Origin of the sequence: Leifsonia sp. NPDC058292 (assembly GCF_042880955.1) — a bacterium.
In the GTDB taxonomy this organism is placed as follows: Bacteria; Actinomycetota; Actinomycetes; order Actinomycetales; family Microbacteriaceae; genus Leifsonia.
The window spans coordinates 1-57,671 of the sequence record NZ_JBHVYL010000023.1 but is presented as its reverse complement, the minus strand read 5'-3'; the positions used below and the strand labels follow the sequence as shown (position 1 = coordinate 57,671).

General features: G+C 68.8%; 41 protein-coding genes and 1 tRNA gene (1 of these 42 running past the window's edge). 26 read left to right on the top strand and 16 right to left on the bottom strand.

All coding sequences use genetic code 11. From position 1 onward, the window contains the following. The 3 genes from ACFVWR_RS13170 to ACFVWR_RS13160 form a co-directional block, all read left to right on the top strand. Positions 1-474, top strand: partial view of a TatD family hydrolase gene (locus ACFVWR_RS13170; protein WP_387212594.1) — the 3' portion only. Its footprint begins 456 nt before the window's first position; 474 of the gene's 930 nt are visible here — the last part of the coding sequence; its start codon lies off the left edge, out of view; its stop codon occupies positions 472-474. Then, on the top strand, positions 471-1,331 hold the full coding sequence (gene rsmA / locus ACFVWR_RS13165) for a 16S rRNA (adenine(1518)-N(6)/adenine(1519)-N(6))-dimethyltransferase RsmA (RefSeq protein WP_387212591.1): 861 nt from the start codon (positions 471-473) through the stop codon (positions 1,329-1,331). Before ACFVWR_RS13170 ends, rsmA begins: the two co-directional genes overlap by 4 nt. Positions 1,332-1,408: 77 nt before the next feature. Beyond that, positions 1,409-2,341: a 4-(cytidine 5'-diphospho)-2-C-methyl-D-erythritol kinase gene (locus ACFVWR_RS13160; RefSeq protein ID WP_387212588.1), complete on the top strand. Its 933-nt coding sequence runs from the start codon at positions 1,409-1,411 to the stop codon at positions 2,339-2,341. Between the two features lie 243 nt (positions 2,342-2,584). Here the strand turns inward: ACFVWR_RS13160 and ACFVWR_RS13155 are convergent, their stop codons facing one another. After that, positions 2,585-5,479 carry a LuxR C-terminal-related transcriptional regulator gene (locus tag ACFVWR_RS13155; RefSeq protein ID WP_387212585.1) on the bottom strand — a complete coding sequence of 965 codons (2,895 nt, stop codon included), beginning with the start codon at positions 5,477-5,479 and terminating at the stop codon, positions 2,585-2,587. A gap of 178 nt (positions 5,480-5,657) precedes the next feature. On the opposite strand from ACFVWR_RS13155, the gene ACFVWR_RS13150 reads away from it, so the two are divergent. Beyond that, the gene (locus tag ACFVWR_RS13150; RefSeq protein ID WP_387212582.1) at positions 5,658-7,517 is read left to right on the top strand and encodes an ABC-F family ATP-binding cassette domain-containing protein; all 1,860 of its coding nucleotides are present in this window, start codon (positions 5,658-5,660) and stop codon (positions 7,515-7,517) included. 20 nt (positions 7,518-7,537) lie between these two features. Here the strand turns inward: ACFVWR_RS13150 and ACFVWR_RS13145 are convergent, their stop codons facing one another. Further along, complete coding sequence (locus ACFVWR_RS13145) at positions 7,538-10,051, bottom strand: CDP-glycerol glycerophosphotransferase family protein (protein WP_387212579.1); 2,514 nt, start codon at positions 10,049-10,051, stop codon at positions 7,538-7,540. Between the two features lie 93 nt (positions 10,052-10,144). Further along, complete coding sequence (locus ACFVWR_RS13140) at positions 10,145-10,684, bottom strand: MarR family winged helix-turn-helix transcriptional regulator (RefSeq protein ID WP_387212576.1); 540 nt, start codon at positions 10,682-10,684, stop codon at positions 10,145-10,147. 80 nt (positions 10,685-10,764) lie between these two features. Here ACFVWR_RS13140 and ACFVWR_RS13135 point away from each other — a divergent pair. The 3 genes from ACFVWR_RS13135 (at position 10,765) to ACFVWR_RS13125 (ending at position 13,270) form a co-directional block, all read left to right on the top strand. Further along, positions 10,765-10,836, top strand: a tRNA-Gln gene (locus ACFVWR_RS13135). Between the two features lie 31 nt (positions 10,837-10,867). Continuing rightward, entirely contained in the window at positions 10,868-12,292 is a 1,425-nt protein-coding gene (glmU, locus tag ACFVWR_RS13130; RefSeq protein WP_387212573.1) for a bifunctional UDP-N-acetylglucosamine diphosphorylase/glucosamine-1-phosphate N-acetyltransferase GlmU, read from the top strand. Continuing rightward, the gene (locus ACFVWR_RS13125; RefSeq protein ID WP_387212570.1) at positions 12,293-13,270 is read left to right on the top strand and encodes a ribose-phosphate diphosphokinase; all 978 of its coding nucleotides are present in this window, start codon (positions 12,293-12,295) and stop codon (positions 13,268-13,270) included. A 27-nt stretch (positions 13,271-13,297) separates the two neighbouring features. Here the strand turns inward: ACFVWR_RS13125 and ACFVWR_RS13120 are convergent, their stop codons facing one another. The 6 genes from ACFVWR_RS13120 to ACFVWR_RS13095 form a co-directional block, all read right to left on the bottom strand. Next, entirely contained in the window at positions 13,298-13,666 is a 369-nt protein-coding gene (locus ACFVWR_RS13120; RefSeq protein WP_387212568.1) for a hypothetical protein, read from the bottom strand. A 116-nt stretch (positions 13,667-13,782) separates the two neighbouring features. Continuing rightward, positions 13,783-14,118, bottom strand: a complete 336-nt coding sequence (locus ACFVWR_RS13115) for a DUF202 domain-containing protein (protein WP_387212565.1) — start codon at positions 14,116-14,118, stop codon at positions 13,783-13,785. Positions 14,119-14,131: 13 nt separating this feature from the next. Beyond that, positions 14,132-14,485: a YidH family protein gene (locus tag ACFVWR_RS13110; protein ID WP_387212562.1), complete on the bottom strand. Its 354-nt coding sequence runs from the start codon at positions 14,483-14,485 to the stop codon at positions 14,132-14,134. Beyond that, positions 14,486-15,943 carry an NADP-dependent phosphogluconate dehydrogenase gene (gene gndA / locus ACFVWR_RS13105; RefSeq protein WP_387212559.1) on the bottom strand — a complete coding sequence of 486 codons (1,458 nt, stop codon included), beginning with the start codon at positions 15,941-15,943 and terminating at the stop codon, positions 14,486-14,488. It lies immediately after the preceding gene. 102 nt (positions 15,944-16,045) lie between these two features. Beyond that, on the bottom strand, positions 16,046-17,461 hold the full coding sequence (gene uxaC, locus ACFVWR_RS13100; RefSeq protein WP_387212556.1) for a glucuronate isomerase: 1,416 nt from the start codon (positions 17,459-17,461) through the stop codon (positions 16,046-16,048). Positions 17,462-17,516: 55 nt separating this feature from the next. Further along, complete coding sequence (locus tag ACFVWR_RS13095; RefSeq protein WP_387212553.1) at positions 17,517-18,542, bottom strand: LacI family DNA-binding transcriptional regulator; 1,026 nt, start codon at positions 18,540-18,542, stop codon at positions 17,517-17,519. A gap of 154 nt (positions 18,543-18,696) precedes the next feature. Between ACFVWR_RS13095 and ACFVWR_RS13090 the strand changes: the two genes are divergently transcribed. Genes ACFVWR_RS13090 through ACFVWR_RS13050 form a run of 9 tightly spaced genes read left to right on the top strand, consistent with a single transcriptional unit; the run spans position 18,697 to position 28,140 of the window. Continuing rightward, the gene (locus tag ACFVWR_RS13090; RefSeq protein ID WP_387212550.1) at positions 18,697-20,055 is read left to right on the top strand and encodes an ABC transporter substrate-binding protein; all 1,359 of its coding nucleotides are present in this window, start codon (positions 18,697-18,699) and stop codon (positions 20,053-20,055) included. Between the two features lie 12 nt (positions 20,056-20,067). Beyond that, entirely contained in the window at positions 20,068-21,078 is a 1,011-nt protein-coding gene (locus ACFVWR_RS13085) for a carbohydrate ABC transporter permease (RefSeq protein WP_387212547.1), read from the top strand. After that, positions 21,075-21,998, top strand: coding sequence for a carbohydrate ABC transporter permease (locus ACFVWR_RS13080; protein WP_387212544.1), 924 nt, complete (start codon positions 21,075-21,077; stop codon positions 21,996-21,998). Before ACFVWR_RS13085 ends, ACFVWR_RS13080 begins: the two co-directional genes overlap by 4 nt. Before the next feature lie 5 nt (positions 21,999-22,003). Further along, positions 22,004-22,837, top strand: coding sequence for a sugar phosphate isomerase/epimerase family protein (locus ACFVWR_RS13075; protein WP_387212603.1), 834 nt, complete (start codon positions 22,004-22,006; stop codon positions 22,835-22,837). Next, entirely contained in the window at positions 22,834-24,045 is a 1,212-nt protein-coding gene (locus ACFVWR_RS13070; RefSeq protein WP_387212541.1) for a Gfo/Idh/MocA family protein, read from the top strand. The genes ACFVWR_RS13075 and ACFVWR_RS13070 overlap by 4 nt, the downstream gene beginning before the upstream one ends. Beyond that, positions 24,042-24,914, top strand: a complete 873-nt coding sequence (locus ACFVWR_RS13065) for a sugar phosphate isomerase/epimerase family protein (RefSeq protein WP_387212538.1) — start codon at positions 24,042-24,044, stop codon at positions 24,912-24,914. Before ACFVWR_RS13070 ends, ACFVWR_RS13065 begins: the two co-directional genes overlap by 4 nt. Next, entirely contained in the window at positions 24,911-26,347 is a 1,437-nt protein-coding gene (locus ACFVWR_RS13060; RefSeq protein WP_387212535.1) for a mannitol dehydrogenase family protein, read from the top strand. Before ACFVWR_RS13065 ends, ACFVWR_RS13060 begins: the two co-directional genes overlap by 4 nt. Before the next feature lies 1 nt (position 26,348). Next, positions 26,349-27,596 (top strand): D-mannonate dehydratase ManD, encoded by a 1,248-nt coding sequence (gene manD, locus ACFVWR_RS13055; RefSeq protein ID WP_387212532.1) that lies wholly within the window; start codon positions 26,349-26,351, stop codon positions 27,594-27,596. Between the two features lie 19 nt (positions 27,597-27,615). After that, on the top strand, positions 27,616-28,140 hold the full coding sequence (locus tag ACFVWR_RS13050; protein ID WP_387212529.1) for a gluconokinase: 525 nt from the start codon (positions 27,616-27,618) through the stop codon (positions 28,138-28,140). Between the two features lie 720 nt (positions 28,141-28,860). Here ACFVWR_RS13050 and ACFVWR_RS13045 read toward each other — a convergent pair. The 3 genes from ACFVWR_RS13045 to ACFVWR_RS13035 all read right to left on the bottom strand — a co-directional run bounded on the left by ACFVWR_RS13045 (position 28,861) and on the right by ACFVWR_RS13035 (position 31,387). Further along, a complete protein-coding gene (locus ACFVWR_RS13045; RefSeq protein ID WP_387212526.1) occupies positions 28,861-29,382 on the bottom strand; it encodes a hypothetical protein in 522 nt (173 codons plus the stop codon). Positions 29,383-29,519: 137 nt separating this feature from the next. Continuing rightward, positions 29,520-31,094 (bottom strand): alpha/beta hydrolase, encoded by a 1,575-nt coding sequence (locus ACFVWR_RS13040; RefSeq protein ID WP_387212523.1) that lies wholly within the window; start codon positions 31,092-31,094, stop codon positions 29,520-29,522. After that, the gene (locus ACFVWR_RS13035; protein WP_387212520.1) at positions 31,091-31,387 is read right to left on the bottom strand and encodes a hypothetical protein; all 297 of its coding nucleotides are present in this window, start codon (positions 31,385-31,387) and stop codon (positions 31,091-31,093) included. The genes ACFVWR_RS13040 and ACFVWR_RS13035 overlap by 4 nt, the downstream gene beginning before the upstream one ends. Before the next feature lie 280 nt (positions 31,388-31,667). Here ACFVWR_RS13035 and ACFVWR_RS13030 point away from each other — a divergent pair, with 280 nt between their 5' ends. The 6 genes from ACFVWR_RS13030 (at position 31,668) to mfd (ending at position 50,004) form a co-directional block, all read left to right on the top strand. After that, positions 31,668-32,282, top strand: coding sequence for a 50S ribosomal protein L25/general stress protein Ctc (locus ACFVWR_RS13030; RefSeq protein WP_387212516.1), 615 nt, complete (start codon positions 31,668-31,670; stop codon positions 32,280-32,282). Positions 32,283-32,289: 7 nt separating this feature from the next. After that, a complete protein-coding gene (gene pth / locus ACFVWR_RS13025; protein ID WP_387212513.1) occupies positions 32,290-32,889 on the top strand; it encodes an aminoacyl-tRNA hydrolase in 600 nt (199 codons plus the stop codon). 63 nt (positions 32,890-32,952) lie between these two features. Beyond that, positions 32,953-33,657, top strand: a complete 705-nt coding sequence (locus tag ACFVWR_RS13020) for an alpha/beta fold hydrolase (RefSeq protein ID WP_387212510.1) — start codon at positions 32,953-32,955, stop codon at positions 33,655-33,657. A 245-nt stretch (positions 33,658-33,902) separates the two neighbouring features. Next, positions 33,903-45,902: an invasin domain 3-containing protein gene (locus ACFVWR_RS13015; RefSeq protein WP_387212507.1), complete on the top strand. Its 12,000-nt coding sequence runs from the start codon at positions 33,903-33,905 to the stop codon at positions 45,900-45,902. Positions 45,903-45,947: 45 nt separating this feature from the next. After that, entirely contained in the window at positions 45,948-46,337 is a 390-nt protein-coding gene (locus ACFVWR_RS13010) for a hypothetical protein (RefSeq protein WP_387212504.1), read from the top strand. A 40-nt stretch (positions 46,338-46,377) separates the two neighbouring features. Then, a complete protein-coding gene (gene mfd, locus ACFVWR_RS13005; protein WP_387212501.1) occupies positions 46,378-50,004 on the top strand; it encodes a transcription-repair coupling factor in 3,627 nt (1,208 codons plus the stop codon). Between the two features lie 63 nt (positions 50,005-50,067). Here the strand turns inward: mfd and ACFVWR_RS13000 are convergent, their stop codons facing one another. Both ACFVWR_RS13000 and ACFVWR_RS12995 read right to left on the bottom strand, forming a co-directional pair. Beyond that, the gene (locus ACFVWR_RS13000; protein ID WP_387212498.1) at positions 50,068-51,255 is read right to left on the bottom strand and encodes a Na+/H+ antiporter NhaA; all 1,188 of its coding nucleotides are present in this window, start codon (positions 51,253-51,255) and stop codon (positions 50,068-50,070) included. Positions 51,256-51,359: 104 nt separating this feature from the next. After that, entirely contained in the window at positions 51,360-51,728 is a 369-nt protein-coding gene (locus ACFVWR_RS12995; RefSeq protein WP_387212495.1) for a VOC family protein, read from the bottom strand. Positions 51,729-51,787: 59 nt separating this feature from the next. On the opposite strand from ACFVWR_RS12995, the gene ACFVWR_RS12990 reads away from it, so the two are divergent. Then, positions 51,788-52,519: a MazG family protein gene (locus ACFVWR_RS12990; protein ID WP_387212492.1), complete on the top strand. Its 732-nt coding sequence runs from the start codon at positions 51,788-51,790 to the stop codon at positions 52,517-52,519. 21 nt (positions 52,520-52,540) lie between these two features. Here the strand turns inward: ACFVWR_RS12990 and ACFVWR_RS12985 are convergent, their stop codons facing one another. Continuing rightward, positions 52,541-52,831, bottom strand: coding sequence for an antibiotic biosynthesis monooxygenase family protein (locus ACFVWR_RS12985; RefSeq protein ID WP_387212489.1), 291 nt, complete (start codon positions 52,829-52,831; stop codon positions 52,541-52,543). Positions 52,832-53,138: 307 nt separating this feature from the next. Continuing rightward, the gene (locus ACFVWR_RS12980; protein ID WP_387212486.1) at positions 53,139-54,269 is read right to left on the bottom strand and encodes an epoxide hydrolase family protein; all 1,131 of its coding nucleotides are present in this window, start codon (positions 54,267-54,269) and stop codon (positions 53,139-53,141) included. A 59-nt stretch (positions 54,270-54,328) separates the two neighbouring features. Between ACFVWR_RS12980 and hisS the strand changes: the two genes are divergently transcribed. The 3 genes from hisS (at position 54,329) to eno (ending at position 57,588) form a co-directional block, all read left to right on the top strand. Further along, positions 54,329-55,621 carry a histidine--tRNA ligase gene (gene hisS / locus ACFVWR_RS12975; RefSeq protein WP_387212483.1) on the top strand — a complete coding sequence of 431 codons (1,293 nt, stop codon included), beginning with the start codon at positions 54,329-54,331 and terminating at the stop codon, positions 55,619-55,621. Next, positions 55,618-56,196: a DUF1349 domain-containing protein gene (locus ACFVWR_RS12970; RefSeq protein ID WP_387212480.1), complete on the top strand. Its 579-nt coding sequence runs from the start codon at positions 55,618-55,620 to the stop codon at positions 56,194-56,196. The genes hisS and ACFVWR_RS12970 overlap by 4 nt, the downstream gene beginning before the upstream one ends. A 111-nt stretch (positions 56,197-56,307) precedes the next feature. Then, positions 56,308-57,588 carry a phosphopyruvate hydratase gene (gene eno / locus ACFVWR_RS12965; protein WP_387212477.1) on the top strand — a complete coding sequence of 427 codons (1,281 nt, stop codon included), beginning with the start codon at positions 56,308-56,310 and terminating at the stop codon, positions 57,586-57,588. Positions 57,589-57,671 lie beyond the last annotated feature (83 nt).

The window sequence follows — 57,671 nt, the reverse complement described above, 5'->3', positions numbered from 1 at the left end:
ATCGAGATCGCCAAGCAGAACGATCTGGCCCTGCAGATCCACGACCGAGACGCTCACCGCGATGTCATCGCGACGCTGAAACGGGTGGGGGCGCCGGAGCGCACGGTGTTCCACTGCTTCTCAGGCGACGCTGAACTCGCCGAGATCTGCGCAGACAACGGCTGGTACATGTCGTTCGCGGGCACCGTGACGTTCAAGAACGCCGAGAACCTGCGCCAAGCGCTGGTCGTCGCGCCGCGAGCGCTGCTGCTCGTCGAGACCGACGCACCTTTCCTCACTCCGACTCCGCATCGCGGGCGGCCGAACGCTCCCTATCTCCTCCCGCACACTCTGCGGGCGATGGCGGACACGCTCGGCACGGATGCGTCGACGCTCGCCGCCCAGATCTCCTCGAACACCGAACTCGTCTACGGCCGCTGGGATGCCGAGCCCGTCGCCGCCCCGCCGACCACCCCGATCGGGATCATCGCGTGAGCGAGGTCCGGTTGCTCGGTCCGGCCGAGATCCGAGATCTGGCCGAGCTGCTCGACGTGACGCCGACGAAGAAGCTCGGCCAGAACTTCGTCATCGACGGCAACACGGTGCGGCGCATCGTGAGGGTCGCCGGGGTGAAGCCCGGGGACGCGGTCGTCGAGGTGGGGCCGGGCCTCGGCTCCTTGACGCTGGGTCTGCTGGAGGCCGACGCGACGGTGGTGGCGGTCGAGATCGACAGGCGCCTCGCCGCCCAGCTCGCGACGACGGTGGAACAGTTGGCTCCGGATGCGGCCGAACGGCTCACCGTGATCCGCGAAGACGCGCTGGCCATCACCGAGCTACCGACGGCGCCGACCCGGCTCGTCGCGAACCTGCCGTACAACGTGTCGGTGCCGGTGCTGCTGCACTTCCTGGAGCATTTCGCGAGCATCCGGTCGGGCGTCGTCATGGTGCAGGCCGAGGTCGGTTACCGCGTGGCCGCAGAGCCCGGCTCGAAAGTGTACGGCGGTCCGAGCGTGAAGGCCGCGTGGTACGGCGCCTGGCGCACGGCAGGAACGGTGAGCCGGCAGGTGTTCTGGCCGGTTCCCAACGTCGACTCGGTGCTCGTCGCGTTCGAGCGGCACGAGGTCGAGCCGGGCGATGTGACGCTGCGCCGCCGCACTTTCCGGCTGGTGGATGCGGCCTTTCAGCAACGGCGCAAGATGCTGCGGCAGGCCCTGTCGACCGTCTACGGCGATTCCGCAACGGCGTCGTCGGCGCTCGAGTCGGCCGGGCTCGCCCCGACGCTCCGCGGCGAGCAGCTGGGCATAGCGGAGTTCGTGGCGCTCGCGAAGGCACCGGAGTCAGCCTCGGTGTGACCGGTGCGACGGGGTCGGCGACGCCGAGCCGGGTGTCTGCGGAAACCGACCGCGCCATCGGCCTGTAGGTTGGATGCATGACCTCGTCGGCGGCTCCCGTGGTGCACGTCAGAGCACCGGGCAAGATCAACGTGTTCATGAGGGTGGGCGCCGTCATGGACGACGGTTACCATGACGTGGCGACGGCCTACCAGGCGGTGTCGCTCTACGAGGATGTGCGCGCGTATCCGGCCGACGACTTCTCGGTCAGCTTCCGCGGGTCGATCGACACCTCGACCTTGCCGACGGACGGCAGCAATCTGGCCATCAAGGCGGCGAAGCTGCTCGCCAAGAAGACCGGATACACCGGCGGCGTTCGACTCGAGATCGAGAAACACGTTCCCATCGGCGGCGGCATGGGCGGCGGGTCAGCTGATGCGGCGGCCACCCTCGTCGCGTGCGACGCCCTGTGGGGCACCGAGGCCACCAAAGACGACCTCCACGCACTCGCTGCGAAGCTCGGCGCCGACGTGCCGTTCGCGCTGCTGGGCGGAACGGCGATCGGCACAGGACGCGGCGACCGGCTGAGCCCGGCCCTGGCGACCGGCCAGTTCCACTGGGTGCTCGCACTGCCGGAGAGTCAGCTCAGCACGCCGACGGTCTACACCGAGCTCGATCGGCACCGGGAGCGGCACTCGCACGACATCGCTCCCGCCCAGTCGAAGCCGAGCGTCGACACCGCTGTTCTGCAGGCGCTGCGCGCGGGCGATCCGCAGATGCTCGCGGATTCGCTGACGAACGACCTGCAGGCCCCGGCCATCCACCTCGCACCGACCGTGGGCGAGGTGCTCGAACTCGGGGAGATGAACGGCGCTCTGGCGGGAATCGTATCGGGCTCAGGGCCGACGGTCGCGTTTCTGACCCCCGACCTCGACGGCGCGCTCGACCTGCAGATAGCCCTGAGCGCGGCTCGACTGAAGGCCGTGCGGGCGACGGGCCCGGTGCACGGCGCGCGCATCATCGGCGACTGACAGCCGCCCTGACGATCGGTCGCCGCGGCCGAGGAACCCCCGAGCGGAGACCCGCGGCCGCCCGACCGCGAGCCTCCGCTTCGGCTCGCTACCCGGGCATGCCTTGAGCCGTTTCCCCACGTCGGGTGTTGAGACGATTCGAGTGTGGGAAGCGTTTCCATGGGGCGCCGGCGCGGGCATCCCGGGTGTGATCCCAAGGTAGCGAGATGGCCGGACCTGCTCGAAATCGTGGCGGGAAAACCGTCAAGTATTGACGGGGCGGTGGACTGCCGACCTGCCGGGCTGTGCGCGTCGGGGGGAGCCGGCGTGGATTCCGCGCGACGCGATGCTGAGCTTGCGGAGGTCGCGGCGCGAAGAGAGTTCCAGCTTCGCGAGGATGTTGCGAACGTGGAAGTTCACGGTCGTCACCGAGACGTAGAGACGTTCCGCGATCTCTTTGTTCGTCATTCCCGCGGCGATGGCGTGGGCGACCTGGCGTTCCCGGGTCGTCAATGGTGCGAACGGGTCGACTCGCTCGTCGCCGGTGGCGGCCGCCGCCAACTCTTCCAGCAGGCGCGCCGACCGGGACAGGTAGCCCGCGGCCCCGACCCGGCGGAACGTCTCGGAGGCCTGCTCGATGAGGGCACGAGCCGCGGCGCGGTCACCACCGGCTGCGGCGAGGGCTCGTCCAGCGTCGAGCGCTGCGACGGCGTGCGGAACCGGGAACAGCGCCGAGCCCGGATCGGCGACGGAGGCGGTGTAGGCGGCGGCCGCGGCCGGCAGGTCGCCTTCCGCCTCGAGCACGCGGCCTTCCAGCCAGCCGAGCGATCCGTAGTACGGACGCCAGAGCCGTCTGGGGTCGGAGCAGGCGGCGAACGCCTCGCGCGCTTCGGCGCCTCGGCCGAGCGCCGCGAGGGCGTCGATGCGGTAGGTCAGCCAGCCCAGGGTGGAGGCGCCGGTCGCCTCGGCCTCGCCGCGGTCGGCGGCGGCGAGCTGCTCGTCGGGCCGGCCGAGAGCGCGGGCCAGCTCGGCCCGGGCGATGTGGGGGATGTCGCTGTCGTACGATCCGGCGATGCTGAGTCGCGCGCGGGAGGCCGCGCCGAGCCGCTCCTCGACGGCGGCGCTCTCGCCGCGCGCGGCGCGCACCAGCGTCGAGACGTTGAGAGCGATCGGCCAGCCGGAGAGGTCGGTTTCGTCGAGGGCCAGCGCGACCGCCGCATCCGCGAGCATGACGGATTCGTCCCATTCGCCCACCAGATAGAGCGTGTGAGCGTAGATGGTGCGGGCGAACCCGGCCGTCCAGCTCGACGGGAACGTCCGCACCAGGGTCGTCGCACGCGCGAGATCGTCGCGGGCGCGCCGAACGTCGCCGGCGAGGATGAACACGCGGGCACGCGAGACCAGGGCGTCGACGACTGACGGCGACTCTGTGTCGTCGAGCAGGTCGTCGAGCTCCCGGATGAGGGGGCCGATGAGGTCGCGGCGGCTGTGCCCGGCGGCGGTGATGGCCCAGCCGAGCAACCGCAGAAGATCGTCGCGCGGCTGCACCAGCCAGCGGAGCGCCGGGTCGGAGAGCTCTGCGGGGTCTTTCGGCGCCTCGGCGATGTGCTCGCGAGCGGTCTCGAGGTGTTCGAAGACAGCGGGGAAGTTGCGCGTGGCCATCAGCACTTTCGGCAGAGCCTCGGCCACGTGGGCGCGCACCGCGCGCTCCTCGGGCGTCGTCGCCGGCGCCGCTTCCAGCGCGAGGGCGAGGGCGAGGGCGCCGGGGATGTCGCCGGTGAGCGTCCTCAGCTCGAGCAGCACCACATCCCGCACGGGCGAGGGCGGGAGCGCTTCGATCGCGGGGCCGAGATCGAAGATCCGCTCGTGCATCCTGGTGCGCATGGCGAGCAGGCCGATCTCGAGCAGAGCGCGCTCGTGTTCGTCCCCCGGCGACGCCAGGTGCACGGCGGAGCGCGCGTAGCTCATCGCCTGATCGGCCTGGCTGCGGTCGGCGGCCAGCAGACTCGCCGTGAGCAGTTCGGCCACCAGGGTCGGGTCGGCGGTGTCGGCGGCCTCCACCCGGTGGCGCAGCGCACGGTGTCCGGTGAGAACGTCGGCGGCGACCCGGTGGATCTCGACGCGGCGCTGCACGGACAACCCGCCGGCGAGAACGTCGGCCAGGATCGCGTGCGCCGGCTCGACCCAGACGACGCCGTCGTGCTCGCTGGAGTGCACCAGGCCGCGAGCGATGGCACCTGTCGTGTCGACTCTCATGCCGAGCCGCGACGCGATGGTGCCGAAGAGCGGTAATGGAAGCGGGTCGCGCAGGACGGCGACGATCTCGGCGGCGTCGCGCACGGCGGCGTCGGCTCCCTCGAGCGCCGACGTGACCGCGGTCGACAGCGGCTTGATCGCGGCGACGGGCAGATCCCAGCCGGCCGGATGCAGGGCGGAGGCGAACGTCTCCCGCAGTTGCCCGAGCAGCACGCTCAGCAACAGCGGTGACCCCTGCGTCGCACCGGTCAGGCGGGTCGCAGTGCGGCGTGAGATGGCGTGCCCGAGGATGTGCTCGGCGAGCTTCTGGGTGTCACCCACGCCGAGCGGGGTGAGATCGAGGCGGGCGTGGTTCACGGTGCTCGCGGACACATCGTCGAACAGGGCGACGATGCTGTTCGGCACGGGTCGGGTCGCCGCGACGAAGAGAAAGGCTTGGTCGGCGAGCCGCCGCACGACGAACCGCAGAGCGCGGGCCGACGCCTCGTCGACCCATTGAGCGTCGTCGATGATCACGCAGACCGGCGTGGTGACGGCGTCGATAGCATCCAGCAGCTGTCGGCCGACGGTGATCGGCTCGTCGGTGGGGGCGGGCAGGCGAACGCGGGTGCCGCTCAGGGCGTTCAGCCGCCGCACGAGGCGTTCGACGGTCGCGTAGCTGAGGTCGGATTCGAACGAGTCTGCGTGGACTCGCAGAACTGTCCAGCCGTCGAGGCGCTCCACCGTGTCGGCGAGCAGAGCCGTCTTACCGAGGCCCGCCTCTCCGCTGACGAGCACCGATCCGCCCTCCGTGAGTGCGCGGCGGGCGACGATGAGCAGCGTCTCCCGGGCGGAATCCCTGCCGAACAGCGGCGGCGACGGCGGCGAGGGCACCGACGGCGGAGTCGCGGCGGTCTCGGTCAAGACTTTCCCCATCCTGACCGGCCGGGGGTCGCGGGCGGAACGAACGTCGGCCGATCCCGAGAATCCTCGCACATCGTGACCCACCCCCGGGATCACCAATCCAGGGGGTGGCACCGCCGGTTCAGAGGCGAGGTCGGCGGCTAATCGTCCAGCCGCCCCGGGTAGGCTGGAACTCCTCATGGCACACCTCCTCGGCGCTGAGTCGCTGCACCTCGAATACCCGACCCGAGTCATCTTCGACAGCGTGACCGTCGGCATCAACGAGGGCGACCGCATCGGTGTCGTCGGCCGCAACGGCGACGGCAAGTCCACCCTCATGTCGCTGCTCGCCGGGCGGATCGAACCCGATTCGGGTCGAGTGACCCGTCGCCGCAACGTCACGGTGGGCATGCTCGACCAGGGGGACGAGCTCGATCCGGAGCTCACCGTCGGCGCGACCATCGTCGGCGAGATCGACGAGCACGTCTGGGCGGGAGACGCCCGGGTGCGCGACGTGCTCGGCGGCCTCGTCGGCGACATCCGGTGGGACGCGGCGGTGGCCGACCTCTCGGGCGGCCAGCGACGACGCGTCGCCCTCGCCGCGCTGCTCGTCGGCGACCACGACATCCTCTTCCTCGACGAGCCGACGAACCACCTCGACATCGAGGGAGTCGCCTGGCTCGCCGCGCATCTCAAGAAGCGCTGGCCGGCAGGCGCCGGCGGCCTGGTGGTCGTGACACACGACCGGTGGTTCCTCGACGAGGTGTCGACGGCGACCTGGGAGGTGCACGACCGGCTGATCGAGCCGTTCGAGGGAGGCTACGCCGCCTACATCCTGCAGCGTGTTGAGCGCGACAGGATGGCGGCCGTCGTCGAGAACAAGCGGCAGAACCTGATGCGCAAAGAGCTCGCCTGGCTGCGGCGAGGGGCGCCGGCGCGCACCTCCAAGCCGAAGTTCCGCATGGATGCCGCGTATGAGCTCATCGAGAACGAGCCGCCGCCCCGCGACACCGTCGAGCTCAACCAGATGGCCACAGCCCGGCTCGGCAAAGACGTGGTCGACCTCCTCGACGTGTCGATGGTCTTCCCGGTGCGCGGCAGCGACGACGACGCCCCGGCGCAGAAGACGGTGCTGCACGAGATCGAGTGGCGGATAGCCCCAGGCGAGCGCACCGGCATCCTCGGCGTCAACGGCGCGGGAAAGTCGACCCTGCTCAACCTCATCACGGGTGCCCTGGAGCCGACGTCGGGCCGGGTGAAGCGAGGCAAGACGGTCAAGATCGCGACGCTCACCCAGCAGCTCGGCGAACTCGACGACGTGATGAACGAGCGGGTCAGCACCGTCATCGCCGGCAAGCGCACCACGTACCTCGCCGGCGGCAAGGAGATGACCCCCGGCCAGCTGCTCGAGCGTCTCGGCTTCACCACGGCGCAGCTGTCGACGCCGGTCAAAGACCTGTCCGGCGGCCAGAAGCGCCGGCTGCAGCTGTTGCTCATCCTGCTCGACGAACCGAACGTGCTCATCCTCGACGAGCCCACCAACGACCTCGACACCGACATGCTCGCGGCGATGGAAGACCTGCTCGACTCCTGGCCGGGAACCCTCATCGTCGTCTCGCACGACCGCTACCTGATCGAGCGGGTCACCGACCAGCAGTACGCGGTGATGGATGCGGCCCTGCGGCATATGCCCGGCGGCGTCGACCAGTACCTTCAGTTGCGGCGCGCGCAAGGTTCGGCGGCCGGCGGGGGAGCGCCGGCTCTGGTGGCCGATGCCGTGCCATCGGGGGCGAAGCCGGCCTCCGCATCCTCGACGGTTCCCGCCCTCAGTGGCGCCGACCTCCGGAACGCCCAGAAGGAGGTCGCCGCGATCGACCGCAGGCTCGCCAAGCTCGCCGATCAGGTGGCGGCGAAACACGAGAGCCTGGCCGAGCACGACCAGAGCGACTACGTCGGTATCGGCGTGATCACCGACGAGCTGCGCGCGCTCGACGACGAGATCGCCACCCTGGAGACCCGCTGGCTCGAACTCTCGGAGCGGTTGGACGCTGAGCGCTGAGCGCGCTCGGGACGCTCCGGCTAGTCGGCGGGAACCGTCTCCGCGGCTCCGATCGCCCGGTAGAACTGGTCGACGGCCTTGCGGTTGTATGCCACGTAGTCGAAGGCGCTGGCGGGCACATCCCCCCGCAGGAAGGCCTGGAGACCGTCGGCCACTCCTTCGTCGCTCTGCGGAACGACCAGCCCTGAACCGGCCGGGAGGGCGTTCTTCGCCGATGCGAACTCGACCGTGACGATCGGGAGGCCGAGCACCAGCGCCTCCAGGATGACCATCGGCTGACCTTCGTAGTCGCTCGACAGCACGAAGCAGTCGGCGTGGGCCATGATCGCGTGCGGGTTGCGCTGCATGCCGGTGAGGTAGGCGGCGTGCTCCAGGCCGAGCGAATCGATCAGCGCCTGCAGTTCGTCGGCGAGCGGACCCGACCCGACGATCACCAGACGGGTCTTCGGATGCTCGGCGTGCACCTGCGCGAACGCGCGCACGAGCCTGGCGTGGTTCTTCTCGGGCGAGAGCCGGCCGACGCAGACGAACGTCGTCGCGTCGTCGTCCGGCGCGAGGAGAGCCTCCGCCCACTCCGGGTTCGTGCCGGTCTCCTCGTCGAAGGTGATCTCATGCAGATCCGCCTGGGCGTTCTCGAGGATGTGCTCGGCGTCCACCGTGTTGAGCGCCGAGATGAACTTGCTGCTGTCGGCGTACTCCGCGAGCCCTTCCCGGTTGATCTCGGAGAGGGTCGGCGAGACGGAGACGAGGTGGTCGTACTGCTCGTACAGCGTGAACACCTGGGTGAGGCTGTGCAGCATCTTCTTCTGGCCGCCGACCTCGCGGTGCGCGTCGGACGCGAGGTCGTTGTGCAGCCAGATCGAGCGGGCCGCCTCCGGTGAGTGCAGCAGCAGCGCCGACCAGAAAGGGCCGTAGCCCGAGAAGTCGACGACGTAGTCGAAGCGGCTGTCGCCGAAGCAGCGTGTCCACTCGTCGTCCCACAGCTCGTTCTGCGACGGGATGCTGCGGTGCTCGGCGATGCGGCCGCGCCGGAAGTCGAGGTGCCGGGCGAGATGGCGCAGCTTGGCCCCGTTCATCCCGCCGACCCGCGGGAACTGACGCACGGCCGGGTTGATCTGGGACTGTTTCGCGATCGTGGCCTTCGACCGGCTCTGCGCGAAGAACGCCGACACGTCGAACCGGGAGTGGTCGATGTTGTTGAGCAGGTTCAGCGCAGACGTGGTGATGCCGTTGGGGCGCATCCCGCCGAGGTAGAGCAGAATCGAGGCACGGCCGTCGTCGGCGAGGCCGGTGCGCAGCCGGTAACCGTCGCGCACGCCGCGGAACACGATGTCGACGATGCGTGCGGAGGCCCTGCCGTCTTCCCAGGGCGTGAATCTGCGCTGCATCCCGAGGTAGCGCTCGCGCGACTCCTCGGGGAGGGCGTCGCCGGATGCGGCGATGCGGGCGATCTCGTCGCCGAGGTCGCGAGCCGACTGGTGCACGGGCCCCGGCCACTCGTCGGGTTCGAAGTAGAGCCCGCGGGTGCCGGCGTAGTCGGCGAGGTCGGGGGTGAAGAACAGGATGGGGCGGCCGGTCTGCAGGAAGTCGAAGAAGATGCTCGAGTAGTCGGTGATGAGCAGGTCGGTGACGCCGAGCACGACGTTCGTCGGAATCTCGTTGGGCACGAGGATGCGCTGCAGATCGGGCCGGTGCTTCGCGAGACGGTGCACCGACTGGTGGGTCTTCAGCAGCACGGCGTAGCGGCTGGTGTCGATGCGCTCCTCGATGGCGGCGATGTGCTCGAGGATCTCGTCGAGGTCATCGGTCGGACGCCCGAAGGACGCGCCCTTCCAGGTCGGCGCGTAGAGGATGACCTTCCGCTCGCCGAGCGGGATGCCCGCCTCGACCAAGCGCGCGCGCGCGGCGGAGCGCTGCTCGTCGTCGAGGAACTGACGGTCGATGCGCGGGTAGCCCTCCTCGACGATCGCGCCGCGGTAGACGCCCGACATCTTGTACGCGGTCTCGTACATCTGATCGGCCATGAACGGGTTCGCGGCCAGCAGGTAGTCGGCGGCGACCATGTTGCGCACGATGTTCGCTGTCGCGAGTGCGCCGTCTTCGATGTCGTAGCCCATCCGCTTGAGCGGGGTGCCGTGCCAGGTGTTCAGGTAGACCTGGCCGGCCCGCTTGCTGAAGTCGGGCGGGAACGTCGCGTTGTTGACCAGGTAGTGGCTGGTGGCCAGCGCCTTGTAGTACCGGGGGGAGCCGTACCGCACGAAGGTCACCCGCGGGTCGTCGGCGAACTCGTCGACCGCGGCCCTGTACTGCTGCAGGTCGGTGAGCGCCCAGATGTGGGTGAGGTGGGCGAAGTCAGGAGACGCCAGAAGCTCCCGGAACAGCGCCTCGGGGTTGTCGAGCATCCCGTTGCCGGAGAACGACTCGTAGAAGACCGAGCCGGTGACGATCGGCTGTCGCCGCCAGTGCGCGTGGATCTCGTACCGGGCAGCGCGCTTGACGCGGGACGGTAGGCGTTTCAGGCGGGAGAGTTTCATCGGTGCGATTTTATGGGAGTCTGATAACAGAGACCTGGGAGACCGCAGTGCCGAGCCTGTGGGCTGCGCGCGTTTCTGCGATGTCGGCGGACGTCACGATTCGACGTCGAAATCCAGGCTCAGCTTGCGCAGCAGCGCCGACAGGCGCTCCTGGTCGGCTGCCGAGAGCGAGGCGAGGAGCTCCGACTCCGCGTCGACGAGGCGGGTGATAGCCGCGTCCACCCGCGTGAGGCCCTGCCCGGTCATCTGCACCAGGATGCCGCGGCCGTCGTTCGGATCGGTGCGGCGCTCGACGAGACCGCGCGAGACGAGCCGGTCGATGCGGTTCGTCATGGTGCCGCTGGAGACCAGCGTCTGCTGCAGCAGGGCCTTGGGGCTCAGCTGGTAGGGCGACCCGGCCCGGCGCAGCGCGGCGAGCACGTCGAACTCCCAGGACTCGAGGTCGGAGCGTTCGAACGCCGTGCGCCGCGCGCGATCGAGATGGCGGGCGAGCCGGGCGACGCGGGAGAGCACCTGCAACGGCGAGAAGTCGAGGTCGGGGCGTTCCCGCAGCCAGGCGTGGACGATGCGGTCGACCTCGTCGCGTGCGCGGTCGGCCTCGTCGCGCGCGCGTGGCATCCGTTCGTCTGGCATCCCACCATGCTATTTCGTCGGAGGCCGGGCGGATGGTCTGGCAAACTGTCTTGTGCGTGTTCGAGCGATCGCGCGCGTGGTCCGCCTTGGTGTAATGGCAGCACGACAGCCTTTGGAGCTGTTAGGTCTAGGTTCGAATCCTGGAGGCGGAGCGAAACTCGACCGCCGAACCCGGGGAGACGCATGACCGACCAGAACCTCGCCATCGTGGTGCTCGCCGCGGGACAGGGCACGCGGATGAAGTCCGCGACACCCAAGCTCCTGCATCCGTTGGGCGGCATGCCGATCATCGGGCACGTGCTCGCCACGGCCAAGCAGCTCGACGCGGCCCATGTCGTCTCGGTCGTGCGGCACGAGCGCGACCGCCTGGTCGAGGTCATCTCCGTCGACATGCCGGAGAGCGTCATCGTCGACCAGGATGAGATCGCCGGAACCGGGCGCGCCGTCGAACTCGCCGTGCAGGCGCTCCCGGCCGACTTCGAGGGCGACGTGCTCGTCGTCAACGGCGACGTTCCGCTGCTCGACGCCGAGACGTTGCGCGGCCTCATCGCCCAGCACCGGTCGGGATCGGCCGCGGCGACCATCCTCTCGTCGTTCCCCGCCGACGCCACCGGTTACGGGCGGATCGTGCGCACCCCCGCCGGTCACCTCGATCGCATCGTGGAGCACAAAGACGCGTCGGAGGGGGAGCGCGCCATCGGCGAGATCAACGCCGGCATCTACCTCTTCGGGCTCGCGCAGCTACGCGACCAGCTCGCGGCGCTGACCACGGACAACGCGCAGGGCGAGAAGTATCTGACCGACGTGATCGGCCTGCTGCGGCAGGCGGGCTTCGACGTCGACGCTCTGCCGGTGAGCGAATCGTGGCTGGTCGAGGGCATCAACGACCGTGCCCAGTTGAGCGAGGCGGCCGCGAAGCTGAACGCGCTGCTCGTTCGCACCTGGCAGCTCGCCGGCGTGACCGTGCAAGACCCGGCGACGACCTGGATCGATGTCAAGGCCAAGCTCGCACCGGATGTGACGCTGCTGCCGGGCACCCAGATCCGCGGAGCGACGGCTGTCGAGACGGGCGCCGTCATCGGCCCCGATACGACCCTGCTCGACTGCGAGGTCGGCGAAGGCGCGACGGTGAAGCGAACGGATGCGACGCTCTCGGTGATCGGCGCCGGCGCGACAGTCGGGCCGTTCGCCTACCTCCGGCCGGGAACCGTGCTCGGCGCGGACGGCAAGATCGGCACGTTCGTCGAGACGAAGAACGCGAGGATCGGCGCCGGAACGAAGCTCGCCCACTTCAACTACGTCGGCGACGCCGAGGTCGGCGAGAAATCCAACCTCGGCGCCGGTGTGATCACGGCCAACTACGACGGCGTGAACAAGCACCGCACCGAGATCGGGTCGCATGTGCGCGCGAGCACGAACACAGTGTTCGTCGCCCCGGTTAGGATGGGTGACGGAGCGTACACGGGTGCCGGAACCATCGTCAGAAAAGACGTGCCGGCCGGTGCTCTTGCCCTTACGGTGGCTCCGCAACGCAACATCGAAGGTTGGGTCGCAGAGAAACGGCCCGGCACCGACGCCGCCAAAGCTGCGGAAAAGAGCGGAGAGTAAGTGTCAGGGATTACGACCACCGGACAGAAACGCCTGGTTCTGATTTCGGGGCGTGCGCATCCCGCTCTCGCCGAGCAGATCGCCGAAGTTCTCGGCAGCGAACTGGTTCCCACCGACTCGCGCACCTTCGCAAACGGGGAGATCTACGCCCGGTTCGACGAGAGCGTTCGCGGTTCGGATGCGTTCGTCATCCAGTCGCACACCTCACCGATCAACGAGTGGCTCATGGAGCAGCTCATCATGGTCGACGCGCTCAAGCGGGCATCCGCCAAGCGCATCACGGTCGTCGCCCCGTTCTACCCGTACGCGAGACAGGACAAGAAGGGCCGCGGCCGCGAGCCGATCTCGGCCCGGCTGGTCGCTGACCTCTTCAAGGCCGCCGGCGCCGACCGCATCATGTCGGTCGACCTGCACGCCGCGCAGATCCAGGGCTTCTTCGATGGCCCCGTCGACCACCTGTTCGCCATGCCGGTGCTTCTCGAGCACATGCGCAAAGAGCTCGACGCATCCACGCTCACCGTGGTCTCGCCCGACATGGGCCGGGTGCGCGTGGCCGACAACTGGAGCGACAAGCTCGGCGTCCCCCTGGCGATCATCCACAAACGCCGCGACCCGCTCATCCCCAACCAGGTGTCGGTGCACGAGATCGTCGGGGATGTGCGTGGCCGCGTCTGCCTGCTCGTCGACGATCTCATCGACACGGGCCGCACGATCGTGCACGCGGCGGAGGCGCTCAAGGCGAACGGCGCGATCGGCGTCGTCGTCGCGGCGACGCACGCCGTGTTCAGCGACCCGGCCGTCGAATTGCTGCAGAGCGACTTCATCGACTCCGTCGTCGTGACGGACACCCTGCCGCTTCCTGAGCACAAGCGGTTCGAGAAGCTCACGATCTTGCCGATCGCGCCGCTGCTCGCGAACGCGATCCAGCAGGTGTTCACCGACGGCTCCGTCACATCGATGTTCGACGGGGCCGCTTAACCGCTGACCGACGGCCCGAGTGCCGGGTCAGCTGTCGAGCGGGCTGTCCGCCGGAAAGCGGTGGGGAGTCGACGGGATGAGGCCGAGCGGGGCGACGAACGAGGGGTCGCCCTCGGTGTTGAGTGCGTAGCACTGCCATCCGGGCCCGAGCGGGCCGGTGAGCTCGAAGCGGGCCGACGACGACGTCGCGTCGGGTTCGTAGCGCTGAACGTAGACCGCGCACGTGTTCGTCGCGGTGGTGGTGGCGATGCTGACGCTGATCAGCACACCGGGCAGAATGAGCGCCACGACGCCCACGACCACGACGATGCGGGTGGCGATGAGCATCCGGCGCCCGCGCAGGGGCCGCTCGAGCGGCTCGTAACCGGCGAGCTCGGGATGGTCGTCGAACGTCACGCTTCGAGTCTCGGCGTCGATCGCCGCATCCGCAACCCGCCCGTCGTGTCGAACGCAGGTTCCCAGGTCATCGGAGGGTGTACCCGGCGCGACTCGACGCGCAGGTTGCTTACGGGTCAGTGCGCGACGAGAACGGAGGCGATGCCGGTGACGCAGGCGAGCAGCGTCGTCGCGGCGACGATCGCGATCGCTGTCGTCGGTGCCGCGGGAGGCACCTCGTGGGTGCGGCCGGCCAGCGCCCGCCCCCGCCGGGAGCCGTAGAGCACGGCGCCGATGGCCGCGGCGACGAGCACGATCCCTGCCGCTGTGAGCAACAGTTGCCCGGAGACCCAGCCGCTGCGCAACGCCAGCAGGGCGTTCACGACGATGACCAGGGCCGTTCTCGTCCAGGAGAGGGCCGTGCGTTCGCCCTGAAGCCCAGGATCGCGGGCTGGAGGAGGGGCGGATGTCATGGCGGCGGTGCCCTCAGTGCACGACGAAGAGCACGGCGATGACGGCGGCGACGGTGAGCACCACGGCCGAGAGCAGCGGGAGAGCCACGCTCGTCGGCAGACGCCGTGCGTTGCGCATGGCGATCTCATTGGCACGCCAGCGCACGTAGGCGAGAACGCTCAGCACGGCCGAGAGCACGCCGAGCGCGACCGCCAGGATCACGACCACCACGTGGGGCCCGAGCTGGCTGGAGAACTGCTCGAGCACCACGCCGCCGGCGAGCAGAGCGAGCGCGGTGCGCACCCAGGCCAGGAAGGTGCGCTCGTTCGCGAGCGAGAACCGGTAGTCCGGCTCTTCACCTTCCTGGCGCCAGGCGGGCTCCTTCATCTAGTGGCTGGAGCCTTCGGTCTCGATCTCGGTGCGGTCGGCGGACCACAGGGTGTGGAAGGTGCCTTCCTTGTCGACGCGCTTGTAGGTGTGCGCACCGAAGAAGTCGCGCTGTCCCTGAACGAGGGCGGCGGGGAGACGCTTGACGGCCAGTGAGTCGTAGTAGCTGAGCGCCGCGCCGAACCCGGGGATGGGCACACCGGAGAGCGCTGCGGTCGCCACGACACGGCGCCAGGCCGCCTCGCCCTCGGCGATGGCGTCGGCGAAGTACGGCGCTTCGAGGAGCGTCGCGATGTTCGGGTTCTCGTCGTAGGCGTCGGCGATGCGGTTGAGGAACTGCGCGCGGATGATGCAGCCGCCGCGCCAGATCTTCGCGATCCTGTCTTTCTTGATGTCCCAGCCGTACTTCTCGGCGCCGGCGATGATCGCGTCGAACCCCTGCGCGTATGCGACGATCTTGGAGGCGTAGAGAGCCTTCGAGACGTCGTCGGCGAACGAGTCGTCGACGCTCTGCACGTCGGGACGGCTCTTGACGACGGCCTGGACGGCCTCGCGCTGTGCGGGCTTGGAGGAGACGGCCCGGGCGAACACAGCCTCGGCGATGCCGCCGACGGGCACGCCGAGATCCAGAGCGTTCTGCACCGTCCAGACGCCGGTTCCCTTGGAACCCGCCTGGTCGAGCACGATGTCGACGAACGGCTTGCCGGTCTCCGCATCCACCTGGCGCAGCACCTCGGCGGTGATCTCGATCAGGTACGACTCGAGGTAGCCCTTGTTCCACTCGGTGAAGACGTCGGCGATGGCGGCGGGCTCGTGGCCCCCGACGGTACGCAGGAGGTCGTAGGCCTCGGCGATGAGCTGCATGTCGGCGTACTCGATGCCGTTGTGGATCATCTTCACGAAGTGGCCGGCGCCGTCGGTGCCGACGTGGGTCACGCAGGGCTCGCCTTCGGCGACCGCGGCGATCGACTCGAAGATCGGGCCGAGGGTCTCCCACGACTGCTCCGACCCGCCCGGCATGATCGACGGGCCCTTCAATGCGCCCTCCTCGCCGCCCGAGATCCCGGTGCCGACGAAGTGGATGCCGGTGGGGGAGACGCGCTTCTCGCGCTCGATCGTGTCGAGGAAGTTGGCGTTGCCGCCGTCGACGATGATGTCGCCCGGCTCGAACCGCTCGGTGAGCTGGTCGATGACGGCATCCGTGCCCTTGCCGGCCTGCACCATGATGATCGCGGTGCGCGGCTTGGCGAGCGACGCGACGAAGTCGTCGATCGACTCGGAGGAGACGAAGCCGGCCTCGGGATGCTCGGTGATGAGCTCATCCGTGCGAGCGTATGTGCGGTTGTAGACGGCGACGGTGTTGCCCTCGCGCGAGGCGAGGTTGCGGGCCAGATTCGACCCCATCACCGCCAGACCGACGACGCCGATGTTGGCAGTTGCAGTGGTGTTCTCGGGCACGGCTCTCCTTTGAATACAAGTCTTCTCACCAGCGTAGCGGCTAGCCACCGCACGCTGCCCGGCCGTTACGATCCCTGACGGCGGGCGCCGATCGGCTCCGCGTCAGCCGAGCCGGAAGGTGCCGCGGGGGATGTCGGAGACGAGTCTGGCCGCGATGCCGAATGCATCCTCCTCGGTCAGTTGGTGCGTCGCGACGAGCGATGCGAGAAAGCTGGAGTCGACCCGACGGGACATGTCGTGCCGGGCCGGGATGGAGCAGAATGCCCGGGTGTCGTCGATGAAACCGCTCGTCTTCGTGAAGCCGGCGCTGTCGGTCACGGCCTGACGGTAGCGGAGGATGGCCGCCGGGGTGTCGAGGAACCACCAGGGCGCTCCCGCGTACACCGACGGGTAGAACCCGGCGAGCGGTGCGATCTCGCGGGAGAATGTGGTCTCGTCCACCGTGAACAGCACCAGCCGGAAGGTCGGGTTGGTTCCGAAGTCGCGGAGGATCGGGGTGAGCGGCTCGGTGAAGCCGCCGACGGCGGGCAGGTCGTGCCCGGTGTCGGGTCCGAAGGCGTCGAAGGTCGGCCGGTGGTGGTTGCGGATGACGCCTGGATGCAGTTGCATCACCAGGCCGTCCTCGCTCGACATCTCGGCGAGCCGGTAGAGCATGTTGCGCCGGTAGGCGACGGCCTCGGCGGCGGTGATCGCGCCGTCGATGGCGGCGCGGTGGATGCGCGAGGCCTCGGCCTGCGCGAGGGGCTCGCTGCCCGCATCCAGCACCCCGGTGTCCGTCGCGGTGCCGCCGGTGCCGATGAAGGCCTTCCGTCGCGAACGAAGCGCGTCGAGCAGGCCGTCGTACGTCGACGTGTCGACGCCGGAGCGCGCGGCGAGGGAGTCGAGCTTTGCGAGCCACGTCGGTTCGTCGGGGTGCATGTACCGGTCGGCGCGGAACGTCGGGAGCACGCGACCGCCGAAGGAGGGGTCGTCGCGCAGCGCGAGGTGCGCCGCGAGGTCGTCGGCGGGGTCGTCCGTCGTGGCGAGCACCGCGATGCGGAACCGCTCGAACAGAGCGCGCGGGCGGAACTCGGGCCGGGCGAGCGTCTCGCTCAGCTGGTCGTACAGCTCGTCGGCGTTCCGCGCCGACGGCTGCTCGGTGAGGCCGAACACCTCGCTGAACTCCGACTCGAACCAGAATCGAACCGGGGTGCCGAGGAACGCATCCCAGTTCTCGCAGAGCTTGCGCCAGATCGAGCGCCCGGATGCGGTGGGAGCGGCGCCGTCGCGGGAGAGCCCGAGCTCGTCGAGCGGCACCCCGACGGCGTGGAGCATCCGGGTGACGTAGTGGTCGGGCGTGATGAGCAGGGCGGCCGGATCGGGGAACGGCTCGTCGTCGAGCAGCATGCGCGCGTCGATGTGCCCGTGCGGGGAGAAGATCGGCGCATCCGCGACCGAGCCGTGAAGCCGTCGCGCCAGGTCGCGTTCTCCGGGGTCGGCCGGGAAGAGGCGGTCGGGATGGGGTGCCAGCGCGGTCATGCGGGTCCTTTCGGGGCGTGGCCGGCGCGATCGGGGCGCCGGCACGGGGGTCGGGTCATTCGCGGGAGCGGATGGGCCCGGTCGAGTCGCGGACAGTGAGGTGGGTGGGGAGGGTCACCGTCTGCCGCACGCCGACCGTCGCCGTGTCGTCGAGCCGGCTGAGCAGCATCGACACGGCGGTGCGCCCGGCCTGCTCGATCGGCGCGGTGAGCGTCGTCAGGGGCGGGTTGCAGAAGTCGGCGCCGAAGATGTCGTCGCAGCCGACGATGCTGATGTCGCCGGGAACATCCACTCCACGTTCGCGGAAGCGGGCGAGCATCCCGATCGCCAGCAGGTCGTTGAACGCCACGCAGGCGGTGACCCCGGCGTGTAGAACGGCGTCGGCTGCCGCGGCACCCGCGTACTGCCGCGGTGCGAACGGGCCGAGCCGCACCGTGTTCACGTCGTAGCGCTGCGCTGCTCGAACCACCGCTCGCCAGCGGCCCTCATTGGGCCAGGAGGTCTCGGGGCCCGAGACGTAGGCGATCTGGGTGTGGCCGAGCGAGACGAGATGGCCGATCGCCTGCTCGATCGCGGCGGGGGTGTCGATGAAGACGCTCGGAACCCCGCGGGTCTGGCGGTTGATGGCGACGAGCGGCACTTCGGTGGCGAGAGCCTGGAGGCGGCGGTCGGTCAGGCGCGACGCCGCGAGGATGGCACCGTCGAAGGAGCGGCGCAGCTTGTGCAGCATCCCGTCTTCCAGCTCGTCGGACTCCTCGGTGTCGACGAGGATCTGCGTGTAGCCGGCAGCCTTCAGCTGCTGCTGGGTTCCGCGGATGATCCCGAAGTAGAACGGGTTGGTCACATCCGACACCAGCACGGCGATGGCGCGGGTCTTGCCGCTCGTCAGCGCCCTCGCGTGGGAGTTGGCGACGTAGTTGAGCTCGCGCGCCGCCTGCTCGATGCGCTCCCTGGTGACGGCGTTGACCCGGCCCGGATTCGACAGGGCGCGCGACACCGTCGAGGTGGCGAGACCTGTCGCCGCAGCGACATCCGCAAGGGTGGCAGGGCGCTCGGACCCCGCGCCGGCGAGAGGGTGCATGACGACATCACACCACAGCGTGGCAATTTTTGGCAAACGTTTGCCCCATCGTTGCCAACCTGCATAGAGTCCATCCCAGCCATCCTCGCCGGCACCCCTTGGTGCCGAAGTTCGGGATGTCGACACTCACGTCCCGTCTCAAAGGAGAGTCAAGATGAGATCACGTATCGCGATCGGTGCGGTCGCCGGCCTGGCGGCCATCGGCCTCGCCCTCAGCGGATGCTCCAGCAGCGGAAGCTCCGGGGGCGCAACCTCGGGCGACCTCGACGGCAAGGGCAAGACCCTCGACGTCATGATCGCCGCCAATGGCCTCTATCCGACAGAGCAGCAGCAGTGGTTCAAGGATGTGTCGGCCCAGTTCCAGAAGCAGACCGGCGCCACCGTGAAGTTCGAGACGTTCGCCTCCGCGAACGACGAGCTGACGAAGATCCAGACGTCGGTGCTCTCGGGTCAGGGGCCCGACATCTACGACCTCGGCACCACCTTCACCCCGACGGCGTACTCGACCGGCGCCTTCGTGAAGCTGACCGACGCCGACTGGGACAAGGTCGGCGGCCGTGACCGCTTCGTGCCGGCCACGCTCGGCATCTCCGGACCGGACGAGAAGAACGAGGTCGGCATCCCGTTCCTCAGCCGCCCGTTCGTGCTGGCGTACAACAAGGAGCTCCTGGCCGCGGCCGGCATCGACAAGCCGGCCGACACCTGGGACGGACTGACCGACCAGGCCAAGAAGCTGACCACCGGTGACGTGCACGGCATGGCCGTCGCCTACGCCGACAGCTTCGACCCGTGGAAGTTCGTCTGGGCCATGTCGATGCAGCAGGGCAACCCGCTGATCGACGCCAAGACGAAGAAGGCGACCATCGACGACGACAGTGTGAAGAAGGCGTACGAGACGTACTTCGGCTGGCTGAGCGACGACAAGGTCGTCGACCCGGCGGCGATCGGCTGGAAGAACCCGCAGGCCGTCGCCGCGTTCGCCTCCGGCAAGGCGGCCTTCCTCCCGATGGTCTCGTCGTCGTCGCAGGTGTCCCTCGACAAGTCGGCGGTGGCAGGCAAGTACGGCTACGCGGTGATGCCGACGATCCCGCCGGGAGCGACGAAGCTGCCGAGCGACGGCAAAGCGGCCGCGAGCATCATCTCCGGTGACAACATGGTCGTCGCCAAGTACTCCAAGAACCAGGATCTGGCGTTCGCACTGGTCAAGATGCTCACGAGCACCGAGAACCAGGTGAAGTACACCAAGACGTTCGGCGATCTGCCGACGAACGCCGAGGCCGCGAAGCAGATCGAGCAGGACAACGAGCTCATCGCGCCCATCCTCGACGCCGGCAAGAAGTCGTTCGGCACGCCGTTCTCCGGCGCCTGGGGCGACACCCAGCTCGCGCTGGTGAACGTGGTGGTGCAGTCGATCCCGGCGCTCTCGAGCGGTTCCGTGTCGTCCTCCGACCTCGAGGCCAAGCTGAAGACTGCCCAGGCCACCGCCCAGGGCGCACTCAACAAGGCGAAGTAGCCGGACCTCCTCATGTCGAACTCGACCTTGGCCGCCCCGGCGGGCTCAGCCGGCGACCAGAGCGGAACGCCCGCGGGGAACACCCCCGCGGGCGGCCGCTCCGGCCCGCGTCGCACCGGACGCGGCCGCTCCAAGCCGATGCACCTGCGCAACCGGCCGCTCTGGATGCTGCTCCCCGGCGGCATCCTCATGATCCTGGTCATCGTGGTGCCGCTCATCGTCGCGGTGCTGATGTCCACCCTCGACCTCGACCAGTACACCCTGCAGAGCTGGTTGCAGGCGCCGTTCATCGGCCTGCAGAACTACGTCGAGGCCGTCGTCTCGTCGACGCTGCTGCGCTCGATCGGCATCAGCGTCTCGTTCGCGGTGATCGCCGCCGTGGTCACCATGCCGATCGGTGTCGCCGCTGCCCTCGCCACTCAGAACAAGTTCCGCGGACGGGCCCTCGTTCGCTCGCTGTTCCTCATCCCTTACGTGCTTCCCGCCTTCGTGGTCGGGACGCTGTGGCGCACGATGCTGCAGCCGGGCGGCGTGGTCGACTCCGCCCTCGGGTCGGTGGGCGCGCATCCGGGACTCTTCCTGAACGGACCGCTCAGCTACTGGTCGCTCATCATCGTGCAGATCTGGACATCGTGGCCGTTCTTCTACCTGCTCGTGCTCGCAGGGCTGCAGTCGGTCGACCACGAGGTGCACGAGGCGGCGGCCATCGACGGCGCCACCTGGTGGATCAAGCTGCGTTACGTCATCCTGCCGTACCTGCGCGGACCGATCTTCCTGGCGCTGATCATCGCCTTCCTGCACAACATCAACGCGTTCACGCTGCCCTTCGTGCTGTTCGGCGTGCCCGCACCGCAAGACGTCGACGTGCTGCCGGTGCTGACCTACGTCACGAGCTTCCAGAGCTTCCGCTTCGGGCTGAGCGCAGCCATGGCGATCTGCTCGCTCATCCTCATCGCGATCCCGCTGTTCGTCTATCTGCGGGCCGTGAAACTCGACTCCGGCGACGAAGGGGAGAAACGATGACCACCGCTGCCACCACCGCCGCGATCGCCACGGCGACCGCCAAACGCAAGGCCAACGGAACCAGGCAGGGCGACATCACGAGGCTGCTGCCGCGCCCGCTGCTCGTGATCGTGATCACCGTGCTGCTCGTGATCGTGCTCGGTCCAGTGCTCTACATGCTGTTCTCCTCGGTCAACTCGGATGTGGCTGTCGCCAGCGGCGCCTTCCTGCCGACCGAGCTGCACTTCGACAACTACCTCAAGGTGTGGTCGACCGTCGATCTGGGCAACGGGCTGATGAACTCGGTGATCGTGTGCCTCGCGGTCGCCGTCGTGTGCGCCTTCCTCGCCGTGGCGACCGCCTACGTGCTCGTGCGCTACGAGTTCCGCGGCCGGCTGACGTTTCTGCGCGGGCTGCTCGGTCTGCAGTCCATCCCGGGCACGCTGATGCTGCTGCCCGTGTTCGTGCTGTTCTCGTCCGCGGCGAGCATCCTCGGAATCCAGATCATCGGAACGCGCGCGGCAGTGTTCATCACCTACCTCACCTTCGCGCTGCCGTTCTCGACCTGGGTCATGGTGACCTACCTGCGCGGCCTGCCGAAGGCGCTCGAAGAGGCGGCGCGCATCGACGGGGCGTCGTCGTGGCGCATCCTCACCCGCATCGTCGTACCACTGAGCTGGCCCGGCATCGTCGTCTCCGGCATCTTCGCCTTTCTGCTCGGCTGGAACGACGTGCTGTTCGCCTCGGTGCTGACCAACCCCGAGACCCGCACGGCGGCTGTCGCCCTGCAGGTGTTCGGGGCGACCCAAGAAGGCGGCGCGATCCCGCTCTACGGGCAGATGATGGCGGCGTCCCTCATCTGTGCCGTTCCCGTGGTCGTGCTGTACCTCGTATTCCAGCGCTACCTGATCGGTGGCCTGACATCTGGAGGAGTCAAGTGAGTGGCGTGACATGGACCCTGTCGGGGTTCGGAGACGAGATCGACGAAGACCCGACGGTGCAGACCGCCGTGCTGCAGGCGCTCGGCGCCCGGCACATCGAGGTGCGAAGTGCCTGGGGCACCAACATCGTCGACCTGTCGGCGGAGGAGCTCGATCGGCTGTCCGGAGTGTTCACCGAGCGGGGGATGGGCGTCTCGGCCATCGCTTCGCCGATCGGCAAGGTCGACGTCTCGCTGCCGGTCGAGCACGAGGTCGAGCGGCTGGGCCGGGCGATCGGGGCCGCGCACCGGCTGGGTACGCGGTACATCCGGCTGTTCTCGTTCTTCCGCGGTGACGGCGTGGCCGTGGAGAGCATCCGCGACGACGTGCTCGTGCGGATGCGGGCTCTCGCCGACGCGGCGGAGGCGGCGGACGTCGTGCTACTGCACGAGAACGAGAAGGACATCTACGGCGACACCCCCGAACGCTGCCTCGACGTGGTCGAGAGCGTGGGGAGCGACAACCTGCGGCTCGCCTGGGACAGCGCCAACTTCGTGCAGGTCGGCGTCGCGCATCCGTTCGACGACGGCTACGCCATGCTCCGACCACACCTCGAATACCTTCAGGTGAAGGATGCGCTCTCCGCGACCGCCGAGGTCACTCCCGCCGGCGAGGGCGACGGTCAGCTCGCCGAGACCCTCACCGCGCTGCGCGACGACGGCTACACCGGCTTCGCCTCGCTCGAACCCCACTTGACCGACGTCAACGCCCTCGGCGGATTCTCCGGACCGGAGGCCTTCGGCCGCGCCGGGCGAGCGTTCCGCCTGCTCACCGACCGGATCGGAGTCGACCTCGTATGAGCGACGCACTCAGCACACCCTCGACGGCCGCCCCGCTGTCCGTCGCCATCGTCGGGTGCGGCATCATCGGCCTGAACCACGCCAGAGCCATCGCACGGCTCAGCGCGCTGCGCATCACCGCGCTCGTGGATGCCGTTCCGGCGGCCGCGAGCGCGCTCGGCGATCAGATGGTCTCCGAACTCGGCACCGAGCGTCCCGCCGAATTCGAGAGCCTCCCCGAGGCTCTCGCGGGCGCTCCGATCGACGTCGTCGTCATCTGCACGCCCAGCGGGCTCCACGTGCAGCTCGCCGAGGAGGCGCTCGCCGCCGACAAGCACGTGGTGATCGAGAAGCCGCTCGACGTGTCGATGGATCGCGCGCGACGCATCCTCGACCTGTCCCGCGAAGCGGAGAAGCGCGGGCTGGTGGTGTCGGTCATCAGCCAGCACCGTTTCGATCCGTCGTCCGTGGTCGTCGCCGAGGCGGCGCACGGCGGGCGGTTCGGACGGATCACCAGCGGGATCGCCTCGGTCGCCTGGTGGCGCAGCCAGGACTACTACGACTCCGGGCAGTGGCGGGGCACCTGGGAGCTCGACGGCGGCGGCGCGGTGATGAACCAGGGCGTTCACACCGTCGATCTGCTTGTCTGGTTTCTCGGTCGCCCGGTCGAGATCTTCGCGCAGACCGCACTGCTCGCGCACGATCGGGTCGAGGTCGAGGACATCGCCGTCGCGACCGTGCGCTTCGAGTCGGGCGCGCTCGGTGTCATCCACGCGACGACCGCCGCGTACCCCGGACTGTCCGTGCGCCTGCACGTGCACGGCGACCGCGGCTCGGCCATCATCGACGACGACCAGCTCGAGTACTTCGGTGCGGCCGAGCCCGGGGCTTTCGACCCGCGCGGGGCATCCGTCGTCAACCGTGCCGCTGAGCTGGTTCCGGCCGGTGAGCTGCGCGGCGGCGATCGCGGTGCCGACCAGTTCATCGCCGGCCACCTGCGTCAGTACGAGGACATCGCCAAGGCGATCGCCACGGGCCGTGCCCCGGGCGTGCGGGTCGAAGACGCCTTCCTCTCGCTCGCCGTGGTGCGCGCGATCTACCTGTCGGCGACCCTCGGGCGCCCGATCGGGTTCGAGGAGGTCGTCTCCGGCGACCTCGACGGGGTGACCGTCACGACGGGTTCAGCGACCACGGCCGGTGCCCACGGCCAGGAAGGCACAAGACAGTGAAGTTCTCCGTTTTCACCGCATCCACCCCCGAATGGACCCCGGAGGAGGCCGCCGGCGAGCTGGCCGCGCAGGGCTGGGACGGCGTCGAGTGGCGCGTCACCGACCAGGCGCAGGCGACTCCGCCCGGGTTCTGGGCGGGCAACCGCGCCACCTGGCCGCTGGACGGTCTCGAGAACTCGCTCGCCGACATCGCTCGCATCACGCGGGACGCCGGCCTCGAGTTCTCAGGCATCGGCGGGTATGCGCGGTGCGACGACCACGCGAACGTCGACAGGATGCTCGCCGCCACAGCCGAACTCGGCGCACGGCAGGTGCGCGTCACCATGCCGCGTACAGACACCGGCGCCGACTACCGCGAGGTGTTCGCCGCGGCTCGCCGCGACGTGGCTCGGGCGGCCGCGAAGGCGGCCGAGCTCGGCGTGAAGGCGCTCATCGAACTGCACCACGAGACCATCACGCCGTCGGCATCCGCCGCGTTCCGTCTCGTCGACGGGCTCGACCCGGAGCACGTCGGTGTCATCCACGATCTCGGCAACCTCGTGATCGAGGGCCAGGAGCATCCGCTGTCGGCGTTCCAGCTGCTCGGCCCGTACCTCGCCCACGTCCACGTCAAGAACGTGCGCTGGGTGCCGGGCGATCCCGAGTCGGACGGAACGGTGCCCTGGCGTGCAGAGTGGGCGACACTCCGCGCCGGCCAAGCGGATGTGAGCGCGTACTTCACCGCGCTGCACGAGTTCGGCTACGACGGCTGGGTCACCTCGGAGGACTTCTCGACGGAACTGCCTCTTCGCGAGCGCACGACCGACAACCTGGCCTACCTGCGCCAGGTCGAGGCTCGCACCCGTGATCTCTCGGCGGCGGCACGGTGACACCTCCTCGGCGCACGGTGCGGCATCCGGTTCGCATCGTTCATCTCGGGCTCGGGGCCTTTCACCGCGCGCATCAAGCGTGGTACACCCAGCGCGCGAACGAGACGGCGACGGGAGACGACGCCTGGGGGATCGCCGCGTTCACCGGCCGAAGCCCCGAGGCGGCACGGGTGCTGGCTGCACAAGACGCTGTCTACACTGTGATCGTGCGAGGGCAGGGCGGCGACAGCGCCGAGACGATCGAAAGCCTGAGCTCGGTCACCGACGGCGCAGACGCGGATCGGTGGCGCTCCGCGGTCGCAGACCCCCAGGTCGGCGTGCTGACACTGACCGTCACCGAGGCGGGATACCGCCCGCCGGCCGCCGACCTCGCCGCCGATCGCGACGCGCTGCGTGCGGGGGAGCCGGCACTCACGGCGCCCGGTCGCCTGGTCGACGGGCTCCGCGCCCGCCGAACTGCTGCCGCCGGAGGCCTCGCCGTCGTGAGCTGCGACAACCTGCCCGACAACGGGCGGGTCACGCACGACGCCGTCATCGAGCTCGCCGTCGCCGTCGACCCCGACCTGGCCGGCTGGATCGAGACTGAGGTGTCTTTCGTGTCGACGATGGTCGACCGCATCACCCCGGCGACGACCGCTGCGGACATAGCGGTGGCGCGAACTCTCACGGGTGCCGACGACGCGGCGCCCGTCGTGACGGAACCGTTCACCGAATGGGTGCTCAGCGGTGCCTTCCCTGCCGGGCGTCCGGCCTGGGAGGCGGGAGGCGCCCGGTTCGTCGACGATGTCGAACCGTTCGAGCGTCGCAAGCTCTGGCTGCTCAACGCCGGGCATTCGCTCCTCGCCTATTTGGGGTTGCTGCGCGGTCGAACGACGATCGCCGAGACGATGTCCGACCCGGTCTGCGTCGCCGCACTCGAAAAGCTCTGGGCGGAGGCACGAACGGAACTGCCGTTCGACGATTCCCAAGTGGATGCCGCACTCGTCGCCCTGAGGGAGCGCTTCACGAACGCGCGCATCGAGCACCGGCTCACGCAGATCGCGGCGGACGGCTCGCAGAAGCTGGGGCCGCGCATCCTCGACCCCGTTCGTTCGCGGCTCGCCGCCGGGCGCGCGATCGGAGCAGGCGAGGCCACGGCCATCGCCGCGTGGATCCTGCACGTGTTGAGCGGCTCGTTCCGCGACGCGGGCGCCGTCGAGCTCGCCGAGCGGCTGCGCGCCCTCGACGGCGACGATGGCACACCTTCGCACGACACTGGCACGGGCACGGCCGCGCTCGTCGTCGAGACTCTGCGCACGCTCGCCCCCGACCTGGCCGACGACGACGCTGTCGTTCGGCCCATCGACCACCAACTCGGCGCGCTGCGCGCCACCACCGAGCCGCACGCCGATGAGCGCGTGGCGGCCGGAGAACCATCACGAGGAGCCAACTGACATGCGAATCACCTCTGCCGACGTTCTCGTCTCCAGCCCGGGGCGCAACTTCGTCACGCTGCGCATCACCACCGACGACGGTTTCGTCGGCCTCGGTGACGCCACGCTCAACGGGCGGGAGCTCGCCGTGGCCGCCTACCTCAGCGAGCACATCGTGCCGCTGCTGATCGGCCGCGACGCGCACCAGATCGAAGACACCTGGCAGTACCTCTATCGCGGCGCGTACTGGCGACGCGGGCCGGTGACCATGGCGTCGATCGCGGCGGTCGACACCGCGCTCTGGGACATCAAGGCGAAGGTGGCCGGCCTGCCCCTCTACCAGCTTCTGGGCGGCCGCAGCCGCCGCGGCTGCCTCGTCTACGGTCACGCCTCCGGGGCCGAGCTGCCCGAACTGTTCGACTCCATCCGTGACCACCAGGAGCAGGGGTTCAAGGCCATCCGGGTGCAGACCGGCATCCCCGGGCTCGGATCGGTCTACGGCGTCGCCTCCTCGGCCAACGCGGCCGCGGGCGCCGGCGGAACCACCTCCCGCTACGACCACGAGCCGGCCCGCCGCAGCGCCGTTCCGGTGGAGGAGGAGTGGGACACCCGCGCCTACCTGCGTCACGCTCCCGCCGTGTTCGAGGCTGTCCGCAACGAGTTCGGCCCCGAGCTGCCGCTGCTCCACGACGCGCATCACCGGCTCACGCCCATCCAGGCCGCCAAGCTCGGCAAGTCGCTCGAACCGTACGACCTGTTCTGGCTCGAGGATGTGACCCCCGCCGAGAACCAGGCGGCGTTGCGTCGAGTGCGCGAGCACACCACCACCCCGCTAGCCATCGGCGAGGTGTTCAACACCATCTGGGATTACCGCGAGCTGTTCGAGGAGCAGCTCATCGACTACGTGCGCAGCCCTGTCACGCACGCGGGCGGCATCACCGGCCTGCGCCGCATCTTCGACTACGCGGCGGTCTACCAGATCAAGTCGGGTGTGCACGGGCCGACGGACGTCTCTCCGGTCGGTCTCGCCGCGGCCATCCATCTCGGCATCGCCATCCCCAACTTCGGCATCCAGGAGTACATGCGCCACAGCGCTGACACCCACGAAGTGTTCCGCACCAGCTACGCGTTCGAAGACGGGATGCTCATCCCCAGCGAAGCCCCCGGGCTCGGCGTCGACTACGACGAGCTGGTGGCACAGTCCTTTCCCTACCAGGCGGCATACTTGCCAGTGAACCGTCTGCTCGACGGATCGATGCACGACTGGTGACGAACGAGGTGCGGCCTGTGTGGTCGCGGAGGAAGGCGGCTGGGTGAACGAGCATCCACTCGTGGTGGTGATGGGCGTCTCGGGTTCGGGCAAATCCACGGTCGGCGCCGTGCTGGCCGACCGCCTCGGTGTGCCGTTCGTCGACGGCGACGCCTTGCATCCGCCCGCCAACGTGGCGAAGATGGCCTCCGGCATCCCGCTCGACGACTCCGACCGCTGGCCGTGGCTGGCCGCCGTCGGCCGCACGCTGGCCGACGCCGCCGGCACCGGGATGGTCGTGGCCTGTTCCGCACTTCGTCGCGCCTACCGCGGGGCGATTCTGGCGGAGGCTCCGGATGCAGTCTTCGTCGAACTCGACGGCAGTCTCGACCTCGTCGGCGAACGCATCGGATCGCGTCGCGGCCACTTCATGCCTCCCACGCTTCTCGACTCGCAACTCGCCCTGCTGGAGCCGCTCGCTGCCGATGAGCCGGGCATCCGGGTCTCGATCGCCGGCACGCCCCACGAGATCGCCGAGGCCGCCATTGACGGTCTCGGTCTTTAGCCGGGCCGTCACCCGCCGGGCGTGGCTCCGGGGTCGGGGTGTTGCGTCGCTGCTCCTGGACGCGGCGGGCGTCCTCGCCCCTGACTTCAGCCCAGTTGCCTTCGTTGCAGGGGCCTTCGCCGATGATCTCGTCTCGGTCGCCGTCGAGGCTGAGGTAGATCGTGGTGCCGTTTGGTGCGGTGCCGGTGACGAGCAAAGGTCGGGGCGGTAGGTGGCGGTTTCGATCTCGTACCCTTGTGCTGTCCAGTGGTCGACGGCGGTATTGCTTGCTGCGCTGTAGTCGACGATGGGCTCCACGCGGGTGCGCCCGTATCGATAGTAGAAGCCACTCTCGGCCGGCACGTCGCAGCCTTCCGCAATGGGACTATCGTGATTCGTCCACGTGCCACCGAGCGCACCCTGGATGGCGTCCAGTTGTTCTTTTAGGTCAGTTCGGGCTCCTGCGGGTGTCTGTGCTGCATGGTTGTGGTGTCCTTCGGTGAGATGACGGAGGCAACATCACTGCACCCCGACAGCAAGGTCAAAACGAGAATGAAGGCGACGCTGCGGCTGATAATCGGCCGGTCCGACCGGTGGCATGCCCAGCTCACGGGAGGACCTCCGCGTAGTCGCCCTGGATGATCAACCGCAGGTTGAAAAGACTCTCGGTGTTCAGTCCGAAGTACTTTCGCGCGTCGTCCTTTTCGCTGCCTTCGATGGTGTCATGTCCGTCGACCGGACTCAGGTGCAACCCGGTCGGCCCTCGTGCAAGTTTCGTGCGTCGATCACAGAGGGAATTTGCGCGCATCTATTCGCCCGGCGTCGGTTCGGGGGACTGGTATTGCGCCGCTGCTCCTTGACGCGGCGGAGGTCGTCCATGCTGACGTCATCCCAGTTCCCTTCGTTGCAGGGGCCTTCGGCGCCGATTCTGTTTCGGTTGTCTTCGAGGGTCAGGTAGATGGTGGTGCCGTTGGGTGCGATGCCGGTGACGAGGCGGTGGGTGGGTCGGTAGGCGACTGATCGGACCTCGTAGCCCCGCACCTCCCAATAAGCGACCGCGGCTGCACCTGCTGCGTCGTAGTCGGCGATGGGCTCGCGTCGAAACCGTGCGCCACGGTAGTAGAAGCCGCTTTCGGAGGCCGCTGCGCAGCCTTCGGCGATGGGGCTGTCGTAGTTGTCCCATTCCCCGCCGAGCAGCTCTTGTATCGCGTCGACTTGCTTCTTGTAGTCGGCGCGCGCTTCTGCCGGTGTCATGTGTTGCATGGTGGTGTCCTTCGGAGAAGTGGCGGAGGGGAGTTCGCTGCACCCGGATACGGTCGCGAGAATCAGGACTGTGTTGATGACGCCGAAGAGCGCCGACCGTACCCGGCGAGAATCGGCGTCGGAGCCTTGGAGTCGGATCATTGGGTGACCCGCTGATAGTCGCCGGCCATGATCCCAAGGATGTTCGCGATGCTCTCCGTGTTCGGGCCGAAATACTTGTACTTGTCGTCATCTTCACTTCCCCCGATGGCGTCGTGGCCATCAACCGCGTCGAGTTTGCGGCCATCTGGAAGAGCTTCTCCGTCGGAACCGAATATCCGTGCCCCCCAGGCCCGATCCGTCGGGTCTTTTCGGCGGCTCACCCACTGCCCGACGGGAGCAACCCAGTCCGCTGGAGCACGCGTTGCGTACACCCGAGAGGGATCGACGTGCATCGATGAGACGGTGATGCTGCGCGGGATGCCGGCCGATGCTACAAACACGACCGCGTCCACGTGTCGGTCTGCGTCGCGAAGCGCGAGGGAGACGACGACAGTTCCGTAAGAATGGCCGATGACGTTCAATCGGCTGTCGAGATTGCTGTGCGTGCGGGTTGCGTTGTATCCATCCAGCATGCCGCCAAGTCGATCGGCCCCCACCTGCGCGCGCTCTTCTGCCGGCACTTCGAGAGCTCCCGGGCTGCGATAGTCCAAGAAAAGTACAAGGGCTTTGTCTGGGTCGCTTTCTTGAAGATTTGATGTCAGCCGAAGGTAGTCCTCACCCTGCGCAAGACTTGAGTTCATGCCTGGGACAAACCAAGTGGCGTTCGTCGCTTTGTCTAGATCGCCCAGGGATATAGCTGCGAGCGGCTGCCCATGCGGAGTCGAGTCCAAGCTGATCAAAAACTGAGGCGGGTGCTTTTCGCGCCCTTTTTCTTCCCCAAATTCCTTAAGTAGGAGATCGAGCGCTGATAGCCGCTCGCGCAGGAACACGTCGAGTGGGCTGGAGTTGACCGCGGCGAGCGTCTCGGAGCGGAGCGCCTCCAGCCGTGAGACGTTCGCCGTGTCGCGGTCGGTGTACGGGATGCCCTCGAGGTTTCCGACGACCTCGGGAGAGACGCGGATGAGGTGGCGCTTGGTCGCCTCGGAGAGACGTGACCACATCTCTGCCAGCTGGTCCGGCTTCAGTGAGGCGAGCTGGGCGATCAGCAGGCTCGCATCCTTGTCGCCGAGGGACGCGGCGTGCGCCGTGAATCCCGACATCGACCAGTCGGAAGGCGCCAGCCCCGCCACGCCGAACGGCGCGGCCCGCCCCGTGGCGATCGCCGCGTAGACCTTGGCAGCCGTGTGAGCGTCGAGGCTGCGGCGTTCGTCGGCCAGGTCGGCGAGACGTTGACGGCGGTACGGTTCGTCGGCGGCGCTCGCTGGGTCGGCGAGGAGACGGCGCTCCCGGTCGGCGATCGACCCCAGTGCGTCGGCGTAGGCGAGCCACACGGAGGCGACTTCGTCGGCCGAGTTCGCGCTGCGAGCGACCATGGCGGCGTCGGCTTTGCAGCTCGATGCCCAGGCTGCGCTGTCACTGCCGTTCCACACGCCGGCGAGCCGGTCGGGCGCTCGGTGCAGCGTGTTGGTCAGCATCCGCAACTGCTCGGCGCCCTGCCGGTAGGTCAAAGCCACGCGTCTGATCGACTCCGCGTCGCCGGCGCCGGGATGCGTCTGCGTCCATTGGCTCATGACGCCACAGCACCCGTGCGCGGCGAGGCGAGAGTGCCGGCCGAGTATGCAAGAGCGTGCTCGAACTGTTCCCAGGATGTCGCGGCCATGCGCGCGTTTCCGGCGGCCGCGTGCACGGTGGTGACGACCCAGTCGAGTTCGCGTGCCCACCACGACGCGGCGGCGCTCGCCGCCTCCGCCATCGTGGCGCTCCCACAGTCGGAGATCGCGGTGCCGTTCGAGCGGATACTCGACGCGGCGCCGTCGAGCCCGGCCGCCGACTCTCGAACAGCCCGCGTGTCGACCCTCTTCATGGCACTCCAAATACTAGATGCCATGAGCCTAGATGTAAGCGACATCCGCTGTCCAGAGGCACGGAAGCGTCGGTGAACAAGACCGGCGAGCATCCGGTAGACTGGCTCACTGAACTTCGGCGAGGGATGCGCGAGCATCCGTTATCGACGCGGTGATGCGGGGCTTCGCAGTCTTTCCTCACACGTCATTCATCAGAACGATGCGTTCGAGTCGACACAACAAACAGACACTGCGAGCACTGCTCGCCCGACAGCCGGCATAGCCGGCGAGGAGACACCCATGGCTGACGATTCCAACAAGGTCGTCGCGGAGACCCGCGACAGCTTCGGCAAGGGCGCTGCGCGCAAGATCCGCGCCGCCGGCAAGATCCCCGCGGTCATCTACGGCCACGGCACCGACCCGGTGCACGTGACCCTTCCCGCTCACCAGGTCGGCCTCATCCTGCGCAAGGCGAACGCCGTGCTCGAGCTCGACATCGCGGGCAAGAGCCAGCTGACCCTGGTCAAGGATGTTCAGAAGGACCCGGTGCTGCAGATCATCGAGCACCTCGACCTCATCGTCATCAAGAGCGGCGAGAAGGTCTCCGTCGAGGTTCCGGTTCACGTTCAGGGCGACACCTACCCGGGCACCATCGCGGTGCTCGAGGTCAACACCCTCCGTCTCGAGGTCGAGGCCACCCACATCCCCGAGAACATCGTGCTCGATGTCGAGGGCGCCGAAGAGGGCCGCCAGTTCCACGCCAAGGACTTCACACTGCCCAAGGGCGCCGCCCTGGCAGAAGACGAGGACCTGCTCATCCTCAACGTCATGATCCCGGCTGCCGCACGCGGCGAAGACGAGGAGTCCGCTGAGACCGAGGCCGCCGAAGGCGCCGAGGCCGAGGCTGCCGAGTAACGACTCGATGGACTCTGCTCGACAGACGGAGCATCCCTGGCTCGTAGTCGGGCTCGGTAACCCCGGGCCCGGCTACGCCGCCACGCGTCACAATGTGGGACAGATGGTGCTGGATGAGCTCGCCTCTCGCGGCCGTCTGACCTTCAAGACCCACAAGACGAACGCGACCGTGGCCGAGGGGCGGCTCACTCCCGGCGGCGAGCGGTTCGTGCTGGCCAAGCCGAACACGTTCATGAACGTCTCCGGTGGACCGGTCGCCCAGCTGCTGAGGTTCTACTCTCTCGACGCTTCGCGTCTGATCGTCGTGCAAGACGAGCTCGACATCCCGTTCGACACCCTGAAGCTCAAATTCGGGGGTGGCCACGGCGGCCACAACGGCGTGCGCGACATCATGTCGGCGATAAGCACGGGTGACTTCACCCGCGTGCGCGTTGGCGTTGGCCGTCCGCCCGGCTCGCAGGCAGCAGCCGACCATGTTCTCAAAGGCTTCAGCGCCGAAGAACGCAAAACGCTCCCCATCCTCGTCTCCGACGCAGCGGATGCGGTCGAGCAGATCGCGAACGACGGCCTCACCGCCGCACAGCTCCGGTTTCACACAGCACGCTGAGCGCTCGAGAACAGAGCAGCAGACACCCTGTGCGAGCACAGGTCGCCGGGGTACTTTTCGGGTATGGAGCTTTTCACGCGTGAGTGGGGCGAGGGCGACCGCCACGCAGTGCTCGTGCACGGCGTCATGTCCGACTCCCGCAACTGGCGACGCGTCGGCCCGGTGCTGGCCGATCACGGCTACCACGTCATCGCGGTCGATCTGCGCGGCCACGGCCGCAGCCCCCGCGCGGAGGAGTACTCGGCCGAGCTCATGGCCGAAGACATCGTCGAGACGGTGCCGGCGAATCCGGAACTCGTCATGGGGCATTCGCTCGGCGGGCTGACCGTGAGTCTCGCGGTCGAGCGGCTCCGACCCGAGCGCGTGGTCTATGTCGATCCGGCGTTCTCGTGCCCGGCGACCGACTGGTTCCAGCGGATGCTCGCGCCCGCGTTCCTGAGAACGCTCGCGCGCCAATCCGCCTCGCGGATCGCCCGCCGCAATCCGCGCTGGGACCCGGCCGACGTCGCGATCGAGGTCGAGTCGTTCCGGGTCTTCGACCGCGCGGCCATCCCGGCTGTGCTCGCTCCCAGCGTGATGAGGGCGCCCGAGCTGATGATGGCGCCGTCGCTCGTGATGCTCGCCGACGACTCCCGCCTGGTCAAACCCCGAGTGGCCGAACGTCTGCGCGGGGCAGGCTTCGAGGTGCGAGTGGTTGCGGGTTCGGGGCACGTCATCAACAGAGACGATCACGAGGGCTTCATGCGGGCGCTGGAGGGCTGGATCTGACCTCTCGCCGCTCTGATGACTATCAGGACCTAGACACCGGCATAGCCTGTCGTTAGTATCTCGAATGTCTGTGGGGAGCGTTTGAAGAAGTGCTCCCTGTCACGTGGTCGCGTGGAACCCGGACGCTCGCGGACCACCCTGTCGCCTCGTCGACAGACCGTACCGCAATGTAGAGTACCGATCGCCCTCGCTCGGCTGTTCCCCGACTGGCACAGCTCGGCGTGGTCGAGAATCCAGGCTTCGACATGCTCACAGCCGCGTCCGCCACCGTTCCCGGCAACCCGTCCCAGCCCCCGCCCCGGGCACGGAACCGGCGGCGATGGGGTCGCGCCCAGCTCTCCTGGGTGCTCGCGACACTGCTTGCTTTCTCCGGACTCGGCGCTCTGGTCGGCCCTCGGGCTTCGGCCGACGTTCTGGACAACGGGTACACACACACCTTCTTCGTGGACGACGCGCGCGATGTCGCGGATGCCTCGCCGGGGGATGGGCAGTGCGGCACGCGGTTCACGATCGGCACGCCGGCGGCCCCGTCCTGCACGCTGTACGCCGCCATCCAGGAGGCGAACGCGCGTCCAGCAGGGGAAGCGGTGCTCATCGCCGTCGCCCCCTCGATTCGTCTGGTCGACGGAACTTTCGCCTCGTCCGCACTGATCCAACTCAACTGGAACACCACCAACAACCCGACCCCGCAGGTCGCGAACATGTCGACGAACATGACCGCGAACGCCGGTATCGCCAGCACGATCGACGCCGACACGCAATCGCGGTACTGGGTGCAGCACGACAACGTCACTCTCGACTTCCAAGGTCGTCTGGGCTGGTCGCTGATCGCCGACAGCAGTCCGAACGTGCTGCTGTTCACTGGGCAGAACCAGTCGATGCGCAATTTCACCACGCTGACCAGTGCTGAAGGCGGCATCTACGTCGGCGCGACCGCCGTGAACTTCTCGCTCGTCAACGGGCTGGTCGCCAACCCGGCCTCGACGCCCGCGACCAGCCTCGACTACGCGATCGAGCGCGGCGTCGTGGTCGTGGAAGGCGCGGCCAACACCTCCATCACCAATGTCCGTTTTCAGCGCGCATACTGGGACGCCGTGCTTCTCGCACCGGCGAGCAACAGCTCACTCGTCATCGACGGCCTGACGATCGACCGGAGTTCCTGGGACCAACCCGTCAACGGCGGCGGATACGACCCGGTCTACAACTACTTCGTGCGCAACTGGAGTTCGGCGGTCTCGGGCACCGACATCTCGATCACCAACAACTCGGTGCGCGCGTGGGGAGCCGATGGCGGCAACAGCGACGTCATCTCGCTGTCTGGGGGCACCTGGAACGATCTCGAGGTCCGGGGCAACACCTTCACGGCGACGGTCAACCAGGCCGTGAACCCGATCGCGCTCGCCGGGATCGGACAGACCAACGCTGTCGTCAGGGACAACACGTTCATACACGTGACGGGAACCCGCGGGAGCACCGTCGACTACGCCTGGGTTCGCAGCTCCGGTTCGACCAACGGGGTCCAGGTGTTCGACAACCGGTTCGTCGGTGGCGGCAACCGGGTGAACGTCGCCAATCAGGCGTCAACGACCTCGACGTCGACGCTGCCGATCTTCCGCAACACGATGACAGGCGTCGCGTCCACGACCACAGCGGCCAACGAGAACGTCGTGGGCACGACCAACAACATCTACAACTCCGGCAACGCCACCATCCGCACGGCCTATCCGCTCCTGGCCACCGTCGTCGACGACCCGCCTCAGAGCTGTCGCATCGACATTGAGGTGTCCCCGCCATCCACAACGGGGGGAACTGCGATCCCGACCGACGCGGTGCTGGTCGACGCCTATCTCGGCCGAACGGCGGCTCTCGGCGGCGACGGTGCCGGGCTCGAGCAGTACCTGGGGCGTATCGTCACCACCCAATCCGCCCTGCCCGCCACCTTCAGCCTCCCGTACACGGGCGCCGGGGACGGACAGGTCGTGCGGCTCCAGACCACAGAAGCGGCCACCGGACGTACCTCGCAATACTCTCGAACCGTCGCCGCGACCGGGACGGACACCTGTGCGCCGCAATCGTGGGTGAAGCAGGGCGGTTGGTTCAACGACAACGGTGTGGTCTCCGCCACGCAGGACGACCCGACCTCGTTCCGCGACGTCAGCTTCCAGCTGCGCACCTCGGAGCCGCTCGGAGCGGACGGGCTCGACGCAGGCGACATCGTCTTCAGCGGCACGGCCCCCGGCCAGCAGGTGGTCTCGCTGACGAAGCTGACCGACACGACCTGGGATCTGGTGGCCAAGGCCAACGGAACAGGGACCATCGTGCCCTCTATCGGCGCGGGAGCCATCTCCGACGTCGCCGGAAACCCGAGCATCGCACCATCGAACAGCACCGTGGCTCCCATCGACTTCGCCGGCTACACGGACGCGGCTCAGACGACCGGCGTCGCCGGCGCGGATGTCGACGACTCGGTGCTGTACAACTCCCCGCTCGCCGTCACCGCGCCCGATCCGCTCCAACTGGCGCTCGCCGAGCCGGGGTCGGACACCAGCACGTTCACGGTCTCCAACATCACCGTGGACGCCGACGGCCGGGTGACCAAAGCGCCGTCCTCACCCGTCGTCCTCACTCAACAATGGAGCGACCTCGTGCCGGACCCGGCTCTGCCGACTCCGACGCCGCCCCCGACGGCTGACAGCATCGCGCGTGCACTCCCGACGCACACGAACATCAGCGACACCCAGCCCACGATGGACACCATCGACCGTTCGGTGGACGTTCCGGTGCAGGCCATCGACAATCACGTCGTGGACGGCACGCGCCAGGCCACCCTCACACTCGCCGTCTCGTCCGACGACCCCGAGTTCGACGGGCTGCTCCTGAACCCCGTGTCCGTCAGCGTGAGCGACGACGATCAGCCTGTTGCGGCCTCCTCTTCGCTTGCCGTGACCGCCGACGACGCGCTCGCCGACGGCGCCGGGATGAACACCGTGACGGCGACGGTGCACAACGCCGCCGACCAGGCGGTCTCGAACGCCGCGGTCGACCTCGACGTGCCGGAGGGGACCACCTGGGTGGGGCCGGACGGCGCGCCGGGCACAGCGGACGACCTGCCCGGCGGCGCGGGAGTGATCGCGCGCATCCTCACCGACGGCGCGGGCCTGGCGAGCCTCGGCCTGGTCAGCGTCGTGGTGGGTTCTCACCCGGTCTCCGCGCGAGTGAACGACACCGAGGTGATACCCGGATCGCCGCAGAGTGTGACCTTCCTCAGAGTGGCGGTCGATCCGGCCGCTCCGGGCACCGGCTTCACGGTCTCCACCGGTGACGTGACGGCCGATGGCAGCGCCGCCCACACCATCACTGTGACATTGCAAGACGTGAACGGCGGGCCGGCGACCGGGTGGGAGGGCGACCTGTCGGCCGCTGCGTCGCCGGCCGACGGCGTGACGATCGGCTTGTTCGTGCCCACAGCGAACCCCGGTGAATACACGGCGGCGATCACGTCGACGGTCGCCGGAGTGAAGGCCGTCACCGTCTCGGTGGCCGACGGCGCGGCGAGCGAGCCGCTGTCCGTGCTCACCGGCGGAAACGCGAGCGCGTCCTTCGTCGCCGGTCCTCCCGCAGTCGGGCCAGGGTTGTCATCGGTCTCCATCGACGACAGCAGCGACCGACCGGCCGACGGGATCGCGTTCCACCGCATCACGGCCGTCCTTGCGGACGCCGAGGGCAACCCTGTCGTCGGCGCTGCAGCCAGACTCCAGTCAGCGGTGACCGACAACGCGGATGCCGCGGTGACCGTCACGACTTTCAGCGAGACGACGACCCCGGGCACGTACCAGGCTCTCGTCCGCTCGACCGAAGCCGGGGGTCAGCAGGTCACGGTGACCGTGGATGCCAGCACGGAACTCGGTACGGTGACGGCCAACTTCGCGGCGGGCCCGGTCGATCTGGGCAACGGCGACAGCGTATACAGCGTCTCCGCCGGCGACCAACCGGTAGGGGCCGGGCAGCACACCGTCACCGTCACACTCGCAGACGCCAACGGCAACCCGGTATCGGCACAGGCCGCGGCGCTGAGCGCAACGACATCCGGAACGCTCGGAAGCGGAACGATCACCGGCTTCGTCGAGACGGCGACGCCCGGAACGTACACCGCCACCGTGACGTCCACTTCTGCGGGGACCAAGCCGATCGACGTCCGTCTCGCCGGAGCCGCCGTGACCGTCTCCGGCAACGGATCCGCGACCTTTGTGGCTTCGCAGGTCGATCTGGGTGACACCGACTCACGATTCAGCGTCTCCGAGGGCGACGTCACCGTCGGCGATGGGCAGCACGGCGTGACGGTGCGCCTCGCCGACCAGTACGGCAACCCCGTCTCCGGGCAGGCCGCGCAGCTGGCGGCGGCCACCGGCGACGACCTGGGAAGCGGGGCGATCAGCTCGTTCACGGAGACCGGCACCGGCGGCACCTATCTGGCCACCGTCACCTCCACCGTCTCCGGCGGCAAGACCATCGCGGTCACCTTCGCGGGCGATCCGGTGACGCTCGACGGCAACGACGTCGCGAACTTCCAGCCGGGCAGCGTCGAGGTGGACAACATCGGTACGCGCTACACGGTCAGCACCGGCGACCAGGTGGTCGGGACGGGAACACACACCATCACCGTCACGCTCAGTGACGCGAACGGCAATCCCGTCTCCGGCCAGGCCGACGGCATCGAGTCGACGACCACAGCCGATCTCGGCACCGGCGCGATCAGCGGCTACACCGAATCCGCGACACCGGGAACGTACACGGCGACCATCACCTCCACTGTTGCCGGAGGCAAGGCGATCACGACGGTCTTCGGCGCGGACCGTCTGACGGTGCTCCTCGACGGCAACGACACCGCGAACTTCGTGCCGGCAGAGGTCGATCTCGTCAACGGCGCCAGCGGTTTCTTCGTCTCGCCCGGCAGCCGACCGGTCGGCACCGGGCAGCACATCGTGACGACGCGTCTGGTCGACCAGTTCGACAACCCGGTCTCGGGGCGCGCCGGCGATCTGGAAGCAAGCACGACGGATGGTCTCGGCTCGGGATCCGTCTCCGCCTTCGCCGAGACGCAGCCGGGCACGTACCAGGCCACGGTGACCTCCACTGTTTCCGGACCGAAGACGATGGTGGTGGCGCTCGGCGGCAGTCCCGTCGCCCTCGACGGCAACGGTGTCGCGACGTTCGCCGCCGCCGGTGTCGATCTCGCGGCCGCTGGAAGCGCGTACTCGGTCTCCGGCGGCGGCGCATCGGTCTCAGGCGGTTCCCATGCGGTGACGGTCACGCTGACCGACGCCTTCGGCAACCCGGTCGCCGCACAGGCCTCCTCGCTCGCGGCCACGACCGCCGACCCGCTCGGATCGGGCTCGATCGGCCCGTTCGTCGAAGGTCCGCCCGGAACCTATGTCGCAACGATCACATCCTCGGTCGCGGGAGGCAAGTCGATCGCCGTGACGCTGGGGGGAGTCGCGGTGACCCTGGACGGAAACGGCGTCGCGACCTTCATCGCGGGCGGTGTGGATGTGGGCAACGCCGGAACCAGGTACAGCGTGTCGGTCGGTGACCAGCCGGTAGGCACGGGCTCGCACACTGTCACGGTGACACTCTCCGACGCCGACGGCAATCCGGTCTCCGGAGAGTCGGCCGGGCTCGCAGCGAGCGCGAGCGGCCTCGGCGCCGGCACCGTCTCGACCTTCACCGAGACGGGGACGGCAGGCACATACCAGGCGACGATCACATCGACACTGGCCGGAAGCAAGGCCGTCACGGCGACTTTCGGCGCCTCGTCGCTGGTGCTGGACGGCAACGGCGCCGCTGTCTTCGTGGCCGGCGTCGTCGATCCGACGGCCACGGGCAGCGGCTATGCCGTGTCCGGCGGGGAGGCGAGTGTCTCGGGTGGAGCCCACACCGTCACGGTGACGCTCGCCGACCAGTACGGCAACGCGGTCGGCGGACAGAGTGCGCCGCTCGCGGCAGCGACATCGGCCGCCCTCGGAACCGGTTCCATCACCGCGTTCGCCGAGACGGCGACCGCAGGCACCTACACGGCGACCGTGACCTCCAGCATCGCCGGCGACAAGCCGATCACGGTGGACTTCGCCACCACTGCGCTCACGCTGCGCGGCAACGGAACGGCAGCCTTCATCGCAGGTGGTGTGGATGCGGGGAACGCCGGCACCGCGTTCTCGGTCTCCTCCGGCGACCAGATCGTGGGCACGGGCATGCACACCGTGACGGTGACGCTCGCCGACGCGACCGGCAACTGGGTGCCCGGCCAAGCCGTCGGACTCAGCGCCGCGAGCATCCAGGATCTCGGATCGGGAACCGTGTCCGGTTTCACCGAGACCTCCACACCCGGCACCTATACCGCCACCGTCAGCTCCACCTCGGCCGGCGCCAAGACGATGACCGTGGACTTCGCCGGTTCTGCCGTGACCGCGAACGGCAACGATGTCGCCGCTTTCGTCGCCGGCGACATCGACCTGACCGACGCCTCCACCGGATACTCGGTCAGCACCGGCGCGCAAAGCGTCGACGGCGGCAGCCATCAGGTACTCGTCTACTTGGCCGACTCCTTCGGCAACCCCGTCTCCGGGTTGGCCGCCGACCTGGCGGCCGCCACGGGCGACGACCTCGGCACGGGCTCGATCACCGGTTTCGTGGAGACATCCACCCTCGGAACGTATTCGGCTACGATCACCTCCAGTGTGTCGGGCGACAAGAACATCACGGCCTCGTACGCCGGCACGGCGCTCACGGCCATCGGCAACACCGTCGCAGGCTTCACAGCAGGCGATGTCGACCTGGGCGCATCCGGGACGCACTACACCGTCTCCACCGGCGACCAGCCGGTGAGCGCGGGCAGCCACACCGTGACGGTGACCCTGACGGATGCGGCGGGCAACCCGGTCACCGAACAGGAGACTCTGCTCACCGCCACCACCGCCGACGACCTGGGGTCCGGTGCGATCAGCCCGTTCACAGAGACGGCGATCGGCACCTACACCGCGACCGTCACGTCCACGATCGCCGGTGACAAGGCCATCACGGTCGACTACGGCGAAGGAACCGGGCTCGCGGTCAGCCTGGAAGGCAATGGGACGGCGACGTTCGTCGCCGGTCAGGTCGACCTGGGCGACGCTGGAAGCGCTTTCTCCGTCTCCATCGGCGAGGCCGTGGTCGTCTCCGGCAACCACATGGTGACAGCGACTCTGGCCGACCAGTTCGGCAATCCGGTCACCGGCCAGGCCGGCTCGCTGGCCGCCACCACCGGCGACGATCTCGGCACTGGAGCCATCGCAGCCTTCACCGAGAGTGCGACTCCGGGCACGTATACGGCGGCCGTCACCTCCAGCATCGCCGGCGCGAAGACGATCGCGGTCACCTTCGGGGGCTCGACGGTGACCGCGGACGGCAACACGACAGCGACGTTCATCGCCGGCGACGTCGATACCGGCGACGCGGGCACGGGATTCGCGGTGAGCACCGGGGATCAGCCGGTCGGCACGGGAACCCACACCGTGACCGTCACCTTGGCCGACTCCTCAGGCAACCCCGTGGCGGGGCGAGCATCCGATCTCTCCGCAAGCACGGCCGATCCGCTCGGCACAGGTTCCCTCTCCGCGTTCACCGAGAGCGGGACGCCCGGAACCTATACGGCGAGCGTCACCTCCACCACATCCGGAGCGAAGACCATCGCAGTGAGCGTCGGCGGTTCCGCGATCACACCGAGCGGGAACGTGGTGGCGGCGTTCGCCGCCGGCGGCGTCGATCTCGGCGACCCGGCCAGCTCATACACCGTGAGCACCGGCGACCAGCCCGTGGGCACCGGTCTGCACTCGGTCACGGTGACGCTGGCCGACCGGTTCGGCAATCCCGTGCCCGACCAAGCAGCCGACATGGCGGCGACCGCGGCCGGCGACCTCGGCACCGGCGCGGTGTCCGGGTTCAGCGAGTCAGGAACGCCGGGCACCTATGTCGCCACCGTCTCCTCGAGCATCGCCGGCGGCAAAGCGATCACCGTGACACTCAGTGGTGCTGATGTCACGCTCAGCGGAAACGGAACGGCGAGCTTCGTCGCGGGCGGAGCCGACCTCGGCAACCCCGGGAGCGGATTCACGGTTTCGGCCGGCGACGCCTCCGTCGACGGCGGTTCGCACTCGATCACGGTCACTCTGGCCGACGCCTTCGGCAACCCCGTCGGTGGCTCGGCCGCTCTGCTGGCGGCTGCCACCAGCGACGAGCTGGGCACCGGCATCGTCACCGGTTTCGTCGAGTCGGCGACTCCCGGCACCTACACGGCCACCATCACCTCGAGCGTCTCCGGCGTCAAGCTCGTGACCGTGACCCTCGACGGCAATTCCGTTTCCGCGGCAGGCAATGCGACGGCGACCTTCGTCGCGGCGGGGGTCGACCTCGGACAGCCGGGCAGCGCATACTCCGTGTCATCGGGGGACGCCTCGGTCAGCGGCGGTTCGCACACCGTGACGATCACCCTCGCCGACCGGTTCGGCAATCCCGTGCCCGGTCAGGCCGCCCAGTTGACCGCCACCACCGCCGACGCACTCGGCACGGGTGCGATCACGGCGGTGGCGGAGACATCGTCGCCGGGAACCTACGCGGCGACGGTCACCTCCAGCATCTCTGGCGGCAAGAGCATCACGGTCACCTTCGGTGGCGCGGAGGTGACCCTCGACGGCAACGGCGTCGCGGTGTTCGTCGCCGGCGGCGTCGACCCGGGCGACGCGGGGAGCGCGTACAGCGTCTCCACCGGAGACCAGCCGGTCGGCACCGGCGAGCACACGATCACCGCGACGCTGGCGGACGCGAACGGGAACCCGGTTCCCGGGGAGGGCGCCGGACTCGCGGCGAGCAGCGCCGACCCGATCGGGAGCGGTTCCTTCTCCGCGTTCACGGAATCGGCGACACCGGGCACCTACACGGCGACGGTCGACTCCACGGTCGCGGGAGCGAAAGCCGTGACGGTCACCTTCGCGGGATCGTCGCTCACCCTGGACGGCAACGGCACCGCATCCTTCGTCGCCGGCGCCCCCGATCCGGCGGCCCCCGGGAGCGTGTTCACCGTGTCGATCGGCGACCAGACTGTCGGCTCCGGCTCGCACGCCGTGACAGCGACTCTCACCGACTCGTTCGGCAACCCTGTCCCTGGCCAGGCCGCGAGCCTGCTCGCGACCACGGCCGACAGCCTCGGCGCCGGAAGCATCAGTGGCTTCACCGAGACCGCGACCGCCGGAACCTACACGGCGACGGTGACCTCGACAGTCGCCGGCGGCAAGGCGATCGGGGTGACGTTGGCGGGAACGGCGCTCGCCTCGTCGGGCAACGACACGGCCGCCTTCGTGGCGGGAGCCATCGATCCGGGCGACGCGGGCACGCACTTCTCGGTCTCCAGCGGCGATGTCCCGGTCTCCACCGGCTCGCACCTGGTCACGATCACCCTCGCCGACCAGTTCGGCAATCCCGTGAGCGGTCAGGCCGCAGCGCTGCTGGCGTCGACGGCAGACGCCCTGGGCTCTGGTGGAGTCTCCGCGCCGGTCGAGAGCGCGGTCCCCGGCACGTACACCGCAACCGTCACGTCGTCCGTCGCCGGTCCGAAGACGATCGCGGTCACAGCCGGAGGGGATGCGGTGCAGGCGACCGGAAACACCGTCGCGAGCTTCATCGCCGGGGGCGTCGACGTCGGGAACGTGGGAACGGCATACAGGGTCAGCTCCGGGGATGTCCCTGTCGGCACGGGCACGCACACAGTGACGGTGACTCTGGCCGACGCTGACGGGAATCCCGTCTCGGGCCAGGCGTCCGGCCTCGCGGGATCCACGGTGGACGACCTCGGCTCCGGCGCCGTCGGGTCGTTCGCCGAGACGGCGACGCCCGGAACGTACACGGCGACCGTCAGCTCCACGAGCGCAGGGGCCAAAGCCGTCACCGTGACTTTCGGCGGCTCCGACGTGCAGCTCGACGGCAACGGCACCGCGAGCTTCGTCGCGGGAGCGACCGACCCGGGGGAGGCCGGCACCGCGTACTCGATCTCGACAGGAGACGTACCGGTCGGCACCGGATCGCACACGGTCACCGTCACACTGGCCGACTCGTTCGGCAACCCGGTCTCAGGGAACGCCGCGGCGCTCGCCGCCGCGACGACCGCCGACCTCGGCAGCGGGGTCATCAGCGGCTTCGTCGAGAGCGCCACGCCTGGCACGTACACCGCGACGATCACCTCCACCGTGAGCGGCTCGAAGCCGGTGACGGTGACGGTCGGCGGGGCGCCGGTCGCGGCATCCGGGAACGCCGCGGCTTCGTTCGTGGCCGCGGATGTCGACCTCGGCGATGCCGCAACGTCGTACTCCGTCTCCACCGGCTCGGTGACGGTCGATGGCGGCTCGCACCTCGTCACAGTGACCCTGGCCGACGCATTCGGCAACCCTGTCTCAGGAGAAGCCGGGCAGCTCACGGCCTCGACCGCAGACAGCCTCGGCACCGGAACCATCACCGCCTTCGACGAGTCGGCGACGCCGGGGGTGTACGAGGCGCACGTGACGTCCAGTGCCAGCGGGAACAAGGCGATCGAGGTCACGTTCGGCGGCGACGCGGTGAGGCTCGACGGCAACGGCGTCGCGTCGTTCGTCGCCGGCGGGGTGGATGTGACCGATCCGGGCAGCGGGTTCAGCGTGACGACCGGCGACTCCTCGGTCGACGGCGGAACGCACACGATCACGGTGACCCTGGCGGACAGCAACGGAAACCCCGTCACAGGCCAGCAGGCCGGGCTGTCCGGCGTCTCCGCGGAGAGCCTGGGCGCGGGCGGGATCACTGCATTCACCGAGACCGGCGTGCCCGGCACATACATCGCGACGATCACATCGACGATCGCAGGCGTGAAGACGATCGCCGTCTCGTTCGGCGGCGACCGGCTGACCGCGTCCGGCAATGCGTCCGCCAGCTTCGCGGCCGGTGGCGCCGACCTCGGCGACGCGGCATCCGGCTACGAGGTGAGCACCGGCAGCGTTCCGGTCGGGTCGACGCCGCACACCATCACCGTCACCCTCGCGGATTCGTTCGGAAACCCGGTAGGCGGGCTGGCCGCAGACCTGGCAGGCGCCACCTCGGCCGATCTGGGCGGCGGCGCCATCACCGCGTTCACGGAGTCGGCGACAGCCGGCACGTACCAGGCGCAGGTGACATCGACCGTCGCAGGCGCCAAGCCGATCACGGTGACGCTCGGTGGCGCTGCAGTGACCCTGCGCGGTAACGGCAGCGCGACCTTCACCGCCGGAGGAGTGGATCCGGGATCCTCCACCCTCGTCGCCACCTCGCCGGTGCAGGCGAACGGCAGCGACACGAGCACCATCACGCTGTCGGTGTTCGACGGGTTCGGCAACCCGGTGACCGGCGCGGTGCCGGTGACGATCAGCAGCACGCTCGGCACCGTCGGTCCCGTCACCTCTCTTGGAGACGGCAGGTACACCGCGACCCTGAGGTCGACCGAAGACGGAACGGCGACCGTCTCCGCCACCGTCAACGGAACGGCGATCCCAGCGACGGCGCAGGTGGTGTTCCTCGACGTGACGGCGCCCCAGCCCCCGGTGCTCGACCCGAGCGACGGCGGTTCCGTGACCGGATGCGCCGAGCCGGGCGCCACGATCGAGGTGACAGACGAATCCGGAGCCGTCATCGGCACGGCCGTAGCGGGTCCGGACTGCCGCTTCGAGGTGGTCTTCCAGCCGCCGCTGACCCCCGGCGACACTGTCACGGTCACTGCGACGGACCCCGCCGGCAACGTGTCGGGGGAGTCGGTGCTGCGGATCGGGAAGATCTGGATGGAACTGGCCGACAGCACACGCGAGCCGGGCCAGCAACAGCGAGCCGTCGGCCACAACTTCCAGCCGGGCGAGTCGGTCTCCGGCTTGCTGCAGTCGACTCCCGTGAATCTCGGCACGCGCACGGCGGACGCCAACGGCGACGTCGAGTTCGTGTTCACCCTGGCCTCGAACATCGAGGCCGGCCCGCACACGGTGACGCTCACCGGGGACTTCAGCGGGAGCGTGAGCCAGACCTTCACCGTCGTGGTGCCCGCCGGTCTCTCCGACACGGGCCTGCACACCGTGCTGCCGTTGCTGCTGATCGGACTGTCCGCAGTGGGAATCGGCGGTGCGTTCCTGTTCGTGGTGCGCCGTCGGCGTCCGTACGCTCGCCTGTGATGCCGACCCGTGACCGCCGTGACTGCCGTGACCGAAAGGACGCCCATGACCATCTTCCGACACTTCCGTTCCACTGCTGCCGTCGTCGCAGCCCTGTGCGCAGGAGCACTGCTGGCAGGCTGCACCGCCGAGGACCGGGGGTTGCCGGACGGACTTCCCGGAATCGTGCAGGTCGAGCAGGGAACGGTGAGCAACGCGGTCGTCGGCTCGGGGAAGAGCTGGTCGTTCACCCTCACTGTGCCCGACGCCGCCGCGCAGAAGGCGGCCGTGGTGAAGCTGAAGGACGCCGGATTCCGGGAGCTCGGTTCGAACAAGACGGACGCGTCGACGACGTACTCGCTGGCCAACGCGAAGGAGAACATCAACGCGACGCTGCTGCTCACGACGCGCGACGGCAGACATCTCGTGATCTACAACCTGGTCAAGGTCAAATGATCTGAACGTCTTGTCGGCAGGCTCCCGTAACATGGGCCGAGTGATACTCCAGGGCTTGATCACGGCGCTTTCGCGCGCCTCCACGTTCGATGACGCCCTCGCGTGGGCTGCGCGCGACGCCGATTTCTCGCTGACCGACGGGCTGCGTGCTCCGCTGATCGCCGGCCTGCTGCGCAAACGTGCGGAGGCCGAGGCGTCGCAGGCGCTGCTGGTGATCACGGCGACGGGACGCGAATCCGAGTCGATCCGCTCGGCTCTCGGCTGCGTGGTGCCCGACGCCGAGGTGATCGAGTTCCCCGCCTGGGAGACTCTTCCGCACGAACGACTGAGCCCCAGCGCCGAGATCGTCGGCAAGCGGCTGCTCGCTCTGCGTCGTCTCGAGAGCTGGCAGGAGGGGGATCGCGCCAAGCCGATCATCGTCGTCGCCTCGGTTCGCGCGGCCCTGCAGCCGCTCGCGGACAACCTCATCGACTACTCGGCAGTCGAACTGGCCACGGGCGGCCGCGGCTTCGATCTCGGCCGGCTGGCCGTCGAGCTCGTCGCCCTCGCGTACAGCCGGGTCGACATGGTCACCCGCCGCGGAGAGTTCGCCGTGCGCGGCGGCATCCTCGACGTCTTCCCGCCCACGGCCGAGCACCCGTATCGCGTCGACTTCTTCGGCGACGAGGTGGAGCAGATCCGTGCGTTCTCGGTGGCCGACCAGCGTTCGCTGCCCGAGCCGATCCCGGTCGTCACACTGCCGCCGAGCCGCGAGCTGCTGCTGAGCGACTCGGTGCGACAGCGCGCGCGAGAGATGGAGCACGAGTTCCCGAGTCTGTCGGGCATGCTCGCGAAGATCGGCGAGGGCATCCCGGTCGAAGGGATGGAGTCCTTGGCACCCGCGCTCGTCGACCGTCTGGTGCCGCTCACCCACTATCTCCCCGACGGAGCTGCGGTGGCCGTCATGTCTCCCGAGCGCGTGGCGAGCCGCGCCGTGAGCCTGGCGGAGACCAACCGCGAGTTCCTCACCGCTGCCTGGAGCGCGGCGACGGTGGGAGCCGCCGCCCCGATCGATCTCGCCGCGGGCGACTTCCTCACCCTGCAGAAGCTGCGCGACTCGGTGACGTTCAGCGCGCCCGGCCAGAAGGCGCCCGACCACCCGTGGTGGACGATGAGCGGCTTCCAGGCCGACGACATCCTGCCCGAGGAGCGCGAACTCGAGGAGCACCTCCAGGTGCGCATCGCGGCGGAGGCCGTGCCGAGCTTTCAGGGCAACGCCTCCGGGGCGATCGACTACGTCGCCGAACGTCTGCGAGACGGCTGGACTGTCGCCATCGTCGCGCAAGGCGCGGGGCTCGTGGAGCGCGCGGCGGACGTTCTCGCCGAGGCCGAGCTGCCCGCACGCCACGTGGACGAGTTCCCTCTCGACCCCGAGCCGGGCATCGCGTATCTGCTGAAGGCGACGGTCGAGCACGGTTTCGAGCTCCCCGAATCGAAGTTCGCTCTGCTGAGCGAGAGCGAGTTCTACGGACGCACCGTCGGCTACGACTCACGCCAGGTGAAGAAGCTCGCCACCCGCCGTAAGAACGTCGTCGACCCGATGCAGCTCAAGTCGGGCGACTTCGTGGTGCACCAGACGCACGGCATCGGCAAGTTCGTCGAGCTGACTCAGCGCGAGGTCTCCAGCGGCGGCCGCAACGCGGTGAAGTCCAAGCGCGAGTATCTCGTGCTGGAGTACGCCCCGTCGAAGCGCGGCTACCCGGGCGACAAGCTCTTCGTGCCCACCGACCAGCTCGACCTGCTCACGCGCTACGTGGGCGGGGAGGCGCCGCAGCTCAGCAAGATGGGCGGCAGCGACTGGTCGGCGGCCAAGGGGCGCGCCCGCAAGGCGGTGCGCGACATCGCCGTCGAGCTCGTCAAGCTGTACTCGGCCCGGATGGCGAGCAAGGGCCACGCGTTCGGTCCCGACACCCCGTGGCAGCGCGAGCTGGAGGAGGCCTTCCCGTTCGCGGAGACGCCCGACCAGCTGCAGACCATCGACGAGGTGAAGGCAGACATGGAGCGGCCCATCCCGATGGACAGGCTGATCTCCGGCGACGTCGGCTTCGGCAAGACCGAGATCGCCGTGCGCGCCGCGTTCAAGGCGGTGCAAGACGGCAAGCAGGTGGTCATGCTCGTGCCGACGACGCTGCTCGTCAAGCAGCACTTCGAGACGTTCCAGGAGCGCTTCGCCGGGTTCCCCATCCACCTGCGGGCGCTCAGCCGGTTCCAGAGCGACAAGGAGGCACGCGAGACCATCCGTGGCCTGGCGGACGGCACGGTGGATGTGGTCATCGGCACGCACCGCCTGCTCGCCGACGGCGTGGTGGTGAAAGACCTCGGGCTCGTCGTCATCGACGAGGAGCAGCGGTTCGGTGTGGAGCACAAAGACGCGCTGAAGAAGCTGAAGACGAACGTCGACATCCTCGCGATGAGCGCGACGCCCATCCCGCGAACGCTCGAGATGGCGGTGACGGGCATCCGCGAGATGTCGACACTGGCGACGCCGCCGGAGGAGCGCCACCCCATCCTCACCTTCGTGGGGCCGTACTCCGACAAGCAGGTGGGCGCCGCGATCCGACGGGAGCTTCTCCGCGAAGGCCAGGTCTTCTTCGTGCACAACCGCGTCGGCAGCATCACGAGCGCCGCGGCCAAGCTCGCCGAGCTCGTGCCCGAGGCACGCATCGCGGTCGCCCACGGCAAGATGAACGAGCGTGCCCTCGAACAGGTCGTCGTCGACTTCTGGGAGCGCAAGTTCGATGTGCTCGTCTCGACGACCATCATCGAGACCGGCCTCGACATCGCCAACGCGAACACCATCATCATCGATCGCGCCGACAAGTACGGGCTCAGCCAGCTGCACCAGCTGCGCGGTCGCGTCGGTCGGGGCCGCGAGCGGGCGTACGCGTACTTCCTCTGGGACGAGAACAAGCCGCTCAGCGAGACCGCGCACGACAGACTCTCCACGATCGCGGCGAACAACGATCTCGGCAGCGGGATGCAGGTGGCGCTGAAAGACCTGGAGATCCGCGGGGCGGGCAACCTGCTCGGCGGGGAGCAGTCCGGTCACATCGCTGGTGTCGGGTTCGACCTGTACCTGCGGATGATCGGCGAAGCGGTGAGCACGTTCCGCGGCGAGGTCGCCGAGGGGCAGACCGAGCTGCGGCTGGAGCTGCCGGTGGATGCGCACATCCCGGAGGAGTACGTCGACAGTGAACGCCTTCGCCTGGAGGCCTACCAGAAGCTGTCGACGGCGAGCTCGCCGAACGCCAAGTCCGGTCAGATCGACGCCGTGCTCGAAGAGCTCACCGACCGCTACGGCGAGCCTCCCGTTCCCGTTCTGAACCTCATCGCGGTCTCCCGGTTGCGGCTCGCCGCGCAGCGCGCCGGGCTCGGCGAGGTCGTCGCGATGGGCTCGAACCTGCGGCTGGCGCCGGCGATCCTCGCCGACTCGGTGCAGGTGCGGCTGCAGCGCATGTATCCCGGCTCGAAGTACCACGCCGCACCGAAGGTCGTCACCGTTCCGCTCCCGCGCGTGAACGGCGAGGCTCCCGACGACTCCGACCTCATCGCCTGGGTCGCATCCCTTCTCGGCGCGATCTTCCCCGCCCCCGAGCCCGCAGAACTCGAACCGGAGGCGACCGCCTAGCCGGCGCCCGGCGCCGCTCACCGGCGCCGGAGATCTCGCCCACGCGCGCCCGCATGTCCGTCGTTACGGACGCACCACCGGTGTGTCGCCCGTTTTCTCCGGCGTTCTGGAGTTGGGATGCAGCCGCCGGTAGCGCCGCGCGAGCCCGGTCACCGCGAATCCGGCGGCCACGATCGACACCGCCGAGCCAAGCAGCACGGCGAGCGTTCCCTCAGCCCGCACGGTGTCCTGGCCCGCGAACGCCAGTTCGTTCATCAGCAGCGACACGGTGAAGCCGATGCCGCCGAGCGCCCCGATGGTCAGGAGGGCCGGCACGGAGATGCGCCCTCGCTCGGTTCTCGGCCGCGTGTACGACCCGAGCCAGCCGCCGAGCGTGATGCCGATGAGTTTGCCGACCGGGAGGGCGACCAGGATGCCCCAGAACGCAGGCGACAGCTCGGCCGGCGACACCGCCGGAATCACGACCAGCGCGGCCGAGAACGCGAACAGCGGCAGGATCAGCCCGTTCGACCACGGTTCGAGCGCGTGGGTGGCCTTGCCCGCGGGCTTCCGCGCCATGACCAGCCCCAGCGCCACACCGGCGATCGTGGCGTGCACTCCGGAGTCGTAGACCAGCCACCAGGTGAGGCAGGCGATCAGCAGCATGAGCACGCCGATCGGCCAGCGCATCCGGCCCTTGAGGAAGCGGCTCAGGATGCCGAACGCGGCGACCGTGACGGCGGCGAGCGCGAGCTCGGTGAGGTTGGGGTCGGTCGTGAAGAACACGGCGATGATCAGGATGGCGATCAGGTCGTCGAGCACCGCGAGCGCGAGCAGGAACACGCGCAGCCGGTTCGGCAGCCCACGCCCGAAGACGGCGAGAACACCGAGCGCGAAGGCGATGTCTGTCGCCGTCGGGATCGGCCAGCCGTCGGCGAGGTCACCGCCGGCCGTGAACGCCAGGTAGATCGCTATCGGCACGATGACGCCGCCGACCGCGGCGATCGCCGGATGGATGGCCTTCTTGACGCTGTTCAGCTCGCCGACGACCAGCTCGTGTTTCAGCTCGACAGCGACGATGAAGAAGAAGATCGCGAGCAGACCGTCGCTGATCCAATGGCCGACGCTGAGGTCGAGGGGCCCGAGTGCGAGGTGGGCGTGCTGCAGGTCGAGCAGGCTGGGGCCGATCGGGGTGTTGGCCAGGAGTAGGCCGAGAACGGCAGCGCCGAGCAGAAGCCCGGCGGCGGTGCGTTCGGAGCGGATGATGCTCATGAGGGTCTTGCCCTTCTCGCGCCGCGCGCGGGGTGGGTCGAACGGAGGAGCGACGTCCTCACGTCACCCGCCGACCAGACTTCCCGGCACACCAGTGCCCGATCTTACCGGAGCGGCGCGACGAGGCAGAGGATGTGGCCGTCGCGGTCGCGCAGCACCGACTGCCGTTCGCCCCACTCCTGGTCGGCGGGTTCGTCGACGACGGCGGCGCCCGCCTCGACCGCAGCGGCCGTTGCGGCGTCCACGTCGGCCACCGCGAAACTGGCGGCGACCCCCGCATCCCCGGGCGTCGGCGTGCGCTGGTGCAGCAGCACCTCGGTCGCGCCGCCGGCGGGCGCGCCGGGGTCGGTCGTGAGCATGGCGAGGCCTTCGACCGCGTACAGCTCGGTCAGGCCGATCACGTCGCGGTAGAGCGGGAGTGCGAGGGCGAGATCGTTGACAGAGATCGTGAGCCGGGCGATTCGGGTGACCATAACGAAAGGGTAGTGCTCCGGGTGCGGTGAGAGGATGGACACGACCGAGGAGAGTATCGATGACCGACGTGAGTTTCTCATCCGGAGCAGCAGAGCCGGCCGGAGGCCCGCAGCCGACGAAGCTCGACGAGCTCGTGGCCGTGATGGCGCGGTTGCGCGCGCCCGGCGGGTGCCCGTGGGATGCCGACCAGACGCACGAGTCGCTGGTGCAATACCTCATCGAGGAGACCTACGAACTGGTCGAGGCGATCGAGACGGGCAACCGCGAGGACATGATCGAGGAGCTCGGCGACGTGCTCTACCAGGTGCTGTTCCACGCCGACATCGCGGCGGGCACCCCGGGCGAGGACTTCGACATCCAGGATGTGGCCGCCCAGATGACCGCGAAGATGGTCGGGAGGCATCCGCACGTCTTCGGCGACCGCAAGGCCGAGACCGCCGACGACGTCGTCGAGTTCTGGGACGACCTCAAGAAGGTGGAGAAGCCGGGCCGCACGAGTGTGCTCGACGGCATCCCGCAGGCCATGCCCTCGCTGTCCCTCGCCGACAAACTGCTCGGTCGTGCACAGAAGGTCGGCCTGCTCTCGTTGGAGGACGCCGGGGGAGTGGCCGTGCAGTCGGAGGACGAGTTGGGCCCGCTGCTGCTGGCGATCGTCGCGTCCGCGAAGGCGAACGGTCTGGATGCGGAGCGCGCGCTGCGGTCGACCCTCCGCGACCTGCAGGGCGAGATCCGCGAGCACGAGTCCGGCTCGGCCGACGCCGGCATCATCGGGATCGTCGCACCCGACTGAGCCGCCTCTGCCAGACCGCGGTCAGGCGACAGGCTCGAAGTGCGTGACCTCGGGGAACGGGTCGTAGTACGGGTGCAGGATGGCGCGCCAGTCCTGATACTCGGCCGACTTCCGGAATCCGACGGTGTGGTCTTCGAGCGTCGCCCATTCGACCAGCAGCAGATACAGGTTCGGCTGTTCGAGCTGCCGCGAGAGGGTCAGACCGTTGAAGCCCGGCATGGCCGAGATGATGAGGCGCGCACGGGCGAAGTCGGCCTCGAACTCCTCCTCGCGACCGGGGATGACGGGCAGCACGACATGTTCGACGATCATGCTCCCAGCGTGGCACAGCCGCACGCGCGTCCGTCGCAGCGCTGGCGGCCGCCGGCACAGCCGCCAGGCGAGCACGTCCTCGACCATTCGGGTGAGAGCGATACCGCTACTCCTGGCGTCTGGCGACCGTGCCGTCAGCCTGTGTCTGGCAGCGAACACCGTGACCGTGGTCGGGACGGTGGGGCTCATGCCAGGTCCTCTGGGACACCACCGAAGCGCGGTTCACGCCGCACCATCAGGGTGGCAACACCCACATAGTACGACCGGGCCGCACGCCCGGGCTAGGGCTTTCGCGGTCCGGCTGCGCTCATCCGAGCAAAGAACCGAAGTAGCGACGGATGGCATCCGCCGTCTGCTCCGGACGCTCCAGCCCGGCGAAATGGCCACCGGCCGGCGCCACCTCGAACTCGCGCAGGTCTGCCGCTGCGCGCTCGGCGAGTGACCGTGGGAACCCGTCCATCACCGGCTCGCGGCTCAGGTACACGCCGACGGGCGCCGCGATCGGCGGTCGTGGCGTGTTCTGCGGGTAGTCGAAGTACTGCCGGAACGACGAGCCGATGGAGTCGGTGACCCAGTAGAGCGTCACCAGTGTGAGCAGGGTGTCCCGGTCGATCACCCGCTCGAGGTCGCCGTCGACCCAGTCCTGCCACTTGTCGACGATCCAGGCGAGCAGGCCGACCGGTGAGTCGTTGAGGGCCGCCGCGATCGTGTCGGGCCGCGTGCCCATGATCTCGCTGTAGCCGCCGTCGTCTTCGTCGTACTCGTCGACCGCATCCAGGAACGTCTGCTCCTCGTCGCTGAGGTCGGACGTGTCGGAGGGGAACGGGGCGTGCAGCAGCTGCACGCCGATGAGGCGGTCAGCGTGGTCGACGCCGAGCCAGGTCGCGGCCCCGCCGCCGATGTCCCCTCCGAAGGCCGCGTACCTGTCGTAGCCGAGCACGCCGGTCATCAGCTCGTGCAGGTCATCGGCGATCGCCTGGCGGGTGAGCGAACGATCGGGCAGGTCGGAGAACACGAACCCGGGAAGCGAGGGGATGACGACATCGAAGGCCACGCGGGCGTCCGATCCGAAGGCGGCCGGGTTCGCCAGGCGCTCGCCGAGGGGAAGGTACTCGGTGTACGCGCTCGGCCAGCCGTGCAGCAGCAGCAGCGGGATGCGGGTGTCGGCCGATCCGGCCGCCGGGATGCGCACGTAGTGGAGGCGGTGCCCGTTCACCTCCGCCAGGTACTGGTCGTAGGAGTTGAGGCGTGCCTCCTCGGCCCGCCAGTCGTAGTCGTTCGCCCACGCTTCGACCAGGCCGCGCAGCTCGGCAGCATCCATGCCACCGGATCGGGTGCCGTCACCGAGCGAGGGTGCGTAGCGGGTGCGGGCGAGGCGCTCGCGGAGATCGTCGAGCACGGAATCGGGAACGTCGATGCGGAACGGTTCGGCTGTCATCGCTGCAACGCTAGCGGGATGCGCCGCCCGCCGTCACCCCGCATGGAAGAATCGTGGTCATGGCTTCCCCGATCACCCCGCCCCGAGGCATGCGCGATTTTCTTCCGGCCGACAAAGCGCGTCGCGAGCACGCCCTCGGCGTGATCCGTCGCAGCTTCTCGGCCCACGGTTTCGACGAGATCGAGACGCCGGTGGTCGAGGATGTGGCGCGCCTGCACTCGGGGCTCGGCGGCGACAACGAGAAGCTGGCGTTCAGCGTGCTGAAACGGGGACTCGACACCGCGGATCTCGAGTCGGCGATCGAATCCGGCGACATGCTGAGCCTCACCGATCTCGGCCTCCGGTTCGACCTCACCGTGCCCCTCGCCCGCTTCTACGCGACGCACCGCGCCGAACTGCCCCCGGTGTTCCGGTCGATCCAGATCGCCCCGGTCTGGCGCGCGGAGCGCCCTCAGAAGGGCCGCTACCGCCAGTTCGTGCAGTGCGACATCGACATCATCGGCGAGCAGGGCCAGCTCGCCGAAGTCGAGTTGATCACCGCCACCGCCGCGGCCCTGGATGCGCTCGGGCTCACGGACTGCACGATCCGCATCAACGATCGCCGCATCCTGAACGGGCTGCTCGAGTTCTGCGGATTCGCCGAGACCCGCTGGCCCCAGGTGCTGATCTCGATCGACAAGCTCGACAAGATCGGCGCCGCCGGGGTGGTCGCCGAGCTGAGCGCCGAGGGAGCCGACTCCGCTGCCGTGCTCGGCGGCATCCTCGAGAATCTGGAGCCCCACCTCGCCGACGGCGGGGTCGAGCTGACGGTCGAGGCGATTCTGGGCATCCTGCCCGACGGCGTCGACACGGATGCGGTCGCCGCCTTGGAGTCGCTCGCCCACGCCCTCCACACGCTTCCGACAGGCGTCACGCTGCGATTCGACCCGACGCTCGTCCGCGGCATGGGCTACTACACGGGGACGATCTTCGAGATCTCGCACCCCGGATCGGGAAGCTCGGTGGGCGGCGGCGGCCGGTACGACGGGATGATCGGCCGCTTCCTCGGCACCGAGGTGCCCGCGGCCGGGTTCTCGATCGGCTTCGAGCGCGTCGTCGACCTGATCGAGGCGCCCGATTCCGCGGTGGCCGACTCGATCGTGCTCGTCTACGACCCGGCCGTGCCGCTCGACCGGCTTCTCTCGGTGAAGACCGAGCTGATCGCATCCGGTCGCCGGGTGCGTCTGGAGAAGCGGGCCAAGAACCTGAAGGCCGTGCTCGACCGCGCGGAGGCGGCTGGCTTCGGCGGGTTCGCGTTCGTGAACCCCGACACGACCGACGCCGCATCCCTCGAGATCAAGGAGTTCGCATGACCCGCGTCGACTGGGCCTCCGGCCACTGGACCCACGAGCCGGTCGAAGCGCACCCCGACGGCGACGCGCTGGTCGTGACGGCGGCCGAGGGCACCGACGCCTGGCGCATCACGTCGTACGGTTTCATCCACGACACCGAGCACGCGCTCGTGGCTCCGTTCGACGTCGGAACGGCCGTCGAGGTCGCCTTCACGGGCGACTTCAGCGGCGACTTCGACCAGGCCGGCGTCTTCATCCGCACCGACGATGAGAACTGGATCAAGTCGGGCGTCGAATTCTCCGACGGCCTGCTCCAACTGGGCGCCGTCGTCACCCGCGGCGTCTCCGACTGGTCTGTCGCGCCGGTTCCGCACTGGGCAGGGCGCCGCATCACCGTGCGGGCCAGCCGTTCGGGGGATGCCGTCGCGATCCGCGCGCGCGTCGACGACGAGCCGTTCGCGCTCATCCGGCTCGCCCCGCTCGACCCCGGGGCGCTCGTCGAAGCCGGCCCGTTCCTCTGTGCTCCGAGCCGCCCCGGCCTCACGGTGCGCTTCGAGTCGTGGACGGTCACGCCCGCAGACGAGACGCTGCACTAGCGCACCGGGCGTTCGGCCACCGGACATCCGGCGTTTGCGCCTGTCACTAGACTGGCGAACGGATTACCGCAGATTTTCCACCCCCCACACATGTGAAACAAGGAGACAGTTGTGGCTCAGATCGAAGCTGTAGGCGCTCGCGAGATTTTGGACTCGCGCGGAAACCCGACCGTCGAGGTCGAGGTGCTTCTCGAGGACGGCACGGTCAGCCGTGCCGCCGTTCCGTCGGGTGCGTCCACCGGCGCATTCGAGGCCTACGAGCTTCGTGACGGCGACAAGAACCGCTACCAGGGCAAGGGTGTGCTCAAGGCGGTCGACGCGGTTCTCGACGAGATCGGCCCCGCGATCGAAGGCTTCGACGCCGCCGACCAGCGTCTCGTGGACTCGGCCATGATCGAGCTCGACGGCACCGACAACAAGAAGCGCCTCGGCGCCAACGCCATCCTCGGCGTCAGCCTCGCCGTCGCGAAGGCCGCGGCCGACTCGGCCGACCTGCCGCTGTTCCGCTACCTCGGTGGACCGAACGCCCACGTGCTGCCCGTTCCGATGATGAACATCATCAACGGTGGCGCGCACGCCGACACCGGCGTCGACATCCAGGAGTTCATGGTGCTGCCGGTCGGCGCCGAGAGCTTCTCCGAAGCCCTGCGCTGGGGTGTCGAGACGTACCACTCCCTCAAGTCGCTGCTCAAGCAGCGCGGCCTGAGCACCGGTCTCGGTGACGAGGGCGGTTTCGCCCCCGAGCTCGAGCACAACCGTGCGGCGCTCGACCTCATCTCGGAAGCCATCCAGAACGCCGGATTCACCGTCGGCACCGACATCGCGCTCGGCCTCGACGTCGCCTCCACCGAGTTCTTCGCCAACGGCGTCTACACGTTCGAGGGCCAGGAGCGCACCGCCGCCCAGATGTCGGCGTACTACGCCGAGCTGGCCGCCAACTACCCGCTCGTCTCCATCGAAGACCCGCTGGCCGAAGACGACTGGGAGGGCTGGGCGCACCTCAACTCCGAGATCGGCTCCCAGCTGCAGCTCGTCGGCGACGACCTGTTCGTCACCAACCCGAAGCGTCTGGCACAGGGCATCGAGGCCAAGGCCGCGAACAGCATCCTCGTCAAGGTGAACCAGATCGGCACCCTGACCGAGACCCTGGATGCGGTCTCCCTGGCCCAGCGCAACGGCATGACCGCCGTGCTCTCGCACCGCTCCGGCGAGACCGAGGACACCACCATCGCCGACCTCGCCGTCGCCACCGACGCCGGCCAGATCAAGACCGGCGCACCGGCCCGCTCCGAGCGCGTCGCCAAGTACAACCAGCTGCTCCGCATCGAGGAGGAGCTCGGCGAGGCAGCGGTCTACGCCGGCCGCAGCGCCTTCCCGCGCTTCACCGCGTAACGCACACCCCCACGAGCGTGGCCGTTCTGCGCGAGTGTGGCCGTTCCGGTCGAGATGGACCGGTGCGCCGGGCACACTCGACC

Coding starts and splice junctions, on each gene's coding strand:
- ACFVWR_RS13160 (WP_387212588.1), top strand. CDS start 1,409: ATGACCTCGTCGGCGGCTCCCGTGGTGCACGTCAGAGCACCGGGCAAG.
- ACFVWR_RS13150 (WP_387212582.1), top strand. CDS start 5,658: ATGGCACACCTCCTCGGCGCTGAGTCGCTGCACCTCGAATACCCGACC.
- ACFVWR_RS13145 (WP_387212579.1), bottom strand. CDS start 10,051: ATGAAACTCTCCCGCCTGAAACGCCTACCGTCCCGCGTCAAGCGCGCT.
- ACFVWR_RS13140 (WP_387212576.1), bottom strand. CDS start 10,684: ATGCCAGACGAACGGATGCCACGCGCGCGCGACGAGGCCGACCGCGCA.
- glmU (WP_387212573.1), top strand. CDS start 10,868: ATGACCGACCAGAACCTCGCCATCGTGGTGCTCGCCGCGGGACAGGGC.
- ACFVWR_RS13115 (WP_387212565.1), bottom strand. CDS start 14,118: ATGACATCCGCCCCTCCTCCAGCCCGCGATCCTGGGCTTCAGGGCGAA.
- ACFVWR_RS13110 (WP_387212562.1), bottom strand. CDS start 14,485: ATGAAGGAGCCCGCCTGGCGCCAGGAAGGTGAAGAGCCGGACTACCGG.
- uxaC (WP_387212556.1), bottom strand. CDS start 17,461: ATGACCGCGCTGGCACCCCATCCCGACCGCCTCTTCCCGGCCGACCCC.
- ACFVWR_RS13095 (WP_387212553.1), bottom strand. CDS start 18,542: ATGCACCCTCTCGCCGGCGCGGGGTCCGAGCGCCCTGCCACCCTTGCG.
- ACFVWR_RS13090 (WP_387212550.1), top strand. CDS start 18,697: ATGAGATCACGTATCGCGATCGGTGCGGTCGCCGGCCTGGCGGCCATC.
- ACFVWR_RS13085 (WP_387212547.1), top strand. CDS start 20,068: ATGTCGAACTCGACCTTGGCCGCCCCGGCGGGCTCAGCCGGCGACCAG.
- ACFVWR_RS13080 (WP_387212544.1), top strand. CDS start 21,075: ATGACCACCGCTGCCACCACCGCCGCGATCGCCACGGCGACCGCCAAA.
- ACFVWR_RS13070 (WP_387212541.1), top strand. CDS start 22,834: ATGAGCGACGCACTCAGCACACCCTCGACGGCCGCCCCGCTGTCCGTC.
- manD (WP_387212532.1), top strand. CDS start 26,349: ATGCGAATCACCTCTGCCGACGTTCTCGTCTCCAGCCCGGGGCGCAAC.
- ACFVWR_RS13045 (WP_387212526.1), bottom strand. CDS start 29,382: ATGCAACACATGACACCGGCAGAAGCGCGCGCCGACTACAAGAAGCAA.
- ACFVWR_RS13040 (WP_387212523.1), bottom strand. CDS start 31,094: ATGAGCCAATGGACGCAGACGCATCCCGGCGCCGGCGACGCGGAGTCG.
- ACFVWR_RS13035 (WP_387212520.1), bottom strand. CDS start 31,387: ATGAAGAGGGTCGACACGCGGGCTGTTCGAGAGTCGGCGGCCGGGCTC.
- ACFVWR_RS13030 (WP_387212516.1), top strand. CDS start 31,668: ATGGCTGACGATTCCAACAAGGTCGTCGCGGAGACCCGCGACAGCTTC.
- pth (WP_387212513.1), top strand. CDS start 32,290: ATGGACTCTGCTCGACAGACGGAGCATCCCTGGCTCGTAGTCGGGCTC.
- ACFVWR_RS13020 (WP_387212510.1), top strand. CDS start 32,953: ATGGAGCTTTTCACGCGTGAGTGGGGCGAGGGCGACCGCCACGCAGTG.
- ACFVWR_RS13015 (WP_387212507.1), top strand. CDS start 33,903: ATGCTCACAGCCGCGTCCGCCACCGTTCCCGGCAACCCGTCCCAGCCC.
- ACFVWR_RS13010 (WP_387212504.1), top strand. CDS start 45,948: ATGACCATCTTCCGACACTTCCGTTCCACTGCTGCCGTCGTCGCAGCC.
- ACFVWR_RS13000 (WP_387212498.1), bottom strand. CDS start 51,255: ATGAGCATCATCCGCTCCGAACGCACCGCCGCCGGGCTTCTGCTCGGC.
- ACFVWR_RS12995 (WP_387212495.1), bottom strand. CDS start 51,728: ATGGTCACCCGAATCGCCCGGCTCACGATCTCTGTCAACGATCTCGCC.
- ACFVWR_RS12990 (WP_387212492.1), top strand. CDS start 51,788: ATGACCGACGTGAGTTTCTCATCCGGAGCAGCAGAGCCGGCCGGAGGC.
- ACFVWR_RS12985 (WP_387212489.1), bottom strand. CDS start 52,831: ATGATCGTCGAACATGTCGTGCTGCCCGTCATCCCCGGTCGCGAGGAG.
- ACFVWR_RS12980 (WP_387212486.1), bottom strand. CDS start 54,269: ATGACAGCCGAACCGTTCCGCATCGACGTTCCCGATTCCGTGCTCGAC.
- hisS (WP_387212483.1), top strand. CDS start 54,329: ATGGCTTCCCCGATCACCCCGCCCCGAGGCATGCGCGATTTTCTTCCG.
- ACFVWR_RS12970 (WP_387212480.1), top strand. CDS start 55,618: ATGACCCGCGTCGACTGGGCCTCCGGCCACTGGACCCACGAGCCGGTC.